The following is a 41,844-nucleotide window of genomic DNA, read 5'->3' on the forward strand; positions in this document are numbered from 1 at the left end:
AGGGTCCGCTCGTGCTGGGCGGTGAGGAAGGACAGCAGCATCGACGGCGGGAACTTGGGTTCGGTGCCGAAGCCGCCGTTGGCGTGGTCGTACTCGCGCACGAGCGCCCGGACCGCCGCGTCGAGCCGCTCCGCGGTGGGCGGCGGCGCGCTCCTGAGCGTGCGCGGCCCACCGAGAGCGTCGACCACCCGCTGCCCCTGGTCGGTGAGTTCGCCGCGCTGGTCGCGCCAGGCGGTGGCCACCCCCTCCAGCAGCCGCCGGAAGTGGTCCCGGGGGAAGTAGGTCCCGCAGTAGAACGGGGCGCCGTCGGGGGTGGCGAACACCGTCATGGGCCACCCGCCCTGGCCGGTCATGGCCTGGGTGGCCTCCATGTAGACGGCGTCGACGTCGGGGCGCTCCTCGCGGTCCACCTTGACGTTGACGAACAGCGCGTTCATCAGCCGCGCGGTCTCGGCGTCCTCGAAGGACTCGTGCGCCATCACGTGGCACCAGTGGCAGGCGGCGTAGCCCACGGAGATGAGCACGGGCACGTCACGGCGGCGCGCCTCCGTGAACGCCTCCTCGCCCCAGGGCCACCACTCCACGGGGTTCTCGGCGTGCTGTAGCAGGTACGGGCTGGTCGCGTCGCTCAGACGGTTGCTCATGCCTCCCACTGTGCCACCCGGGGTCAGGCGGGTGGCGGTCAGGGAAGGCCCACCGTCAGGACCGGCTCTCCTCCTCGGCCGACGCGGCCGCAGGGCCCGTGCCCTCCCGCTCCGCGTCGGCCCCGACGTTCAGAGCGCGCAGCTTGCCGGTCATGCTGCGCATCAGGTAGTACAGCGCGAGGCCGACCGCGAAGATCGCGAGGAAGCCGAGCACACCGGGGGTGACGGTGTCGGTGTCCAGGTCGACGGCGCCGGCCAGCACCACCGCGGACGTGGGAAGCGTGTTCATGTCCCTATGCTCTCACCGTCTCCGCGACACCCGCGAAGAGGTCCTTCTCGGGGACCTCGGTGTCGACCAGGGACCGGACCAAGTGGTACTCCTCCGTCGGCCAGGCCTCGGCCTTGATCTCGTTGGGCACGGCGAACCAGAATCCGTTCGGGTCCACCTGGGTGGCGTGGGCCTTGAGCGCCTCGTCGGCGGTGTCGAAGTAGTCGCTCACGTGCACGCGGGTGGTGATCTCCCACTGCGGGAAGTCCTTGCCGCGCTCCTTGATGCGCTTCATCCACTCCTCGAACGGGTTCTCCATGCCCCGTGCGGCGAGCGCCGCGGCCACGGCCTCGAAGCGCTCCGGTGGGAAGGACACGAAGTAGTAGAGCTTGAGGGGCTGCCACGGGTCACCGGAGCCGGGGTAGGCGTCCGGGTCGCCCGCGGTGTCGAAGGCGTGCATCGACACCTTGTGGGTCATGATGTGGTCCGGGTGCGGGTAGCCGCCGTTCTCGTCGTAGGTGAGGATGACGTGCGGGCGGAAACGGCGCACCGAGGCCACCAGCGGCTCGGCGGCCTCCTCCACGGGCAGGGTGGCGAAGGAGCCCTCCGGCAGGGGCGGCAGGGGGTCGCCCTCGGGCAGGCCGGAGTCGACGAACCCGGCGAACTCCTGTTGCACGCCGAGGATCTCCCTGGCGCGCTCCATCTCCTCCCTGCGGACCCGGGCGATGTTCTCCCGGATCTCGGGGCGCTCCATGGCCGGGTTGAGGATGTCGCCGCGTTCGCCACCGGTCATGGTGACGACCAGCACATCGGCGCCCTCGTTCACGTAGCGCGCCATGGTGGCCGCGCCCTTGCTGGACTCGTCGTCGGGATGGGCGTGCACGGCCATGAGGCGCAGGCGCTCAGACAATGAAGGCTTCTCCTTGGTTTCTGTGAACGGCGTGCCCGGTGCCGCCCGGGCCCCCGCGGCACGAGCGACTCAGGCGCGGGCCGGGTAGGGGGCAGGTGGGGTCGGGGATATCTTAGACAACGCCGAACCCTCGTTCGGAGATTCCCGCAATGTCAGCGACCCGGAAGAAGCAGCCGTGAACAGTGCCGACGCCTCGCCAGCGCTCCGCAAGCGCCACGGTAACGGCCCTCTCTTCTTCGTCTTCGGGACGGTCTTCGCCGTCCTCACCGCGGTCGGCTGGGGCTTCTCCGTGATGAGCTACAGCGGACTCTCCGGGAGCGTGTACCACCAGGTGGTGTCCTATGACACCAGCGCGGAGGACGAGGCGGGCATCACCTTCGAGGTCAACAGCCAGGACGGTGCCGAGTGCCTGGTCACCGCGCTGGACGCCCAGCACGTGGAGGTGGGCCAGACCCGCGCCTCCGTCGAGGCCGGGAACCGGATGGTGACCACGAGCGTTGACACGGTTCGACAGGCTTCCACGGTAGAAGTTGCCTCTTGCAGGGAACAAGACCCGGAAAGCTGATCCGCCTACCCTCCCCTCCGGCCCCGGGCCGGAGCGGACCGACGAGGGACCCGTGCGCCTCAGGCGTGCGGTGCTACTCTCGTGAGTTCAGCTCTGGCCGCCTGGTGGCCATGGCTACGAGTACACAAGGAGTTCCCGTGACCCAGACCCGCGACGACAACGTCACCTGGCTCACCCAGGAGGCGTACGACCGGCTCAAGGAAGAGCTGGGCCGCCTGACGGGACGTGGGCGCATCGAGATCGCGGAGAAGATCGAGGCGGCCCGGGAAGAGGGCGACCTGAGGGAGAACGGCGGCTACCACGCCGCCAAGGAGGAGCAGGGCAAGATGGAGGCCCGCATCCTCCAGCTCACCGAGATCCTGCGCACCGCACGCGTCGGCGAGGCCCCCCGTACCGAGGGTGTGGTCGGCCCCGGCATGACCGTCACCGTCAAGTTCGACGGCGACGACGAGGAGGTCACCTTCCTCCTGGCCTCCCGCGAGGAGAGCGGCTCCCCCATCGACGTGTACTCGCCGAAGTCGCCCCTGGGCTCGTCCATCAACGGCAAGAACGTCGGCGACAGCGTGAGCTACAAGCTGCCCAACGGCAAGAGCCTGGCGGTGGAGATCATCGACGCGGTCCCCTACACCGGCATGTGAGCGGCCCCGGCGGTGGGACGGGACGCACCCGAACCACCGCCGGATCGGTAGCGTCGGAGAACTCGGTGGCTCCCACGGGCGCCGCCGCGCAACCGACGCAAGCGACGTGAGGACACCCCGATGGCCATGCCCTACCCGCGTCCGCCGGGCCCCCGCTACGGAGCCGTCCCCGGCGGCCTGCCGCAGCACCGCCCGCCGTGGCCCGGAGGACCGCGGCGCGCGGGCTTCGGCCGCCGCCTGGGCGCACGGTGCATCGACTACGTCCTGGCGCTGGTGACGGCGGTGGCGCTGTTCATCCTCATGGCGCTGCTCGTGGTCCTGCTCACCGGCAGCGACGAGACCAGCGACGCCCAGGGCGAGGTGTGGGCCTTCCTGTTCTTCTTCGGCTGGGGCGCCCTGCTGTTCTTCTACGACTGGCTGTTCCTCGCCGCCTGGGGCGCGACCGTCGGCAAGATGATCGTGGGGGTCAGGGTGGTGCGCACCGACGGCGGACCGCTCACGCAGGGCCAGTCCGTGGGCCGCTCCGCCTTCTTCGGCCTGCCGCAGACCCTGCCCGTCCTGGGCAACCTCGCCGCACTGGGCGAGTCCATGGCCGCGCTCAGCGAGGACCGTCTGGCCCTGCACGACCGGGTGTGCGGGACCGTCGTCGTGCGCACCCGCCACTGACCGGGCCGGGCTCACGGCTCGGGTGAGCACTCCCGGGCGTCGGCGCCGCCGTCCGCGAACACCGCCGGGACGTAGTCGCCCTCCCCGATCCGGTACCAGACGCCGCCCGTGCCGAACGGGCCTCTGACCTCGTCCCCGTCGATCCTGCACCGCACGTCCACGACGGCGCTGTGCGCGGCCAGCCCAACCGCGCCGTGCTCCCGGCCGGGACCGCCGCGCACGATCACGGGGTCCTTCCGGCTGGCGGTGGTGATCCTGGCGCGGGAGCCGTACTCGGCCGTCCACAGGTAGTCGACGTCCACCCATCCGTTGGTGGGCAGTTCGAGCCCCTCCCGGAACGCGCCGTCGGCCAGGTCGATGCCGGCCGGGTTGCGGACCCTGCGGCCGAACCCGTCGAGACCGCCGTTGTGGCCGTCGTGGTAGGCGGCCTGGGCCTGCGGCCGGCCGTGGGCCAGGTCCGGCCACGCACTCCGGGACGCGTTCCAGTGGTCGTCGGTGGTGTTCCACGGGCCCACGTCCCACACCGGCAGGTAGGCGCAGCGCCGCTCGTGCCCCTCGACCTCCCCGACCGGCGGGTGCGGGCCCAGGGCCCCGGTGGTGCACACCCGGACGGTGTACTCGCCCGTCTCCCGTGAGGCCAGCGCCCGGCGCGAGGGCAGCGCCGCGAAGTGGTCGTCGGCCCGGACGGTGTGCCCGTTGGCGGTGGTCGCCCCCACCAGGCCGATCCGGGTGGCGAAGAGCCGCGCGGAGAACGGTGCGTCCGTCTCCCTCCCGGGCTCCCCCTCCCCCTCGGTCCCGTAGCCGTCGTAGCCGTAGCCGTAGCCGCCGGTCCCCCTCCGCTCCCCGGCGTCCTCCACCGGGCGCACCCGCAGCCCGGCGAGCGCGGCGTCCTCCTTCTCCACCTCCACGCGCAACTGCACCCAGGACACCGGTTCGGGCAGGGCCACCCGGTCGCCGCGGGAGGCCGGGTGCCACTCCGTCCACATCCCGTCCCCGCGCAGGCCCCGCGCCTCGACCAGCAGGTCCCGGAGGTCGCCCTCGGCGCGGACGCTCACCTCCAGGCGGTCGGCGGCAGCGTCCAGGCGCTGCTCCGGGAAGACCGCCAGCCCGCCGACGGCCCCGCCGTCGCCGGAGCGGGCCGCCGTGCCCTCCTCCGCGGTGTCCTGGTCCAGGCGCAGCGCGCCGGAGGACAGGACCAGTCCGACACGGTCCGCGGACGCCAGGTTCTGGGTGATCCACTCGGCCTCCGCGAGCGCCGGGGCCGCCGGGGCGAGCAGTGCGGCGGCGCTCAGCAGCGCCAGGCTCCGCAAGGCCGCAGGGTGACTCCGTGTGTCCGACATCGCCTCTTCTTCCCCCCGAAGTGTTCTATATGAACACTCTCAGTAAGCTTCCTGAGGCGGCCACACTCAAGGAGCCCACACCGGGGTGTCGGCGTCGCCAAGGTAAAAGTCCGGTCTGCGCGGCTCCGTCAGTCGGCGAAGGCCAGCAGGCAGGCCGTGAACCCGTGCAGGTGGTTGACGCCGCCGACCGGACCGATCTCACCGGCGGCGAAGAACCCGGCCACGGAACCCGCGCCCAGGATGCGGCGGACGGCCAGCACGTCGTGGTCCGGGCGCGGGAACAGGGAACCGCCCCGGCCGTTGCAGGAGAACAGCAGCCCCCCGCCCACATCGTTGCGTGTGCCGAAGTCCGTCAGCCTGCGGGTCAGGTCCTCGTCCGCCGACCCGGCGTCCCGCACCTGGAAGCGCACGGTCTGGCCGACCTCGACCATGTCGCCCACGGTCAGCGTCCCTGGTTCGGGGTCGGCCCCGACGATCATCCGGACCAGGAAGTCGCCCTGCTCGTGCTGCTCGGAGTACTCGTCCATGGCGATACCGATGTGCAGCCCCTGGGCGGCGAGCTCCTGTTCCTCCTCCGGCAGCGACTCCAGCAGGGACTCCAGCTTCGCGTAGGCGCTCTCACCCGCCAGTTCCAACAACAGGTTGCCCTCCGCCTTGGTGACGGTCATGGCGGGTCCGATCGGGCGGCACCCCTGGCTGACGACGGTTCCGAGCACACCCTCGCCGCCGATGATCACACCGACCGCGCCGCTGTCGACGACCTCGCCGTCCTGGAAGAGCCGCACGGACCCCTCCCCGTGGGCCCCGTCGGCCAGCCCTCCGACCAGCGGCAGGCCGCCCAGCGCGGGGGTGGACTCCCTGACGAAGGCGGGTGTGGGGAACTCGTAGGGGTTGGAGAGCAGGATCGCCGCCTTGTCGCGCGGGCCGGGCTCGCTCATCCCCACGACCGCGAGGTGGTCCTCGTCCAGGACGGTGTCCAGCCGGAAGGGCGTGAGGTCGACCCCGGGGAGTCGGGCGCACCACACACTGACCGCGCCCCGGTCCTCGACGCCGCGGCCGTCGCCGATCACCCCGGTGCAACTGCACCCCAGGGTGACCGCGCCCGGCGCGAACTCCATGATGTGGCGACCCGCGAGCGCGACCTCGTCCGGATCGGCCCCGCTGATGAAGAAGCAGACCAGATCGGGCACCGCCCCGACCTGGTCCAACGCGCTCAGGACCGCGCGTTCGGCCGCGTTCACGAGGTCGGCCCCCGTCGTCAGTGCATCGCCGAACCGTGCCACCGGCCGCCACCCCTCCTTCACCGGCCCTCCCGGCCGGACGTCGACCCCGCTGTCTGCCGACCATTGTCCCACTCCGTCCCCCGGGCGACACCCGGCTTTCCAAGCCCTAGACTCTCTGCGATGACGTCGGCCACACCCCCCAAACAGCCCGACGGCCTCCCCGCCACCCGGGAGGCCCTGCGCGACTCCGGGCACCTCCACCGGCCCGTGGCCGCGGAGATCCGCGAGAACCTCCTGCACCGCATGGGCGCGGGCCTGCCGCGCTTCCCCGGCCTGCACGGGTTCGACACCACCGTCCTCCCCCGGATGGAGCGGGCACTGATCGCCGGGCACGACATCGTGCTCCTAGGCGAGCGCGGCCAGGGCAAGAGCCGCCTCATCCGCACCCTCGCCGGGCTCCTGGACGAGTGGTCGCCCGCGGTCGCGGGGTGCCCCGTCAACGACCACCCCTTCGCGCCGGCCTGCCCACCGTGCCGGGAACGGGCACAGCGCGAGGGGGACGGCCTCCCCGTGCTCTGGCGGCACCGCTCCGAGCGCTACGGGGAGAAGCTCGCCACCCCCGACACCGGCGTGGGCGAGCTCATCGGCGACGTGGACCCCGCCCGCCTGGCGGAGGGCCGCTCCCTCGGCGACCCCGCGACCATCCACTACGGCCTCGTCCCACGCGCCAACCGGGGGGTGTTCTGCGTCAACGAACTGCCCGACCTGCCAGCCCGCGCCCAGGTCGCGCTCTTCAACGTCCTGGAGGAGCGGGACCTCCAGGTGCGCGGGTACACACTGCGCCTACCGCTGGACCTGCTGCTCGTCGCGAGCGCCAACCCGGAGGACTACACGGCCCGGGGACGCATCGTCACTCCGCTCAAGGACCGTTTCGGCTCCCAGGTGCGCACCCACTACCCGCTGGGCACGGCGGAGGAGATCGCCCTGATCCGACAGGAGGCGGCGCTTCCCGAGAGCACGGCCGTCCCCGCCCACCTGGTGGAGGCCCTGGCCCGCTTCACACGCCTGGTGCGCGACTCCAAGCGAGTCGACGGGCGTTCCGGGGTGTCCGTGCGCTTCTCCGTGGCGGCGGCCGAGACCGTGGCCGCGTCGGCCCTGCGCAGGGCCGCCCTGGCGGGCGGCGAGGTCCCCGTGGCCCGGGTCTGCGACCTGCCCGCCGCCGTCGCCCCGCTGCTGGGCAAGGTGGAGTTCGAACTGGAGGCGGAGGGCCGTGAGGAGGAGGTCCTGCACGCGCTCCTGCGGCGGGCCGTCGCCGAGACCTTCCGTGCCCGCCTGGGCGGGGCCGACCTGGACCCGCTACTGGAGCGCTTCTCCGGCGGCGCCACCGTCGAGACCGGCGACCTGGTCACCGCGGCCGAACTCCTGCGGCGCGTCGGGACGGTGCCCGGCCTGGCCGCGCTGATCGAGTCGGCCGCTCCGGAGGCCGAGGACGGACCGCCGACACCCGGCCTGGCGGCGGCCGTGGTGGAGTTCGCACTGGAGGGGCTCCACCTGGAACGGCGCCTGTCCAAGGACACCGCCCCAGACGGGGAGAGCTACCGCTTCTGACACCGGCGGCCGGAAGGAGGCGCGGATGAGGTACCGGTACCGTTCGTTCACCGGCGGCCCCGACCCGTTGGCGGACCCGCTGGCGGAGCGGCCCGAGAGCGTGCCGCTGCGAGAGGCGCAGACCGCGTCGCCGGGTGGGGCCGACCCGGAGGCCGGATCCGAGGCCCCCGGCGGGCTCCTGGCCCCGCCGGGGGCGGACCGGCACGGCCTGTCCCCGCGTGAGCTGCGCCGTCTGGCCGACACTGCGCTGCGCGACCTCGAACGCTCCTCCCGCGGCCGCGTCGGCGGACACCGCGCGGGGGCAGCCCCCGGAACAGAGCCGACCGGCACCGACCTGCCGTGGGAGGGCGACGACCGGCCCCTGGCACCGGTGGCCACCGTACGGGCCGCCGCCCTGCGCCGCAGCGCCCCGGCCGAACGCGCGGTCCCCCTGCGGGCCGAGGACCTGCGGGCCGCCGAGACCGAACCGGTCGGAGCGGCGGCGGTGTCGCTGCTGGTCGACCTGTCGCACTCGATGGTGGTGCGCGGGCTGCACGACGCGGCCACCCGCACCGCGCTGGCACTGGACGCACTGGTGCGCGCCCACCACCCCGGAGACCGCCTCCGGATCATCGGGTTCGGGGAGAGCGCCCGTGTACTGACCCCGGGGACGCTGGTCGCCCACCGGTGGCGGGACTCCCCCGGCACCAACCTGCACCACGCGCTGCGCCTGGCGCGCGCGCACGCCCGGCGCCACCGCGGGCTGCCCTCGCGGGTGTTCGTCGTCACCGACGGGGAGCCCACCGCCCACGTCGACGGGGGCGGGCTCCCCCGGTTCGCGTGGCCGCCCGATCCGCGCACCGCCGAGGCCACCCTCGCGGAGCTGGACGCCCTGGTGCGCGAGGACGCCGATACGGTGTTCTTCCTGCTCGCCGACGAACCGGGCCTGCGCGACTTCGCCGCCCGGGCCACCCGGCGGCGCGGGGTGCGCCTGGTGCGCGCCGACGCGGCCGCACTGGGCCCTCTCGTGGTCGGCCGCTACCTCAGGGAGCCCTAGGAGCTGTTTCTTGAACGCGGTGCCGCACCGCAGGGGGGGGTGCGAGGGCGCCCACGGGGCTGGCGGAGGTTCAAAAAACACAGCCTAGTCCTTCAGGGCCTCCAGCAGGTCGGCGACCAGGTCGTCGGCGGACTCGATGCCTACGGAGACGCGGACCAGGTCGGCCGGGACCTCCAGGGCGGACCCGGCGGTCGATGCGTGGGTCATCCGCCCGGGGTGCTCGATCAGGGACTCCACCCCGCCCAGGGACTCGCCCAGGACGAAGACCCGGGTGCGCTCGCACACGCGCAGCGCCGCCTTCTCACCGCCCGCGAGCGCGAAGGAGACCATCCCGCCGAAGGAGCGCATCTGCCGCTCGGCGACCTTGTGGCCGGGGTGCCCGTCCAGGCCGGGGTAGTACACCCGGCTGACCGCCGGGTGCCCCTCCAGGGCCGCCACGACCCGTTCGGCGTTGGCGCTGTGCCGGTCCATGCGCACACCCAGGGTCTTGATGCCGCGCAGCGTGAGCCAGGAGTCGAACGGGCCGGGGACCGCGCCCATGGTGTTCTGGTGGAAGGCCAGGCGCTCGCCCAGACCGGCGTCGGCCGCCACCAGCGCCCCGCCCACCACGTCGGAGTGCCCGCCCAGGTACTTGGTGGTGGAGTGCACCACCACGTCGGCGCCCAGGTCCAGCGGCCGCTGGAGGTAGGGCGAGGCGAAGGTGTTGTCGACGACGTGGAGCGCGCCCGCCTCGTGGGCGATCGCCGCGACCGCCTCGATGTCGGTGATGTTGAGCAGCGGGTTGGTCGGCGTCTCGGTCCACACCAGGCGGGTCCGGGGACGCATCGCGGCGCGTACCGCCTCCGTGTCGGTCTGGTCGACGGCGTCCCAGGCCACGCCCCACCGCTGGAGCACCTCGGAGACGAGGCGGAAGGTGCCCCCGTAGGCGTCGCCGGGGATGACGATGTGGTCGCCGGGGGCCAGCACGGTGCGCAGCAGGGTGTCCTCCGCCGCCATCCCGGAGGCGAAGGCCAGGGCGCGCGCACCGGACTCCAGCGCCGCCAGGCACTCCTCCAGCGCGGTTCGGGTCGGGTTGCCCGTGCGGGAGTACTCGTAGCCCTGCCGCAGTCCGCCCACACCGTCCTGGGCGTAGGTGCTGGTCTGGTAGATCGGCACCGCCACGGACCCGGTGCCCGCGTCCGGTTCCTGCCCCGCGTGGATGGCCAGTGTCTCGAAGCCGTCGAAGGTCATGCCCCAACCCTAGCGATCACGGCCCCGTCCACCCGGCCGTTCGGAAGGGCGCGCGGGGCGCGTCCGGTCAGCAGGGCGGGAAGTGGCTGTGCGTTCCGGGTTCGGGCGGCTCTTCGGGGACCCCCGGTGGCAGGCCGGTGGAGGGGGTGGGCACCCGTGTGGGCGTGCCGTTCCCGCGCATGGGGGGATCCCAGCCGAGTTCGGGGTCGTGGGTGCGCACGACCCTGCCGGGGACGCCCGCGATCACGCTGTGGTCGGGGTAGTGGCCGGGACGCACCACGGTTCCGGCGGCGACCACGCAGTTGCGGCCCAGGTGGACGCCGGGCAGGACCACGGCGTTGGCGCCGAGCCAGGTGCCCGGGCCGATGGTCACCGGGTCGTCGACGGGCCACTGGAGGCCGACGGGGGCCTCGGTATCGGTGTAGCTGTGGTTCTGGTCCGTGATGTAGACGTAGGGGCCGGTGTAGACGTGGTCCCCGATGTCCACGGACTTGTGCGCGACGATGTGCGATCCGCGCCCGATCGCGCAGCCCGACCCGATCCGGACCACGGGGTCGGGGCCGAGATCGTAGCCGGGGCCCATCCCCGCGGCGAGGGTCATGTCGGCGCCCAGCACCGTGCACTCACCGATCTCGATCCACGGCTCCCCGTAGACGGTGGCGACGGGGAAGGCGATGGACGAGCCCGCACCGAAGCGGCGGAACCTCCGCCCCGCTCTGGAGTCCGCCCGGATCTCGGCCTTGTTCCTCGCGTACGACCACAAGGAACGGATGGTCCAGGACAACAGCCGCGACACGCGCGCTCCCCTTTATTACCTGCCAGTAATGATGTCGGGAAGGGTAGCAGTGCCCCGGTGCCGGTCGGCCCGCCAGGCCCTCCCCTTCAGCCGGACAGGTGCGCCAGCAGGTCCTGCCGGGTGAGGATGCCCGTCGGACGGCCGTCGCGCAGCACGACCAGGGCACCGGAGTCGCGCAGCAGGCGCACGCAGTCGCTCACCGGCGTCCCCGTGCCCACGCTGGCCAGGGGACGTCCCATGTGACCCTCCACCGGATCGGTCAACTGGGCGCGGCCGTCGAAGAGCGCGTCCAGGACGTCGCGCTCGGCGATGGAGCCGACCACCTCCGCCGCCACCACCGGCGGCTCCTCCTTCATCACCGGCAACTGGGAGACCCCGTACTCGCGCATGATCGCCACGGCGGTGCCCATCGTCTCGTGGGGGTGGGTGTGCACGAAGTCAGGCATCTCCCCGCTTTTGGCGTCCAGGACCTGCCCGGCGGTGGCCTCCCCGGTCTCGGCCGACAGGAACCCGTAGTCGGCCATCCACTCGTCGTTGAAGATCTTGCCGAGGTAGCCGCGGCCGCCGTCGGGCAGCAGGACGACGATCACGTCGTCGGAGCCCGCGCCCCGGGCCACCCGCAGCGCGGCCTCGACCGCCAGGCCGCAGGAGCCGCCGACCAGCAGTGCCTCCTCGCGTGCCAGCCGCCGCGTCATGAGGAAAGAGTCCTTGTCGCTGACCGCCAGCACCTCGTCACACACGCCCGTGTCGTAGGTGCCCGGCCAGATGTCCTCCCCGACCCCCTCGACCAGGTAGGGACGGCCGGTGCCTCCGGAGTAGACCGACCCCTCCGGATCGGCGCCCACGATCCGCACGCGCCCACCGGAGACCTCCTTGAGGTAGCGCCCCGCGCCGGTGATGGTCCCGCCGGTACCGATGCCCGCGACGAAGTGCGTGACGCGCCCCTCCGTCTGCTCCCAGATCTCCGGTCCTGTGGACCGGTAGTGCGACCGGGGGTTCTCCGAGTTCTCGTACTGGTCGGGCTTCCAGGCGCCGGGGATCTCGGCGGCGAGACGGTCGGAGACCGAGTAGTAGGACTCGGGGTGGTCGGGGGCGACGGTGGTGGGGCAGACCACGACCTCGGCCCCGTAGGCGCGCAGCACGGCGAGCTTGTCGGCCCCCACCTTGTCCGGGCAGACGAACAGGCAGCGGTACCCCTTCTCCTGTGCCACCATCACCAGACCGATCCCGGTGTTGCCGGAGGTCGGTTCGACGATGGTGCCGCCCCGGCGGAGGTCGCCGCTCTTCTCAGCGGCCTCGATCATGCTCAGGGCTATACGGTCCTTGACCGAGCCGCCGGGGTTGAAGTACTCGACCTTGGCGAGAACGGTCGGGGCGAGACCCTCGGTGACCTTGCGCAGGCGGACGAGCGGGGTGCCGCCGACCAGATCGATCAGTGAATCGTGTACCCGCACTGTGGGCTCCCTGGGTGTCTGAGGGGGACCGGGTCCGCGGCCCGCCCGAACCTCGCCCCGGCCGGTTCCGCCCGGGACCGCGGGCCGATGTGCGGCCCGCATCACCCTCAGACCCTAGTCCGTGACCCTGGGAAACTCCCGTCCCCAGCGTCGGGGCCGGTCGGCGCCCGGGTCCGGCGGGAGGGGAGGACGGTGTCCCCCCGGGGATACGTGACGCGGCGCGGCCGCCTCGGTAACCTCACATGGGTACCACCCGCCTCGGAGCGGGCGGGGGACGAGCCTCGGAGGTGGTCCGATGCTGCGCGCCGCACGTGCAAGGCGTATCGCCACCGCCACCGCGTTCGGGGGCGGAGGGGTGACACTCGTGGGCGCGGGAACCGTCGCCCTCCTCTACGTGCAGGCCCGGCTCGCCAAACGGGCGGTCGGCACCACGGCGTGGGACCGGCCCCGGGTCGACGGCGTCTACGGCGACGGCGGCGACCCCCCGCTGCGCATGCTCATGGCCGGGGACTCCACCGCGGCCGGTTTCGCGGTCGCCGAGGCCGCGCAGACCCCCGGTGTCCTGCTGGCCGAGGGGCTGGCCGCGGCCGCCGACCGGCCGGTGCGGCTGCGCTGCACCGCCGCGCCCGGCGCGGCGTCCGCGGACCTGGCCGCCCAGATCGAGCGGGCCGGGGCGCTGCGCGGTTCCGAGCGCTACGACGTGGCGGTGGTCTTCATCGGCGCCAACGACATCATCCGCCGCATGCGTTTGGGCGACGCGGTCGCCCGCCTGCGCGAGGCCACCCGCGGACTGGTCGCCGCGGGGACGGCCGTGGTCGTGGCGACCTGCCCGGACCTGTCCACCGTGCAGCCGATCGGCTGGCCGCTGAGGTCGGTGGCCCGGCAGGCCTCGCGGCAGCTCGCCGCGGCACAGACCATCGCCGTCACCGAGGTCGGCGGGCTCACGGTGTCCATGAGCGACCTCCTCGCGGACGACTTCCGGTCCAAGCCCCACCTCATGTTCGGTCCGGACCGCTTCCATCCGTCGGCCCTAGGGTACTCCCAGGCCACCGCGGCCATCCTGCCCTCGGTCTGCGCGGCACTGGGGCTGCTGCCCGAACTGGAGGAGCCCGCACGCACCGAGGACATCCTGCCGGTCGACCGGGCCGCGGTCGTCGCGGCCCGGACCCCGGGCACGGAGGTCTCCCGCGCCAACGGCGCCCCGGCCCCCGCGAGCGTCCGAGGCCGCTGGTCGGCCCTCGTACGCGCCCCCTTCCGTCCGCTCAAAGGGCGTCTGAACGGTGCGGGCCGGGAGCACTTGGAATCCGCCGACGCCGCACATCCCGCGGGACCCGCACCGGAGGACACGCCAGGACCGGCCCCGGGTGGCGGCGGAGGGGACCGGGCAGGTTAACTGGGCAGTAACAAGACGCGCCCCGAGAGTCGAGGCAGGCCCGTGCCGCCCGGCCACCTCCGGACGCGCCACCGCAGTGCCACCACACCGGATGGGACCAGACACATGCCCGAAGCAGTCATCGTCGCCACCGCGCGCTCGCCGATCGGCCGCGCCTTCAAGGGTTCGCTGAAGGACATCCGCCCGGACGACCTGGCCACGCAGATCATCGGTGCGGCCCTGGCCAAGGTCCCCGAACTCTCCCCGGAGAGCATCGACGACCTCATGCTCGGCTGCGGCCTGCCCGGCGGCGAGCAGGGCCACAACCTGGCCCGGGTCATCGCCGTCCAGCTCGGACTCGACACGGTGCCGGGCACCACGGTCACCCGGTACTGCTCCTCCTCCCTCCAGACCACCCGCATGGCCTACCACGCCATCAAGGCCGGCGAGGGGGACGTGTTCGTCTCCGCCGGGGTGGAGACGGTCAGTCGCTTCGCCAACGGCACCAGCGACAACCCGCAGAACCAGAACCCGCTCTTCCAGGAGGCCACCGCCCGGACCGAGAAGCGCGCCGAGGGCGGCGCCCCGGCCTGGACCGACCCGCGCGGGGACGACCGGCTGCCCGACGTCTACATCGCCATGGGCCAGACCGCGGAGAACGTCGCCCAGATCACCGGCGTCTCCCGTCAGCGCCAGGACGAGTTCGCCGTCCGCTCGCAGAACCTCGCCGAGAAGTCCCTGGACAACGGCTTCTGGGAACGTGAGATCACCCCGGTGACCCTCCCCGACGGCACCGTGGTGGGCACCGACGACGGTATCCGCCGCGGCACCACCTACGACAAGGTCTCCCAGCTCCAGCCGGTCTTCCGTCCCGACGGCACCGTCACCGCCGGCAACGCCTGCCCCCTCAACGACGGCGCCTCCGCGGTCGTGGTCATGAGTGACACCAGGGCCAAGCAGCTCGGCATCACGCCGCTGGCCCGGATCGTCTCCACCGGCGTGACCGGCCTGAGCCCGGAGATCATGGGCCTGGGCCCGGTCGAGGCCTCCAAGCAGGCACTGGCCCGTGCCAACATGTCCATCGGCGACATCGACCTCGTGGAGATCAACGAGGCCTTCGCCGCCCAGGTGCTGCCCTCCGCCGACCGACTGGGCATCGACATCGAGGAGCGGCTCAACGTCAACGGCGGCGCCATCGCGCTCGGCCACCCCTTCGGCAGCACGGGCGCCCGGATCACCGGCACCCTGCTCAACGGCCTGCGGACCCACGACAAGACCTTCGGTCTGGAGACCATGTGCGTGGGCGGCGGCCAGGGCATGGCGGCCGTCTTCGAGCGGCTCAGCTAAGGCCGGAGCACACACGCCGACCACCCCGAGGGTGGTCGGCTTTTCCCTTTTTCGGGGGTTTTGGAGCTAACGGCATCGGTCCCCTGGCGTAAAAGCTGGTGTCCAGGGCTTGTCCGAAACGTGATCCTGATGCAGGGTCACAGTAAGTGCCGCAGACCAATGCGCGGAGGTGCCCATGCCGATGACCCACTCGCCGGAGATCCACGCAAAGCTCATCGAACGCATCCCGGACGTGACAGGACGAGGACTCCACGAGTGGTTCGAGGCCCTGGACGAGGGCCCCGGCCTGGTCCGCTGCTCGGACCGCTCGAACTGGCTCGCCGACGAGTACGGCCTGCCCCAGTGGTACGCCCACGCGATCGTCGCCGAGCACGACCGGCGGCGGCGCAACCGCTCCATCCCGGCCCCGCGGCGGAGCTGAGACACGACCGTTCCGGTGCCGCGGCCCGTACACGGCGGAGGGGCCGCTGCCCGGGCCTCGGCCCGGAGAGCGGCCCCTCCGGGGCTCGGGTCCTACTCGGAGAACATCGTCTTGATGATCCAGAGCAGGCGCAGGATCTCGATGTAGAGCCAGACCAGCGACACGGTCAGGCCGAAGGCGAACTGCCAGGAGTACTTGCTGGGGATCCCGGCGGCGATGCCCTCCTCGATCCCGCGGAACTCGATCGCCAGGGTCAGGGCGGCGATGACCGCGAACACCAGGCTGACGATCAGGCCCAGGAAGGTCGGCTCGCGCAGGCCCAGGCCACCGGAGATGAAGAAGCTCAGCGCGAAGTTGACCAGGATCAGCGCGAAGGCACCGAGCGCGGCGAAGGTGACGGCCTTGACGAAGCCGTCGGTCACCTTGATCACGCGGAACTTGTACAGCGCCAGCATCACGCCGAAGACCAGGACGGTGCCGACGACCGCCTGGGTGACCAGGGAGCCGCCCGCACCGGCATCACCGGTCGACAGCTCCAACTGCCAGGCCAGCACCGCGGAGAGCCCGCCGACGAGCAGACCCTCCAGCGCGGCGTAGGGCAGGATCGCCGCGGGGCTGGTGATCTGCTTGAACGCGATCACCAGGCCCAGCACCAGGGCGCCGATCATGCCGACGAACATCAGCCCCATGGCCGTGCCCGGGCTGACGTAGTTGAAGAGGAAGTAGTTGACGACGGCGAACAGCACCACGGTGCCGAGCGTCATGCCGGTGCGCACGACGACGTCGTCGATGGTCATCCGCTGGATGCCCACACCCTGGGCGGGCCCCGCCGGGTAACCCTGCTGCGGGTAGGGCTGCCCGTAGCCCGACTGCCCATACCCCTGCTGGGGGTAGCCCTGCTGGGGGTAGGGCTGTCCGTAGCCCGGCTGCCCGTACCCCTGCTGAGCGTAGCCGCCGGATCCGGACTGCTGAAGCACCCGCTTGAGCGCGGGGTTGGAACTCCGCATCCGCATGTCTCGTCTTGGCCTTTCGCGCGTGGTTAACTGCCCACAAGGTAACGTATCGGCCCCCTCGCGGGTTCCGCACCCGTGTCACCGTTGGGATACCGGCACCCCGGGCAGCGCGGACGGTGGCGGGCGGGAAGGGGATGGGCCGGGACGCCCCGCCCGCCACCGGGCTCAGTTCCGGGTGACCAACGAACGCGCCATGAACAGGACGTTGGCCGGCCGCTCGGCGAGGCGGCGCATGTAGTAGCCGTACCACTCGTCGCCGTAGGGCACATAGACGCGCATGCGTTTGCCCTCCGCGGCCAGGCGCACCTGCTCGACGTCGCGGATCCCGTAGAGCATCTGGTACTCGTAGTCGTCGTCCGAGCGCCCGTTGGCCTCGGCCATCTCCCCGGCGATCGCGATCATCCGCGGGTCGTGCGAGGCCACCATGGGGTAGCCCTCGCCCTTCATGAGCACGCCCAGCGCACGCACGTACGCCTTGTCCACCTCGGCCTTGTCCCGGAAGGCCACCGACGCGGGCTCGTCATAGGCCCCCTTGCACAGGCGCACGCGGGACCCGGCACCGCTGAGATCGCGGCAGTCGGCCTCGGTGCGGTGCAGGTAGGCCTGGAGCACGGCGCCCACGAACGGGAAGTCCGCGCGGAGTTCGCGCAGGATGCCCAGTGTGGAGTCGACGGTGGTGTGGTCCTCCATGTCGAGGGTTACCGTCGTACCGATCGCCTGTGCGGCCTCGGCGATCCTGCGTGCGTTGTCCAGGGCGATCCGTTCACCGTCCCGGTCGAGGAACTGCCCCACGGCCGACAGCTTGACCGACACCTCGACGCGGTCGCCCAGGCCGGCCTCCCCCAGTGCGGCCAGCAGGTCCTGGTAGGCGGTCACCGTGGCGGTGGCCTGCTCCCGGTCGGTGGTGTCCTCCCCCAGGAAGTCGAGTGTGGCGTAGCGGTCCCGGGCCAGGCCGGAGACGACGGGTAGCGCCTCCCCGAGTGTGGATCCGGCGACGAAGCGGTGGACGAGACCGCGGGTGACGGGTGTGCGCTCGACGATCTTCCGGCAACTGGCGGATCTACCGGCGAGCAGCAGGGGTTTGCGGAGCATGGAGACCTCCGGGAAGGCGTGTGTGAGCCGTTCGGCTCGCGCGGACTGCGGGTATCGCCGGAGGAGACCGACGGGAGTGGCGGGTCGCCGCTCCCGCAAGGGGAAACGGTGGAGCGGCGACCCGCCGGTAGGAAGGCCTCTAGCCCATGTGCGGGTAGGAGGAGTCCGTCGGAGCGACGAAGGTCTCCTTGATGGAGCGCGGGCTCGCCCAGCGCGACAGGTTCTGTGCCGAACCGGCCTTGTCGTTGGTACCGGAGGCCCGGGCACCGCCGAAGGGCTGCTGGCCCACGATGGATCCGGTCGGCCGGTCGTTGATGTAGAAGTTGCCCGCGGTGAAGCGCAGGGCCTCGGTCGCCCTGGCGACTGCCGCGCGGTCGTTGGCCAGGATGGCACCGGTCAGGGCGTAGGCGGAGCCCTGGTCGACGGTCTCCAGGATCTCCTCGAACTTCTCGTCCTCGTAGACGTGGACGGCGACGACGGGACCGAAGTACTCGGTGCGGAACACGTCGTGGGTCGGGTCGGAGCCCTCGATGATGGTCGGCCGCACGAAGTAGCCCACGGAGTCGTCGGCGGTGCCGCCCGCGATGACGGACAGGGTCGGGTCGGCCTCGGCGTCCTTCAGGACCTTGGCGAGCTTGTCGAAGGCGCGGCGGTCGATCACCGCCCCGATGAAGTTGGACAGGTCGGTGACGTCGCCCATCTTCACCGCCTCGGTCTCGGCGACGAGGTCGTCGCGGACCCGCTCCCAGACGGAGCGGGCGACGAAGGCACGCGAGACGGCCGAGCACTTCTGACCCTGGTACTCGAAGGCCCCGCGGACGATCGCGGTGCGCAGGACGTCCGGGTCGGCGGACGCGTGGGCGACGATGAAGTCCTTGCCCCCGGTCTCACCGACGATACGCGGGTAGCTGCGGTAGTGGGAGATGTTCTCCCCGACCGTCCGCCACAGGTGCTGGAAGGTGCGGGTCGAACCGGTGAAGTGCACACCGGCCAGCTCCGGGTCGTTGAGCGCGATGTCGGAGACGGCGAGGCCGTCGCCGGTCACCATGTTGATGACGCCCGGGGGCAGCCCGGCCTCCTCCAGCAGGCGCATCGTGAACTCGGCGGCGAACTGCTGGGTCGGGGAGGGTTTCCACACCACCACGTTGCCCATGAGGGCCGGAGCGGTGGGCAGGTTGCCGGCGATGGCGGTGAAGTTGAAGGGCGTGATCGCGTAGACGAACCCCTCCAGCGGGCGCTGCTCCATCCGGTTCCATACACCGGGTACGCTCAGCGGCTGCTGTTCGATGAGGCCGCGGGCATAGGAGACGTTGAAGCGCCAGAAGTCGATGAGCTCGCACGCCGAGTCGATCTCCGCCTGCTGCACGGTCTTGGACTGGCCGAGCATCGTGGCGGCGTTGACCGTGGCGCGCCACGGGCCGGCGAGGAGTTCGGCCGCGCGCAGGATGATGGCGGCACGGTCGTCGAAGGACATCGCCCGCCATGCCGGGGCAGCGGCCTTGGCCGCGGCGATCGCGTCACGGGCGTCGTCGTGGGTGGCGTTGGCCGTGGTTCCCAGGACGGCGGAGTGTCGGTGCGGCTGCACGACGTCGATGCGCTCACCCCCGCCCATGCGGCGCTCCCCGCCGATGTGCATCGGCAGGTCGATGCGCTCCCCGCCGAGCGCGGTGAGCGCGGCGACGAGCTCGTCGCGCTCCGCGCTGCCGGGCGCGTACGACAGAACGGGTTCGTTCTTCGGCAGCGGGACGTTGGTCACGGCGTCCATGGGGCACCTCCCTGGAAGTCTGTCCCTGTTCGAGGCAGGGTTGAGCTAATTCCAAGCTCTCAGAATCAGGGCCGCGCATCCTTGTGGACGAGGCCACTCTTTGCCAGGCTTATTTGTCTAATGGAACAAAATAGGGCATATATATTTTCTGATCCCCCGTCGGCGGACCGTCGCACCGCACACGAACGGCCCACACCCCCCGATCCAGCGAGGAAGCACACCATGCCTGTTCACGAAGGGGAAGAAGGGCATCACGAAACCGGAATCCCCCTGCGCCGCCTCCTGCTCGTCGTGGGCGACCCCGTGATGGACGTGGCGGCGGCCCCGGCCGGCCTGGATGTGCGAGTGGACAACGTCACCATCCTCGACCCGGAGGACCGTACCGAGGCCCACGCGGGCGACCTCGTCCTGCTCATCGGTGCCCGCGGCGGCGCGGCCCGCAGACTCGTACGCGCCCTCGCCGACCAGGGCGCGACGGCGGTGGCCGTCAAGACCGGCGGACACGCCCCCCCAGAGGAGGTGCTGCCCGCGGGCTCCAGCCCCCGAACACACCGGCGCGCGGGCAAGGACGAGATGGCGGGGCTGCGCGCCGAGGCCCAGGACGCGGGGATCGCCCTGCTCGCGGTCCGTCCGGAGGTGCGCTGGGACCAGTTGCAGTCGGTGTGCCAGAACATCGTGCACGACACCCGCCCCTCCGCCCCGGACGAACTGGGGGAGGCCTCCGGGGACCTGTTCTCCATGGCTCAGACCATCGCCCGGCTGACCAACGGGCTCGTGTCCATCGAGGACGCGGCCAGCAGGGTGCTCGCCTACTCCTCGGGGTCGGAGGTGGACGAACTGCGCCGCCTGTCCGTCCTGGGCCGCCGGGGCCCTGAACCCTACCTCGCTGTGCTACGCGAGTGGGGGGTCTTCACCAAACTGCGGTCGGGTGAGGAGGTGGTCCGTATCGAGGAGCACCCCGATCTGGGGATCCGCCGCAGGCTGGCCATCGGCATCCACGCGGGCAGCCAGCCCCTCGGGGCGATCTGGGTGCAGGAGGGATCGGAGCCCCTGTCGGAGCACGCGGAGGAGGCCCTCCTGGGCGCCGCCCGCACGACCGCGCTCCACATGATCCGGCAGCGCACGCAGACCAGCGCGGGGCTGCGGCTGCGCGAGGACCTGCTGTCGAGTCTGCTGGAGGAGCGGATCGACGCCGCGGCTCTGGCCGACACGGTGGAGGTGCACGCCGACCGGGGGGCGCTGGTGGTCGGGTTCTCCGTGGCGAGCCAGGCCGCAGCGGACGGCGAGGGCGACCCCTCCGGTGAGGAGCGGCTCGGGCCGCGCGACCGGCCCGAACGCGAGTTGCGGCTCCGGCAGCTCATCGACCTGGTGTCGGTGCACACGGCCGCCTACCGCCGCAGCTCCCTGGTCACCGAACTGAACGGACGGGTGTACGTACTCCTGCCCGACCTGGTACGCGGCCGGGAGGGGTGGCTGGGGGTGGAGCGGTCCGTGCTGGCCCTGACCCGCAAGACGGTGCTCGCGGCCCGGTCCACACTGGACCTGGAGGTCCAGGCGGCGGTGGGATCGCTGGTGGAGCGGCTGGCCGACGTACCGGCCTCACGCGCGGAGGCGGACCGGGTGCTGGACGCGATGGGCCGGGACCTGGAGCGCGGGATGTCGTGGGAGGTGGCGACCATCTCCGACGTGCGCTCCAAAGTCCTGATCAGCGAGACGCTCGCCTATCTGAGGGATGATCCGTCACTGCGCGATCCGAGGGTGAGCCGACTGGTCGAGCACGACCGCTCGGGAGGCGCGGACCTGGTGCACTCGCTCCTCGTCTATCTGGAGGCCTTCGGAGACGCGCGTGTGGCGGCCGAGCGGTTGCACATCCACCCGAACACCCTGCGCTACCGCGTACGCCGCGCGACATCGATCAGCGGGATCGACCTGGGCGACCCGGGTGAGCGGCTCTTCACCCAGCTCCAACTGCTCCTGGAACTCCACGGCCCCGCCTGAACCGAGCCCGACGCCGTCCGTTGAGGGTGGTGGCGGGCTGGCGGACGGCGAAGAGGCCGGTTCTCCACGCCGCGAGCACCGTCCCGAGCCCCACCCGTCCGGCCGACAGCCGACCAGCGGAAGCAACGCGAGCGGCGTACCGGTCTCTGCGGGAGGAGTCGCTGCCGCAGCGAGGAACGAGCAAGGCAGCAGCGACGACGAAGAGGCCGGTTCTCCACGCCGCGAGCACCGTCCCGAGCCTGCGAGGGACCATAAACACGGTCAGTACCCCCGGTCGGACTCGAACCGACACTTGTGACCCTTTTAGGGGGCCTGCCTCTTCCATTGGGCTACGAGGGCGTGCCCATCATACCGGCCGAGGCGATTGACCACTTTGCCGGAAGTTGGCCGGAATAGGACACGAAACAGCCGACTCCCGGAGGGAGTCGGCTGTTTCGTGCGTATACGCTGTCCCGGATCAACTGACCCTGCGGAGGCGGCCGTCCTCGACCTGCGGCTGGCTGGCCTCCTCGAAGGCCTGGCGCGGCTCCACCAGTTCCGGAAGCGCGGCGAAGTCGCGGCGCAGGAGGAAGGCGAGCGTCCAGTCGGCGAGGACGCGCATCTTCCGGTTGAAGGTCGGAACCGCGTACAGGTGGTAGGCGCGGTGGGCGTACCAGGCCAGGCGGCCGTTGAGCTTGACCACGCCGAAGAGCTGCGCGGCACCCTTGTGCAGGCCGAGCCCGGCGACCGCGCCAAGGTTCTTGTGGCGGTAGGCCTTGGCCTTGCCGCCCCGGAGCGCGGCGATCACGTTGTCGGCGAGGACCGGGGCCTGGCGGACCGCGTTCTGGGCGTTGGGCGGGTAGTAGCCGCCGTTGCCGTCGGGCACCTGGGCGTTGTCGCCGCCGGCGAAGGCGTTCTCCACGCCGTTGACGGTGAGGTACTCGCTGGTGTCGATGTGGCCCTTGGGACCGAGGGGAAGGTCGCTGGCGGCGACGACCGGGCTGGGCTTGACACCGGCGGTCCACACCAGGGTGCCCGCGTCGAACTCGGTACCGTCGCTGAGCTTGATCCGCTGGTTCTCGGCCGACTCCAGGAACGTCTTGAGCCGGACGTCGATGCCGCGGCGACGGAGCTGGTTGAGCGCCTTGGTGCCGACCTCCGGGCCGACCTCGGGCAGGATCTTGTCCGCGGCCTCGATGAGGTAGAAGTGGACGTCATCGAGGTCGATCGAGCTGTAGATGCGGACCGCGTCGCGGACGAGGTCCTCCAGTTCGGCGATGGCCTCGGCCCCGGCGAACCCGCCGCCCACGAAGACGAAGTTCAGCGCCTTGGCGCGGATCTCCTCGTCCTCGGTCGAGTCGGCGATGGCGAGCTGGTCCAGGACGTGGTTGCGGAGGTAGGCGGCCTCCTCCACGGTCTTGATCCCGATCCCGCACTCGGCCAGGCCGGGGATGGGCAGCGTGCGCGAGATCGCGCCGGCCGCCATCACGATGTAGTCGTAGCGGATGGTCTCGGGCTCGCCCACGTTGGGTTCGTAGCGGACCGTGCGCTCGGCGTGGTCGATGCGGACGACTCGGCCGCCCAGGACACGGGTCCGGTCGAACACCTTGCGCAGGGGGACGACCACGTGGCGCGGGGAGATGCTGCCGGCCGCGGTCTCGGGCAGGAAGGGCTGGTAGGTCATGTAGGAGTTCGGGTCGATCACGGTGATACGGGCCTCACCGGCGCCGAGCTTCCTCTCCAGCCGCCTCGCGGTGTACATCCCGAGGTAACCGCCGCCGACGATGAGGACGTGCGGGATCTCCGCTTCGTCCCCGCCGCCGTGTACCAGCCGGTAGTTCCTGCTCTCGGTCATCGCATATCCGCCCTAACGGTGTCTTTCGGCTTCCTTGCCCACGTTCGCGAAGAGCGCCACGGGCCCTTCGCCGGGATCGCACCCGTGTCGAACCCTTGGTGCGTTACATCCGTATTACTTGTGCATTCTTTCACAAGCGACTACCGACGAGAAGGTTCACATCCGATCACCTTCTCACCACCACCCGACCCATACTTGCGAAGTTTTCGCAGGTCAGAGGGTTGTGAATGCTTTCACAAGCAGTTCCCCGAGTGACACGTCTCACCCAGCGTGGTCTTTCCGAACCGGGGAAAAGCCGGTTCACGCCCCCGCCGTCACACCAGGCTCCAGGCCACACCGTCGAGGATGTCCTGCTCACTCGCGGTGAAGTGGTCCGCGCCCGTACGCGCGAGCACCCGGGACAGCACCAGGGCGCCCGCGCCGATCACGTCCACACGGCCCGGATGCATGACCCCGATCTGTGCCCGCTCCCCGTGCGTCGACGCGAGGAGGTCGGCCGTGATGCGCTCCAGGTCGCCGGCCTCGACCCTAGCGTGGTGGATCCGCTCCGCGTCGTACTCGGGCAGCCCGAGCGCCATCCCCGCGACGGTGGTCGCCGTCCCTGCCACGCACACCACCGAACCGGCCTCGCGCAGCGGAACGGTCCGCTCCACCTCGTCCAACACGGCGTCGATGTCAGCGGTGGCCGCCGCGACCTGCTCGGGCGTGGGCGGGTCGGAGCGCAGGTGCCGCTCCGTCATCCGCACGCAGCCGATGTCCACCGACACCGAGGCGCGGACGAGCTCGCCGTCCGCACCGCCCAGGACGAACTCGGTGGAGCCGCCACCGATGTCCACCACCAGGAACGGCGGCGCGAACACACCCGTCTCCAGCTCGTCCCCGCCCCCGAGTTCGGCCGTGGCCCCCACGAAGGACAGCTCTGCCTCGTCCAGGCCGGTGACCACCTCGGGCTCGACCCCGATGATCTCTCGGACACCGTCGACGAACTCCTGGCGGTTGCCCGCGTCGCGCGTGGCGCTCGTCGCCACCATGCGCACGGACTCCGGTCCCAGTTCGATGCCGTGCGCCCGGATCGCCTCGGCGTACCCGCGCAGCGCCTCGAAGGTGCGCTCCAGGGCCTGGGGCGAGAACACCCCGGTCTCGTCGACACCCTCGCCCAAGCGGACGATCTCCATCCGCCGGTCGACGTCGACCACCTCGACCTCGTCCCCGTCGATGTGCACGACCTCGCAGACCAGCAGCCTGATCGAGTTGGTTCCGCAGTCGATGGCCGCGACACCGCTCATGAAACGTCCCCTCCGTCGCCCGTCGGCGCTCCGTCCTCCACGCACACACACGGCCCCCGGTCCCACCAGTCCGGCAGCTCCTCCAGTGCCTCGGCACCGAAGGGGTTGACGCCCGGAACCGCCAGCTCGTGGGCGACCAGCGCATGCAGGCACTTGACCCGCGTCGGCATGCCGCCGGTGCTCTGCATGCCCTCGGGCAGCGGTTCGACGCCGTCGAGGCGCGCCTGCTCGGCGCGCTGGGCCAGGTACGACTCGTGCGCCGCGGTGTAGGCGTCCCGGAGCCCGGGCTCCTCGCTCAGGCGCTCCTGCATCCGGCGCATCCGGCCCTCGTTCTCCAGCCGCCCGATCGCGGAGGCCGCGCGCGGGCAGGTCAGGTAGTAGAGCGTCGGAAACGGCTCACCGCTCTCCAGGCGCGGCGCGGTGCGCACCACGTCGGGGAGGCCGCAGGGGCACCGGTGGGCGACCCCGCGCAGGCCGCGCGGCGAGCGGCCCAACTGGAGTTCGACGGCGGCGGCGTCGCGCGCCGCCACCGGGCCCCGGGAACCGGTGCCGCCCTGGGCGTTCTCGTGCTGCCCGGGAAAGGGCTGGTCTGCGGAAGTCATGGCGGCCCAAGCCTACCGCCGCCGCGCCCCGCGCCGGTCAGGGGCCGAAGTCGGGCGAGGGGTCGTCGGCCTCCTCCACGGAGTCCCACAGGGTCGTGAACCACGGGGTGTCCGGCTCGGCCTCACCCGGGCCCGCCTCCTCGTCGTCGGGCCGGATGACGATGTAGGCGGTCTCCCCGGGGTACTGGTAGTGGAGCCGGGTACGCGCCTCGCGCTCCACGTACTCGTCGCGGACGAGCTCGTCCTCCCTGGCCTGGAGCTCGCCCACGCTCTCCTCCATGCGGGCCTGCTGATCACGGAGTTCGGCGATCTGCGAGCGCTGGAGAATGAACTCGCGCAGCGGGTAGGCGAGGCTGAGGGCGATCACGCACACCACCACCGCCAGGATCGCAGCCCGGCTGGTGAGCATGGGCCGCACCCGCCGGGTGCGGCCCCTCTCGGCCGCGGTGTCGCGCGGACTCCAGGCAGTCCTCCCGCCCGAACCGTCGGCTCGGGCGCCCTCGGGGGCCTTCGGAGGTCTCTGGCTGGGTTCGCGCGGCACTGGGGCAGACTAGCCGCGCGCGGTGAACCGCGGGAAGGCCGACACGCCCGCGTACACGGCGGCGCCGCCGAGGTCCTCCTCGATCCGCAGTAGCTGGTTGTACTTGGCCACACGCTCGCTGCGCGCCGGAGCACCGGTCTTGATCTGCCCGGCGTTGGTGGCCACCGCGATGTCGGCGATCGTGGTGTCCTCGGTCTCGCCGGAGCGGTGGCTGATCATCGCCGTGTAGCCGCTGCGCTGGGCGAGGCCGACCGCGTCCAGGGTCTCGGTGAGGGTACCGATCTGGTTGACCTTCACCAGCAGCGAGTTGGCGGTGTCGGCGTCGATACCGCGCTGGAGCCGCTCGGGGTTGGTGACGAACAGGTCGTCGCCGACCAGTTGGACCTTGTCGCCGAGGGCCTCGGTGAGCCGCTTCCAGCCCTCCCAGTCCTCCTCGTCGAGCGGGTCCTCGATCGACACGAGCGGGTAGGCCTCCACCAGCTCGGCGTAGTAGGCGGCCATGGCCTCGGAGGAGCGCTTCTCACCCTCGAAGGTGTAGACGCCGTCGGAGAACAGCTCGGTGGCCGCCACGTCCAGGGCGAGCGCGATGTCCTGGCCGGGGGTGTAGCCGGCCTTCTGGATCGCCTCGACGATGAGGTCCAGTGCCGCGCGATTGCTCTCCAGGTCGGGGGCGAAGCCGCCCTCGTCGCCCACGCCGGTTCCCAGGCCGTGCGACTTCAGGACCGCCTTGAGGGCCTGGTACACCTCGGCGCCCCAGCGGACGGCCTCGGAGAAGGTCGACGCACCGATCGGCGCGACCATGAACTCCTGGATGTCGACGTTGCTGTCGGCGTGGGCGCCGCCGTTGAGGATGTTCATCATCGGCACGGGCAGCACGTGCGCGTTCGGGCCCCCGATGTAGCGGTACAGGGGCAGGCCGGCCTCGTCGGCGGCAGCCCGCGCCACCGCCAGGGAGACGCCGAGGATGGCGTTGGCGCCGATCCGGGACTTGTCGGGGGTGCCGTCCAGGTCGATGAGCGCCTGGTCGATGAGGCGCTGCTCGTCAGCGTCGTGGTCGCTCAGCACGTCGAGGACCTCGCCGTTGACGGCCTGGACCGCCTTGGCCACACCCTTGCCTCCGTAGCGCTCCCCTCCGTCGCGCAGCTCCACGGCCTCGAACTGGCCGGTGGAGGCACCGCTGGGGACGCCGGCGCGGGCGAGGGTGCCGTCGTCGAGCAGAACCTCGACCTCGACCGTCGGGTTGCCGCGGGAGTCGAGGATCTCCCGTGCCTGTACTGACTCGATGGACGCCAAGGTCTCTCTCCGTCTTCTCGGGGTCGGTCGGACCTGAAGGTTCAGGATCCGCACACGAGCGTAGCGATTCGGCCCCGGGGGCGCGCGCCCACCCGGCCGAAATGGTCTAGACCTACTCGCCCCGCGGCTCCGCAGGCGACCTCAGTCTTCCCAGTAGCCCCGCCACTCGTCCTCGGAGAGCGTGCGGGGGTCGCGCCCCCGCGCCCGGGCCGCCTCCTCGGCCCGGCGCACCCGGGCGTCGAACCTGCGCGAGGCCGCCCGCAGATCGGCCTCGGTGTCGCGGCCCCGGGCCCGTTCGGCGGCCACCGCCGCGAACAGCCCGCCGCCCTCACCGCCGTCGTCGGCGACCAGGTCGGCGGGGACCCCGTTGCGCAGTGCGCGCCGCTGGAGCTCCTCGGCCAGCAGCACCGCTGGCTGGGCGAAGGGAACGCCGTCCAGGACCGAGTTCTCCCCGGTACCGCCGGCCGCCCTGGCCTTGGCGGCGCGCTCGGCGGCCTTGATGTCCTCCCAGTTGCTCTTGACCTCGTCGGCGCCCGACACCTCCACCCCGCCGAACACGTGCGGGTGGCGGCGGACCATCTTGTCGATGATGGCGTCGGCCACGTCGTCGACGGTGAAGCGCTCCGGGTCGCCCTCGGGCCGCTCCGCCGCGATCGCGGCGTGGAAGACCACCTGGAGCAGGACGTCGCCCAACTCCTCGGCCAGCAGGGACACCTCGCCCCGCTCGATCGTCTCCTGGGTCTCATAGGCCTCCTGGATCAGGTACTTGGCCAGCGACTCGTGGGTCTGCTCGCCGTCCCAGGGGCACTCGCGCCGCAGTGTGTCCATCACCTCGACCAGTCGCAGCAGCCGCTGTCCGGGGGCCTGAACGTTCTCGGGCTCTTCCGTGGTGGTCAACCGTTCTCCTCACAGGATCGCCGCGCCACCAAGACGCCGCTGCCCGGCGCCTCCCGGCCCCGGTTCCAAGGGCCAGCGGGCACAGGGGGACCCCGTATAGGGATCGGCCGCAGCCTCTTGGTCGGCACGAAAGGTATCGGGGTCGACGCCCGCAGCGGTCCGTGACATAGCGGCGAACTCCTTGCGGGAGACGAACCCGGACCCGCACTGCGGGGAAGCGGTCCGACCACCTCTGCCCGTGTCCGCCGTCCCCTCGTCCCGGTCCCGCCGCACGGTCTCCGACCCGGTATCCATGGCTCCAGCATAGGATCGCGTGCCACCGGGCGGCACACCCCACTCCCCCACGGCCCTCACTCCCGCTCCGGCAGCCAGCCGCCCCCGCGCAGCGCGGCCAGCACCCGGGCCGCGGACTCGTGCGGGTCCTCGCCGACCGTGTGGAGCACCATGTCGGCGTCGTCCGGCTCCTCGTAGGGGTCGGACACCCCGGTGAACTCCGGGATCTCCCCAGCCCTGGCCTTGGCGTACAGGCCCTTGCGATCGCGGGCCTCGCACACCTCCAGCGGCGTCGCCACGTGCACGAGGAAGAAGTCGCCGAACTCCTCCACCATGGACCGGACCTCGGCCCGGCTCGCGGCGTAGGGGGCGATCGGCGCGCACACGGCCACACCGCCGTGCCGGGTGATCTCCGAGGCCACGTAACCGATGCGGCGGACGTTCATCTCGCGGTCCTCCCGCGAGAAGGTGAGCCCCTTGGAGAGCATGAGCCGCACCACGTCCCCGTCCAGGAGCGTCACGGTGCGCCCGGCCCTGCGGACCCCCTCCCGCACCATCCCGGCGATGGTCGACTTGCCCGACCCCGACAGGCCGGTGAACAGCAGGGTCAGCCCCCGCCGGGTCCGCGCCGGACGCAGCCGGGCCAGCTCGGCACCCACCCTCGCGGGTGTGAACCAGGAGGGCAGCGCCCGCCCGTGCGCCAACTCCTCCTCCACCTCGGCGTCGCCGGGCTCGGACCGGCGGGCCCCCTCCGCCGCCTCCGCCTCGGGCCGCCACGCGGCCGCGTCCGTGTCGTAGCACCAGGGCCGGGGGGACACCACCACCACCGGCGGGTCGAACGCCGCGGCACCGTTGGTGTCGGCACCGGCCGCCCCGGCCTCCACCAGCAGGTGCGTCGCCCCGTAGGCGGAGGCCACGTGCGCGGCAAGGGCCACGTCGCGGGCGTCCCACCGGCCGCCGAGCGCCCCCCGCGACCGCGCCTCGGAGCGCGGCAGCGTGCACACGACGAACCGGGTGTGGGCCGGCAGCAGGGGCTCGGCCGCGAGCACCGCCGGTGCCAGCCCCTCCTCCTCCAGCGGCGCGTCGATGAGCACCAGCAGCTCCGCCTGCCCCAGCGCCTCGGCCTCGGCCCGGATCTGGTGGAGGGCGCGGTGGTGCAGGGGGCGGTCGGTGACCACGGCCAGGACGGGCCGGTCCGCGCAGGCCCCGAGTTCACGCCGACCGCGCACCTCGGCCGGGGTGGCACGCAGTTTCCGCAGCACCCCGCCCATGGGCGGATTGACCAGGCGCACTTCACCGGACACACGGTGCCCGCCCCCGGATTGCCACCTCTCGCCGACCTCCAGCTCCGCCAGCGGGAAGCCCTCCGGGTCGGCCAGGACCAGCCACTCCTGACCGGCGAGTTCGGAGGGGACGCGCAACGTGACCGGAACCGGCCACCGGCGGCCCTCCCCACGCGCCTCCTCCGCCTCCTGCCGGGTCATGAACCCGGGCAGGGGGCAGGCGCCGTTGAGGATCAGTTCCAGGTGCGCGAGCTCGTCCCGGGACGGGGTGACCACCCGTGCTTCCGGCCGACCGACCTGCGTGTTCACGAGCCCGTTGGCACTCACCGCGCGCTTCCTCCCCTGTCATGGTCCACGTCGCACCCAGCGTATGCCCGCACCCGGGGCCTGCCCGCCCCGCGCCCGGCCACACGGAATAGGAGCAGGTCTCCACGGGTTTGCACCCGTAGGCGCCGACCACCTCGGCGCGAAGGGGGCGGTGGCCGCACCCCGAGGTGTCGTCCACAGCCCCCCGCACAGCGACGGCGGAGTCGCTAGGCTGAGGGGGACGGGCGGCCGTACCGATCACCGCCCTCCGCCACGCAGGCCGCGCCCTTACGCCTGCCGCCGGACCACTCTCTTCCGCTTGGTGCCATGAGCCTCACTGGACTTCTCGCCGACGTCTCCCGGGACCCGGCCCTGCACAACGCGATCAAGGCCGCCCGCGGCGGCCGCGATCCCCACACCGACCTCGTCGCCCCGGCCGCGCTGCGCCCCTTCATGGTGGGCGCGCTCGCCGCCGACGCCCCCGTGGGCGCCGAGCGGACGGTCCTGGCGATCACCGCCACCGAACGAGAGGCCGCCGACCTCACCGACGCGCTCGGGTCACTGCTGCCCGCCGACTCGGTCGCGCAGTTCCCCGCCTGGGAGACCCTGCCCCACGAGCGCCTCTCCCCGCGTTCGGACACCGTCGGCCAGCGCCTGGCCGTCCTGCGCCGCTTGGCCCACCCCAACCCCGCCGACCCGCTCGCGTCCCCGCTGCGCGTGGTCGTGGCACCGGTGCGTAGCGTCCTGCAACCGCTGGTCGCCGGGCTCGGCGACCTCGAACCCGTGCGCATCCGCCCGGGCGACGAGGTGCCCCTGGAAGGGGTCGTCGACGCCCTGGCCGGCACCGGCTACGCCCGTGTGGACCTGGTCGAGAAACGCGGCGACATGGCGGTGCGCGGCGGCATCCTCGACGTCTTCCCGCCCACCGAGGAGCACCCGCTCCGGCTGGAGTTCTGGGGCGACAGCGTCGAGGACATCCGGTACTTCCAGGTCGCCGACCAGCGCTCCATCCAGCCCAGGGAGGACAGCCCGGGGACCGACGCGGCCTCCGGCCTGTTCGCGCCGCCCTGCCGGGAACTGCTGCTCACCGACGCCGTGCGCGGACGCGCCCGCGCCCTGGCCGAGGAGCACCCCTCGCTCGCCGAGATCCTCGGCAAGATCGCCGACGGCGTGACGGTGGAGGGCATGGAGGCGTTCGCGCCGGTCCTCTCCGAGCGGATGGAGCCGTTCTTCTCCTACCTGCCCGAGAACGCCCTCATCGTGGGCTGCGACCCCGAGCGCATCCGCACCCGCGCGGTGGAACTGGAGGCGACCAGCGCCGAATTCCTCGACGCCTCCTGGATCAACGCCGCCTCCGGTGGCGAGGCCCCCATCGACCTGGGCGCGTCGGCCTACATGTCCATCGCCGACCTGCGCTCCACCGCCGACGGCCTGGGGCTCCCCTGGTGGGGGCTGACCCCCTTCGACTCCGGTGACCCCGCGCGAGTCGAGGAGGACGACTCCGTGATCGTGGGGGCCTCCCCGGCCGAGTCCTACCGGGGCGACACCGAGCGCGCCCTGGCCGACGTCAAGGGCTGGCTCCACGACAGTTGGAGCGTCGTGATGGTCACCCAGGGGCACGGGCCCGCCGAACGGCTCGTGGCGATGCTGCGGGATACGGGGCTGGGCGCCACGCTCGCCACCGACCTGTCCGAGCCCCCCGCCCCGGCCGTCGCCACGGTCACCACGGGGCTGGTCGAACACGGCTTCCTGCTGAGGTCGGTGCGCACGGTGGTGCTCACCGAGACCGACCTGGCCGGGCAGAAGTCCTCCACCCGCGACATGCGCCGCATGCCCAGCCGACGCCGGGGCACCGTGGACCCGCTCCAGCTCAAGCCCGGCGACTACGTCGTGCACGAGCAGCACGGCGTGGGCCGCTACCTGGAGATGGTCAGCAGGAAGATCCAGGGCGCCACCCGCGACTACCTGCTCATCGAGTACGCCCCCTCCAAGCGCGGCCAGCCCGGCGACCGGCTGTTCGTGCCCACCGAGCAGCTCAGCGAGGTCACCCGCTACGTCGGCGGCGAGGCACCGACCCTGTCCAAGATGGGCGGGGCCGAGTGGAGCAAGACCAAGAGCCGCGCCCGCAAGGTGGTCCGCGAGATCGCCGGGGACCTCATCCGGCTCTACTCGGCCAGGCAGGCCTCCCCGGGCCACCCCTTCGGGCCGGACACCCCCTGGCAGCGGGAACTGGAGGACGCCTTCCCCTACGTCGAGACGCCCGACCAGCTCGCCGCGATCGAAGAGGTCAAGAAGGACATGTCCCGGTCGGTCCCGATGGACCGGCTGATCTGCGGCGACGTCGGCTACGGCAAGACCGAGGTGGCGGTGCGCGCCGCGTTCAAGGCGGTGCAGGACGGCAAACAGGTCGCCGTCCTGGTGCCCACCACCCTCCTGGTGCAGCAGCACATGTCCACGTTCACCGAGCGGTACGCGTCCTTCCCGGTGACCGTGAGACCGATGTCACGGTTCCAGACCGACGGCGAGGTGGAGCTGACCCGGGAGGGGCTGCGCGCGGGCGAGGTCGACATCGTCATCGGCACGCACCGGCTGCTGTCGGACCAGACCCGGTTCAAGGACCTGGGTCTGGTCATCATCGACGAGGAGCAGCGCTTCGGCGTCGAGCACAAGGAGGCGCTCAAGCGGCTGCGCACCCAGGTCGACGTGCTGGCCATGTCGGCCACGCCGATCCCGCGCACCCTGGAGATGGGGATGACCGGCATCCGGGAGATGACCACCATCCTCACCCCGCCGGAGGAGCGCCACCCTGTGCTCACCTTCGTGGGGCCCTACGAGGACAAGCAGATCGCCGCGGCGATCCGCCGCGAGCTGATGCGCGAGGGCCAGGTGTTCTTCGTGCACAACCGGGTGGCCTCGATCGACCGGGTGGCCGCCTCGCTCAAGCGCCTGGTCCCCGAGGCCCGGGTGGCCTTCGCCCACGGGCAGATGAACGAGCAGCAGCTCGAACGGGTGATGGTCGACTTCTGGGAGAAGAACTTCGACGTGCTGGTCTCCACGACCATCGTCGAGTCGGGCCTGGACGTGCCCAACGCCAACACCCTCATCATCGACCGCGCCGACACCTACGGCCTGTCCCAGCTCCACCAGTTGCGCGGCCGGGTGGGCCGGGGCCGGGAGCGGGCCTACGCCTACTTCCTGTACCCGCCGGAGCGGCCGCTCACCGAGACGGCCTACGAACGCCTGGCCACGGTCGCCCAGCACACCGAGACCGGGGCGGGCATGTACGTGGCGATGAAGGACCTGGAGATCCGCGGCGCGGGCAACATCCTGGGTTCGGAGCAGTCCGGAACCATCGCGGGCGTGGGCTTCGACCTGTACGTGCGCATGGTCGGCGAGGCCGTGGCCGAACTCAAGGGCGGACCGGAGACCGCCGAAGAGGTCGAGACGCGCGTGGAACTGCCCATCAACGCGCACATCCCGCACGACTACGTACCGGGCGAGCGGCTGCGACTCCAGTCCTACAAGCACATCGCCAGCGTCACCGACGAACAGGACATCCGCGCCGCCTACGAGGAGCTCACCGACCGGTACGGCACACCGCCCGAACCGGTGGACAACCTCATGGCGGTGGCGCGGTTCCGGGTTCTGGCCAAGTCTGCGGGGCTGACCGATGTGGTGCTCCAGGGCCAGCAGATCCGGTTCTCCCCGGTGGAGCTGCGCGAATCGCAGGAGCTGCGGCTGCGCCGGATGTACCCGAAGTCGGTGCTCAAGGACACCACGAGAACACTGCTCGTCCCGGTGCCCAAGGCGGGCGGGATCGGCGGCAGGCCGCTGCGCGACCTGGAACTGCTGGCGTGGTGCACCGAGCTGGTCAACGCGATCTTCGCCCCGGGCAGCAGGGGCACCGGAGGCTGACCCGCCGGGGGCCCGCCGCGTGCGGCGGGCCCCCGGCCCGGTTCAGGAGGGGCGGAGCGGGGGCTCATCTCTGCGGGCTGTCGATCTCGTCCGGGTCGGCCTCGTAGGTGATGCCGTACATCTCCTCGGACTCCTCCGGGGTCTCACCGCGCCGGGCCGCCCTCGCCTTCCGGGCGGTCTTCGCCGCGCGACGGGCCGCACGCTCCTCCTTGCGGTGGGCGCGCAACTCCTTCCGGGCCTCCCTGCGCGCAACGCGCTCCGCCGCCCGGTCCTCGCGGACCCTCTCCCGGGCCCACAGCCGCTCCGTGAAGCGCTCCGCCTCCGACTTATCCGGCTCACCGAACCCGGGCTCCTCCTCGGGCGGGTGCAGCGGCGTCACCGTCGCCAACCCCTCACCCACCGGCACCTCCTCCAACAGCTTCAACTGCTCGTGTCCCGGAGACCCCTGGTCGGCCTCGGCCGGCGCCTGTCCGCCGCCTGCCCCGGTGGCGGACAGGCGCATCTTGCGCGAGTACCACCAGTTGGCGATCCAGGCGGCGATCGCCGCCGCCACACCCACCTCCAAGGCCGCGACCAACCCCACCTGCCAAGCCGACGGGCCGATGTCGGTGAGCCGCTCCGCCCCCATGGGGCCGCCCGCGAGCCAGCCCAGCACGGCGCATACGAGACCCGTGGCCACACCGCACACGAACCCCCACAGCGGGGCCGCCTCACTGACCACGTCGGGGGCGCTGCGCTGGGTCAGCACCCCTCCGAACGCCCCCGCCGCGAAGGGGAGCGCCAAGGCCGCCAGCGACACCGCGGGAGCGGCCCCGTTCTCCGGCAGGACGACCAGCATGGGCAGCAGCGGCAGCTCCCCCACCGACACGCCCGTCGGCGCCACGACGGTCCCCTCCCCCACCGCGAACCCCGGGCCGAGCGCGTAGCAGACCGAGAACACCGCGGCGTTCGGCAGATAGGCGATCTGGATGAGCAGCAGCAGCGTGCCGCCCACCGCCCCCGGCGCGAGGGTGCGTGTGGCGTCCACCGCGTCCGGCAGGTTCACGGCGAACGCGACGAGGAACAGCAGCAGGCCGCCCAGGAGCAGCGATCCCGTCGCCGCGGCCGTGCCCACCGCGAGGGAGCGCGCCCTGCCGGGTATGAGGTCCATCAGGGCGCGGACGGTGACCCTGCGCTCCAGCATCATCTGCCGCAGTGCCCCCAAACCTCCCGCGAGGAAGGCGATGGCGAAGCCCATGGCCAGGGCGGACACCATGCCGGACTCCAGGGTCTCGGTACGGACCAGGAGGGCCAACGTGCCCGCGATCGCCGCGTAGGGTCCGGCGATCGCCAGAGCGGCCCGGTACACGTGCCGCAGGCGTCCGATCTCGCACGTGCGGGCCAGCCACCGGCCCGACCGGTACAGCAGCAGGCCGGGGATGAGCACCAGGCCGATGGGCAGCAGCCCGTACCGTGCCTCCTCCACCGTGAACCCCACGCGGTGGCCCACCAGCCAGGCGGTCACCGCACCGCGGAGGAGTTCGTCGATCTCCTCCACGAACGTGGCGTGGGGCGCGGCCACCCACCCGGCGATCGTGAGCGTGACGATCACGGCCAGCCCGCTGCCTGCGGCGGTGGCCGCGGCGATACCGCCGGTCGTGTAGATCGGCCGGGGGGCGTGGGCCCGGGCCCGGGGCGTGTCGACCCGTGTACGGCCCGCCCGGGGTCGGCCGCGGTCGGGGGGAGATCCTGGCGTACTCACCCGGCTTATGGTGCCAGGCCCCGGTTTGCTCGGCCGAGTCCCGGCCGGGTGTGTCGCCCGTGGAACCCCGCGGCGGTACACGCCGTCCTAGACACCGAAGCCCGCTCTCTGTACTGATCCCCGAAGGGAAGGCCAATGGCTGGTCCCAGCCCCGACCACGGGTACCGCCTGTCCGACGACGAGCGCGACGAGGCGCTGGAGGGCCTGCGGAAGGCGCTTGAGGAGGGACGGCTGGACCTGGCCGAGCACGAGTCGCGCTCCGACGCCGCGCTGAGGTCGGTCACCTCCGCCGACCTGCTCCCGCTCTTCGCCGACCTGCCCGAACACCTGCGCCCCGCCCCGATCACCGCCGCGCCCAGGGGGACGGTGGCCGAGAAGGGCGCGAAAGCCCCCGCCGAGCGCACCGGCCCGAAGGGGCGCGGTGTGAACATCGGCGGGCTGGCCGGCTGGGGCGGGTTCCTGCTCTTCGTGTGGGGCCTGCCCACGCTGATCAGCGGCAACGTCACGGGCTTCCTGGTCTTCCTCGGCTTCTTCTGCATGCTCGTGGTCGGGCCGGCCGTCGGCCAGTACCTGCGCAACCGCCGGGAGGGCGGCCGGGACTCCATCGAAAGCGGCTGAGGGCAGAGACGGCTCCGCCCCGCCACCGGAGGAGGTGGCGGGGCGGAGCCGCGGAAAGCACGGAGCCCGGACGGGCACTCCGTTCCTAGAACAGCGCGCGCGCCAGCTCGGCGGTCTCGCTGGGGGTCTTACCGACCTTGACGCCGACGGCCTCCAGGGCCTCCTTCTTGGCGGCCGCAGTGCCCGAGGAGCCGGACACGATGGCGCCCGCGTGGCCCATGGTCTTGCCCTCGGGAGCGGTGAAGCCCGCCACGTAGCCGACGACCGGCTTGGTGACGTTCTCCTTGATGAAGTCCGCCGCACGCTCCTCGGCGTCGCCGCCGATCTCACCGATCATCACGATGACGTCGGTGTCGGGGTCGTCCTGGAACGCCTTGAGCGCGTCGATGTGGGTGGTGCCGATGATCGGGTCGCCGCCGATACCCACACAGGTGGAGAAGCCGATGTCACGCAACTCGTACATCATCTGGTAGGTCAGGGTGCCGGACTTGGACACCAGACCGATGCGGCCGGGCTTGGTGATGTCGGCCGGGATGATGCCGGCGTTGGACTGTCCCGGGGTGATGAGGCCGGGGCAGTTCGGACCGATGATGCGGGTCTTGTTGCCCTTGGACCCGGCGTAGGACCAGAAGTAGGCGGTGTCGTGCACCGGGATGCCCTCGGTGATGACGACGGCCAGAGCGATCTCGGCGTCGATCGCCTCGACGACGGCGCTCTTGGTGAACTTCGGCGGAACGAAGATCACGGTGACGTCGGCGCCGGTGGCCGCCATGCCCTCGGCCACGGAGCCGAACACGGGTACCTCGGTACCGTCGAAGTCGACCTTCTGGCCGGCCTTGCGCGGGTTCACACCGCCGACGACGTTGGTTCCCGACGCGAGCATGCGGCGGGTGTGCTTGGTGCCCTCAGAGCCGGTCATGCCCTGGACCAGCACCTTGCTGTCCTTGTTCAGGAAGATAGCCATGGTTTCTTCGTCCCCTACTTCGCCGCGAGCTCGGCGGCCTGTGCGGCGGCGCCGTCCATCGTGTCGACCTGTCGAACGGCCGGGTGGGCACGCTCGGTGAGGATCTGGCGGCCCAGTTCGGCGTTGTTGCCGTCCAGGCGCACGACCAGCGGCTTGCTGACGTCGTCGCCGCGGCCCTCAAGCAGCTCCAGGGCCTGGACGATGCCGTTGGCCACGGCGTCACAGGCGGTGATGCCACCGAAGACGTTGACGAACACGCTCTCGACGGCCGGGTCGCCGAGGATGATCTCCAGGCCGTTGGCCATCACCTCGGCGGAGGCCCCGCCACCGATGTCGAGGAAGTTGGCGGGCTTGACACCGCCGTGCTCCTCACCGGCGTAGGCGACCACGTCCAGGGTGGACATGACCAGGCCCGCGCCGTTGCCGATGATGCCGACCTGGCCGTCGAGCTTGACGTAGTTGAGGCCCTTCTCCTTGGCCTTCACCTCAAGGGGGTCGCCCTCCTCGGCCACGGCGAGGCTGTCGAGGTCCTGGCGGAACTCGGCGTTCGCGTCGAGGGTCACCTTGCCGTCGAGGGCGATCACCCGGCCGTCCGAGGTGAGGATGAGCGGGTTCACCTCCACGAGGGTGGCGTCCTTGCCCACGAAGGCGTCCCACAGCTTGGTGATGACCTCTGCGGCGCCCGCGGCGGCGGCCTCGGGAAGCTTGCCCGCCTTGGCGATCTCCGCGGCGACATCCGCGGGGGCACCGGTCATCGGGTCGATGGCGACCTTGGCGACGGCGTCGGGGTTGGTCTCGGCGACCTCCTCGATCTCCACGCCGCCCTCGGCGGAACAGATCGACAGGAAGGTCCGGTTGGCCCGGTCCAGGAGGAAGGAGAAGTAGTACTCCTCCGCGATGTCGGAGGCCTCCTCCACCAGGACGCGGTGGACCGTGTGGCCCTTGATGTCCATGCCGAGGATCTGTTCGGCCTTGGCCTGGGCGTCCTCGGGACCGTCGGCGACCTTCACTCCGCCGGCCTTGCCGCGGCCTCCGGTCTTGACCTGCGCCTTGACGACGACGCGCTGCTTCCCGGCGGCGGCGAACCCATCAGCGATGGCACGTGCCTCAGCGGCCGTGCTCGCCACCTTTCCCTGGGGTACGGGAACTCCGTACTCTGCGAAGAGTTGCTTCGCCTGGTATTCGAACAGGTCCACGAGGGTCCGTCCTTGTAACTCGCTGGCTCAGTGTCTGCCGGGGTGGCCTGGTCCGGGATCGGCTGTGACCCACTGATCATGTGTCACACGACGGACAGCCTGTGGGCTGAGCCGCTTCAGAAGATCGAGAACGCCGCGGAGTGCCACCCGCGACATGCGCAAAGCTTAGTCGCCCGGCATTCGGCCGCCGGACACCGGGGGCGTGTTGCCCCGGGCCGTATACGGCTCCACTGCGCCTTTTGCGGCCCCGGCGTGGGAATTCGTGTGACCAGCGACACGCCGAATCACAGCCCTGTGTCCGTTTCGCTCTACTTTGGTGCGACGAAGGTCACGCCGCGTGCGCCGGGCGCACGTTCTCCCTCACCCAGTCGGCGATCTCGGCGGTCGGTGTCCCGGGTGTGAAGATCTTCGCCACGCCCAGGCCTTCGAGCTCCTCGACGTCGGCGTCCGGGATGATGCCGCCGCCAAAGACCCGGATGTCGGTGGCGTCGTTGTCCCCCAACAGCTCCATGACCCGCGCGAAGATGGTCATGTGCGCACCGGAGAGGATTGAAAGCCCGATGGCGTCCACGTCCTCCTGGAGGGCCGCGGCCACGATCATCTCCGGCGTCTGGCGCAGACCGAGATAGACGACCTCCACACCGGCGTCCCGCAGCACGCGCGCGACGATCTTGACGCCCCGGTCGTGCCCGTCCAGACCCGGTTTGGCGACAAGGACCCTCGCGGCCATGACACAACCCCTTCGCTGCCGGTTCGGCCCCGCGGGGCCGTACTGCGGTCTCCTCCGAAGAGTAACGCAGCCCGCTGCCGGATGGCCGCTTCCGAAGACGGGTACCTACCCGTCATGGAGGACGACTTCGAGCAGCTCAGCACCGACGAACTCCGCGACCGGGCCGTCGAACACGCGAAGCGGCACTGGGACGTGCGCTTCTTCTGGCGCCTGCTGAAACTCATCCCGGCCGCCGAGGCCGTGTCGGGTAGGACCGAGGTCAGCGAGGCGAGCGTCGCCCAGGCCTCGGGCTTCCTATACGAGGCGCTCGCCGAGGAGAGCGACCCCGGGGTCCAGGAGGCGCTGCGCCCCGTCTACATCGACTACCTCAGAGAGCACGTGAACTAGACGTCCGAAAACCGCCAGCCCCGCCGGGGCGCCTTCGGCCACCATGGATGGCGTGATGGACGACGACCAGCGCTATCGCGCCGTGCGCAGCCGTGACGCCCGCTTCGACGGCGTCTTCTACACGGCGGTGCGCACCACGGGGATCTACTGCCGGCCCAGTTGCCCGGCGGTCACCCCCAAGCGCGTGAACACCCGCTTCTACCCCTCCTCCGCGGCGGCCCAGGAAGCCGGTTTCCGGGCCTGCAAACGCTGCCGTCCCGACCGCGTGCCCGGATCACCGGAGTGGAACCTGCGGGCCGACGCGGTCGGACGGGCCATGCGCCTCATCCGGGATGGAGCCGTGGACCGCGGTGGGGTCAGGGCGCTCGCCGACGCCGTCGGCTACAGCGAGCGCCAACTGCACCGGCTTCTCACCGCCGAGGTCGGCGCGGGTCCCCTCGCCCTCGCACGGGCCGAACGCGCGCAGACGGCCCGGGTCCTGGTTGAGACGACTACTATGCCGATGGCCGATATCGCCTTCGCCTCCGGCTTCAGCAGTGTCCGCCAGTTCAACGAGACCATGCGTGCCGTCTTCGACCGCGCCCCGACACGGATGCGCGGGCGCGGCACGGCCCGGAAGAACCCCGGGGCCCTGCTGCTGCGTCTGCCCTACCGCGAACCCGGCGACGTGCCCGGCACGCTCCGCTTCCTGGGAGAGCGTGCGGTTCCTGGGATCGAGAAGTACGCGGACGGCACCTACCGCCGCACGCTCACCCTGCCCCACGGGGTCGGGATCGTCGAGCTCTCCGCCGGAGACGGTTACGTCCGGTGCCGCCTGCGCCTGACCGAGCCGCGCGACCTCACCACTGCGGTCCGTCGCTGCCGGTCCCTGCTCGACCTGGACGCCGACCCCGTCGCGGTCGCCGAGGCCTTCGCTGGCGACGGCGTCCTGGCCCCGCTGGTCGGCGCACGTCCCGGAGTCCGTTCCCCGGGCCACGTCGACCCGGCCGAACTCGCCGTCCGCGCCGTCCTCGGGCAGCAGGTGTCCGTCGCCGCGGCCCGGACCCTCGCCGGACGGCTCGTCCGTGACCACGGTGCCCCGCTCCCCGAGGGCCTGGCGGCCGTCGGTAGCGGGTTGACACACACGTTCCCGGCTCCGGAGACGCTGGCCGCGGCGGACCCCGCGCGCCTGTCCGTCCCGCTCGCACGGGGCCAGACCCTCACCGCACTCGCGGCGTCGATCGCCAAGGAGGAGATCGACCTCGGCCCGGGGTGCGACCGGGAGGAGACGCAGCGGCGGCTCCTGGGGCTGCGCGGCATCGGACCGTGGACCGCGCACTACATCCGTATGCGGGGGCTGGGCGATCCCGACGTGCTCCTCGCGGGGGACCTGGGCGTCCGGAAGGCTCTAGGCTCCGCTGAGGGAGCGCGTTCCTGGAGCCCGTGGCGCTCGTACGCCACCCATCTCCTGTGGACCTCTCTAGAGAAGGACTAGCCATGGACCAGACAGCACTGCCGATGGACTTCGAGGAGCCGAGGGTACCGCACCGGCTGCCGGGCAAGGGGTTCCGCGAGCCGGCGCCCCCGTTCCGGTTCACCACGATGGACTCGCCGGTGGGCGAGTTGACACTGTTCGGCGACGCGACGGCCCTCAGCGGCGTGTGGACCCGGAGCAAGCGGGATGACGAGCCGCGCCCGATCCCGGAGGGGTGGACTGAGGACCCGTCCCCCTTCGCGGAGGCGGAGCGCCAGTTGACCGCCTATTTCGCGGGGGAGCTGCGCGAGTTCGACCTCGAACTCGCGCCGGTGGGCACCGCGTGGCAGCGCAGGGTGTGGACCGCGCTCACCACGATCCCGTACGGGGAGACCGTGTCCTACGGCCGACTGGCACAGGAATTGGGGCGGCCCACCGCCTCCCGGGCGGTCGGCATGGCCAACGGGCGCAACCCCATCAGCATCATCGTGCCCTGCCACCGGGTGATCGGGGCGGACGGGACCCTGACCGGTTACGCGGGGGGTCTGGACCGCAAGAGGTTCCTGTTGGCCCTGGAGTCGTGATCCTCCCGTTTTTCATTCACAGAGCGTTTGCGACCTGTAGCTTTCTGGCATGCCTGGCTTCGACCACGAACTCAAGGTACGGCTCTTCCAGAAGGAAGTCGTGCCGACCATGCTCCGCGATGCCATCGGTTTTCCCGTTCCGGACTACAGAAGGGCCGAGCTGGGGTGCACCGATCACACCAAACTCAAACCCGTCCCCTTCAAATCCGACAACGTGGTCGTCCTGTACGACGAGTGCGGCGCCAAACAGATGGCGATCATCGCTTCCGATACGACTCATTGGATTTCACAACCGCACAAGCCCCGGCAACAAAAAAGAAAGGACCGGAGCCGCCCCCACAAGGAACGACCCCGACCCCTTCTTCAACAAACAACCGTGGCAGCGACCTACTCTCCCACCCCACCACAGGGCAGTACCATCAGCGCAAAGGAACTTAACGACCGGGTTCGGAATGTAACCGAGTGTAACCCCCCCGCCATAACCACCACGGAAAACCACCCCACAAGGCGACAGCCACAGGAAAACCCATGCGTGAAACAGTGTGCGCGAACACC

37 protein-coding genes, 1 tRNA gene and 1 rRNA gene (1 of these 39 cut by a window edge) are annotated in these 41,844 nt (G+C 71.5%); 14 read left to right on the forward strand and 25 right to left on the reverse strand.

What is annotated here, in order from left to right; genetic code table 11:
- The 3 genes in view from ACFHWE_RS07555 to mca are tightly spaced (at most 55 nt apart) and all read right to left on the reverse strand, a layout consistent with a single transcriptional unit that may run on beyond the window.
- Positions 1-644 carry the beginning of a thioredoxin domain-containing protein gene (locus tag ACFHWE_RS07555; RefSeq protein ID WP_416599888.1) on the reverse strand. The gene continues 1,402 nt to the left of window position 1, outside the view, so only the first 644 of its 2,046 coding nucleotides appear in the window; the start codon lies at positions 642-644; the stop codon falls past the left edge of the window.
- Positions 645-699: 55 nt separating this feature from the next.
- Complete coding sequence (locus ACFHWE_RS07560; RefSeq protein ID WP_416599889.1) at positions 700-933, reverse strand: hypothetical protein; 234 nt, start codon at positions 931-933, stop codon at positions 700-702.
- A 4-nt stretch (positions 934-937) separates the two neighbouring features.
- On the reverse strand, positions 938-1,822 hold the full coding sequence (gene mca, locus ACFHWE_RS07565; RefSeq protein ID WP_416599890.1) for a mycothiol conjugate amidase Mca: 885 nt from the start codon (positions 1,820-1,822) through the stop codon (positions 938-940).
- A gap of 175 nt (positions 1,823-1,997) precedes the next feature.
- Here mca and ACFHWE_RS07570 point away from each other — a divergent pair, with 175 nt between their 5' ends.
- The 3 genes from ACFHWE_RS07570 to ACFHWE_RS07580 all read left to right on the forward strand — a co-directional run bounded on the left by ACFHWE_RS07570 (position 1,998) and on the right by ACFHWE_RS07580 (position 3,691).
- On the forward strand, positions 1,998-2,387 hold the full coding sequence (locus ACFHWE_RS07570) for a DUF4307 domain-containing protein (RefSeq protein ID WP_416599891.1): 390 nt from the start codon (positions 1,998-2,000) through the stop codon (positions 2,385-2,387).
- 137 nt (positions 2,388-2,524) lie between these two features.
- Positions 2,525-3,025, forward strand: coding sequence for a transcription elongation factor GreA (greA, locus tag ACFHWE_RS07575; RefSeq protein WP_416599892.1), 501 nt, complete (start codon positions 2,525-2,527; stop codon positions 3,023-3,025).
- Positions 3,026-3,145: 120 nt separating this feature from the next.
- Positions 3,146-3,691 (forward strand): RDD family protein, encoded by a 546-nt coding sequence (locus ACFHWE_RS07580; RefSeq protein WP_416599893.1) that lies wholly within the window; start codon positions 3,146-3,148, stop codon positions 3,689-3,691.
- Between the two features lie 11 nt (positions 3,692-3,702).
- Here ACFHWE_RS07580 and ACFHWE_RS07585 read toward each other — a convergent pair whose 3' ends face one another.
- Positions 3,703-5,031 carry a hypothetical protein gene (locus ACFHWE_RS07585; RefSeq protein ID WP_416599894.1) on the reverse strand — a complete coding sequence of 443 codons (1,329 nt, stop codon included), beginning with the start codon at positions 5,029-5,031 and terminating at the stop codon, positions 3,703-3,705.
- A 128-nt stretch (positions 5,032-5,159) separates the two neighbouring features.
- The gene (locus ACFHWE_RS07590) at positions 5,160-6,314 is read right to left on the reverse strand and encodes an FIST signal transduction protein (protein WP_416599895.1); all 1,155 of its coding nucleotides are present in this window, start codon (positions 6,312-6,314) and stop codon (positions 5,160-5,162) included.
- Between the two features lie 120 nt (positions 6,315-6,434).
- On the opposite strand from ACFHWE_RS07590, the gene ACFHWE_RS07595 reads away from it, so the two are divergent.
- Both ACFHWE_RS07595 and ACFHWE_RS07600 read left to right on the forward strand, forming a co-directional pair.
- The gene (locus ACFHWE_RS07595) at positions 6,435-7,862 is read left to right on the forward strand and encodes a sigma 54-interacting transcriptional regulator (RefSeq protein WP_416599896.1); all 1,428 of its coding nucleotides are present in this window, start codon (positions 6,435-6,437) and stop codon (positions 7,860-7,862) included.
- 25 nt (positions 7,863-7,887) lie between these two features.
- A complete protein-coding gene (locus ACFHWE_RS07600; RefSeq protein ID WP_416599897.1) occupies positions 7,888-8,898 on the forward strand; it encodes a VWA domain-containing protein in 1,011 nt (336 codons plus the stop codon).
- Positions 8,899-8,982: 84 nt separating this feature from the next.
- Here ACFHWE_RS07600 and ACFHWE_RS07605 read toward each other — a convergent pair whose 3' ends face one another.
- From ACFHWE_RS07605 to ACFHWE_RS07615, 3 genes are all read right to left on the reverse strand, one after another.
- On the reverse strand, positions 8,983-10,128 hold the full coding sequence (locus tag ACFHWE_RS07605; RefSeq protein ID WP_416599898.1) for a cystathionine gamma-synthase: 1,146 nt from the start codon (positions 10,126-10,128) through the stop codon (positions 8,983-8,985).
- Between the two features lie 67 nt (positions 10,129-10,195).
- Complete coding sequence (locus ACFHWE_RS07610) at positions 10,196-10,924, reverse strand: acyltransferase (RefSeq protein ID WP_416599899.1); 729 nt, start codon at positions 10,922-10,924, stop codon at positions 10,196-10,198.
- Between the two features lie 86 nt (positions 10,925-11,010).
- On the reverse strand, positions 11,011-12,378 hold the full coding sequence (locus ACFHWE_RS07615; protein ID WP_416599900.1) for a cystathionine beta-synthase: 1,368 nt from the start codon (positions 12,376-12,378) through the stop codon (positions 11,011-11,013).
- Between the two features lie 295 nt (positions 12,379-12,673).
- Between ACFHWE_RS07615 and ACFHWE_RS07620 the strand changes: the two genes are divergently transcribed.
- The 3 genes from ACFHWE_RS07620 (at position 12,674) to ACFHWE_RS07630 (ending at position 15,518) form a co-directional block, all read left to right on the forward strand.
- On the forward strand, positions 12,674-13,771 hold the full coding sequence (locus tag ACFHWE_RS07620; protein ID WP_416599901.1) for a GDSL-type esterase/lipase family protein: 1,098 nt from the start codon (positions 12,674-12,676) through the stop codon (positions 13,769-13,771).
- A 105-nt stretch (positions 13,772-13,876) separates the two neighbouring features.
- A complete protein-coding gene (locus ACFHWE_RS07625) occupies positions 13,877-15,097 on the forward strand; it encodes an acetyl-CoA C-acetyltransferase (protein WP_416599902.1) in 1,221 nt (406 codons plus the stop codon).
- Between the two features lie 175 nt (positions 15,098-15,272).
- The gene (locus tag ACFHWE_RS07630) at positions 15,273-15,518 is read left to right on the forward strand and encodes a DUF4287 domain-containing protein (RefSeq protein ID WP_416599903.1); all 246 of its coding nucleotides are present in this window, start codon (positions 15,273-15,275) and stop codon (positions 15,516-15,518) included.
- A gap of 92 nt (positions 15,519-15,610) precedes the next feature.
- On the opposite strand, the gene ACFHWE_RS07635 is transcribed toward ACFHWE_RS07630, so the two are convergent.
- The 3 genes from ACFHWE_RS07635 to pruA form a co-directional block, all read right to left on the reverse strand.
- The gene (locus ACFHWE_RS07635; protein WP_416599904.1) at positions 15,611-16,531 is read right to left on the reverse strand and encodes a Bax inhibitor-1/YccA family membrane protein; all 921 of its coding nucleotides are present in this window, start codon (positions 16,529-16,531) and stop codon (positions 15,611-15,613) included.
- A gap of 165 nt (positions 16,532-16,696) precedes the next feature.
- The gene (locus tag ACFHWE_RS07640; RefSeq protein ID WP_416599905.1) at positions 16,697-17,623 is read right to left on the reverse strand and encodes a proline dehydrogenase family protein; all 927 of its coding nucleotides are present in this window, start codon (positions 17,621-17,623) and stop codon (positions 16,697-16,699) included.
- Between the two features lie 139 nt (positions 17,624-17,762).
- Positions 17,763-19,388 (reverse strand): L-glutamate gamma-semialdehyde dehydrogenase, encoded by a 1,626-nt coding sequence (gene pruA / locus ACFHWE_RS07645; protein ID WP_416599906.1) that lies wholly within the window; start codon positions 19,386-19,388, stop codon positions 17,763-17,765.
- Positions 19,389-19,610: 222 nt separating this feature from the next.
- On the opposite strand from pruA, the gene ACFHWE_RS07650 reads away from it, so the two are divergent.
- A complete protein-coding gene (locus ACFHWE_RS07650) occupies positions 19,611-21,386 on the forward strand; it encodes a helix-turn-helix domain-containing protein (RefSeq protein WP_416599907.1) in 1,776 nt (591 codons plus the stop codon).
- A gap of 265 nt (positions 21,387-21,651) precedes the next feature.
- Here the strand turns inward: ACFHWE_RS07650 and ACFHWE_RS07655 are convergent.
- The 8 genes from ACFHWE_RS07655 to cysC all read right to left on the reverse strand — a co-directional run bounded on the left by ACFHWE_RS07655 (position 21,652) and on the right by cysC (position 29,722).
- Positions 21,652-21,725: transfer RNA gene (locus ACFHWE_RS07655), tRNA-Leu, on the reverse strand.
- Between the two features lie 118 nt (positions 21,726-21,843).
- A complete protein-coding gene (locus ACFHWE_RS07660; protein WP_416599908.1) occupies positions 21,844-23,220 on the reverse strand; it encodes an NAD(P)/FAD-dependent oxidoreductase in 1,377 nt (458 codons plus the stop codon).
- A 314-nt stretch (positions 23,221-23,534) separates the two neighbouring features.
- A complete protein-coding gene (locus ACFHWE_RS07665; RefSeq protein WP_416599909.1) occupies positions 23,535-24,506 on the reverse strand; it encodes an exopolyphosphatase in 972 nt (323 codons plus the stop codon).
- Positions 24,503-25,108: a DUF501 domain-containing protein gene (locus ACFHWE_RS07670; protein ID WP_416599910.1), complete on the reverse strand. Its 606-nt coding sequence runs from the start codon at positions 25,106-25,108 to the stop codon at positions 24,503-24,505. Before ACFHWE_RS07670 ends, ACFHWE_RS07665 begins: the two co-directional genes overlap by 4 nt.
- A 37-nt stretch (positions 25,109-25,145) precedes the next feature.
- Complete coding sequence (locus tag ACFHWE_RS07675) at positions 25,146-25,517, reverse strand: FtsB family cell division protein (protein ID WP_416599930.1); 372 nt, start codon at positions 25,515-25,517, stop codon at positions 25,146-25,148.
- A gap of 141 nt (positions 25,518-25,658) precedes the next feature.
- A complete protein-coding gene (gene eno / locus ACFHWE_RS07680; RefSeq protein ID WP_416599911.1) occupies positions 25,659-26,942 on the reverse strand; it encodes a phosphopyruvate hydratase in 1,284 nt (427 codons plus the stop codon).
- 141 nt (positions 26,943-27,083) lie between these two features.
- Positions 27,084-27,770 (reverse strand): MazG family protein, encoded by a 687-nt coding sequence (locus tag ACFHWE_RS07685; RefSeq protein WP_416599931.1) that lies wholly within the window; start codon positions 27,768-27,770, stop codon positions 27,084-27,086.
- 419 nt (positions 27,771-28,189) lie between these two features.
- Complete coding sequence (gene cysC, locus ACFHWE_RS07690) at positions 28,190-29,722, reverse strand: adenylyl-sulfate kinase (protein WP_416599912.1); 1,533 nt, start codon at positions 29,720-29,722, stop codon at positions 28,190-28,192.
- A gap of 306 nt (positions 29,723-30,028) precedes the next feature.
- Between cysC and mfd the strand changes: the two genes are divergently transcribed.
- Entirely contained in the window at positions 30,029-33,616 is a 3,588-nt protein-coding gene (gene mfd / locus ACFHWE_RS07695; protein WP_416599913.1) for a transcription-repair coupling factor, read from the forward strand.
- Between the two features lie 64 nt (positions 33,617-33,680).
- Here the strand turns inward: mfd and ACFHWE_RS07700 are convergent, their stop codons facing one another.
- Positions 33,681-35,243: a DUF6350 family protein gene (locus ACFHWE_RS07700; RefSeq protein WP_416599932.1), complete on the reverse strand. Its 1,563-nt coding sequence runs from the start codon at positions 35,241-35,243 to the stop codon at positions 33,681-33,683.
- A gap of 249 nt (positions 35,244-35,492) precedes the next feature.
- Here ACFHWE_RS07700 and ACFHWE_RS07705 point away from each other — a divergent pair, with 249 nt between their 5' ends.
- Entirely contained in the window at positions 35,493-35,975 is a 483-nt protein-coding gene (locus ACFHWE_RS07705) for a DUF1707 SHOCT-like domain-containing protein (RefSeq protein WP_416599914.1), read from the forward strand.
- An 85-nt stretch (positions 35,976-36,060) separates the two neighbouring features.
- Here the strand turns inward: ACFHWE_RS07705 and sucD are convergent, their stop codons facing one another.
- The 3 genes from sucD to ACFHWE_RS07720 form a co-directional block, all read right to left on the reverse strand.
- Entirely contained in the window at positions 36,061-36,939 is an 879-nt protein-coding gene (gene sucD / locus ACFHWE_RS07710; protein WP_416599915.1) for a succinate--CoA ligase subunit alpha, read from the reverse strand.
- Between the two features lie 14 nt (positions 36,940-36,953).
- Positions 36,954-38,135 (reverse strand): ADP-forming succinate--CoA ligase subunit beta, encoded by a 1,182-nt coding sequence (gene sucC / locus ACFHWE_RS07715; RefSeq protein WP_416599916.1) that lies wholly within the window; start codon positions 38,133-38,135, stop codon positions 36,954-36,956.
- A 328-nt stretch (positions 38,136-38,463) separates the two neighbouring features.
- The gene (locus ACFHWE_RS07720) at positions 38,464-38,865 is read right to left on the reverse strand and encodes a cobalamin B12-binding domain-containing protein (RefSeq protein WP_416599917.1); all 402 of its coding nucleotides are present in this window, start codon (positions 38,863-38,865) and stop codon (positions 38,464-38,466) included.
- Between the two features lie 81 nt (positions 38,866-38,946).
- Between ACFHWE_RS07720 and ACFHWE_RS07725 the strand changes: the two genes are divergently transcribed.
- Genes ACFHWE_RS07725 through ACFHWE_RS07735 form a run of 3 tightly spaced genes read left to right on the forward strand, consistent with a single transcriptional unit; the run spans position 38,947 to position 41,289 of the window.
- The gene (locus ACFHWE_RS07725) at positions 38,947-39,252 is read left to right on the forward strand and encodes a hypothetical protein (RefSeq protein ID WP_416599918.1); all 306 of its coding nucleotides are present in this window, start codon (positions 38,947-38,949) and stop codon (positions 39,250-39,252) included.
- Positions 39,253-39,307: 55 nt separating this feature from the next.
- Positions 39,308-40,726, forward strand: a complete 1,419-nt coding sequence (locus ACFHWE_RS07730) for an AlkA N-terminal domain-containing protein (RefSeq protein ID WP_416599919.1) — start codon at positions 39,308-39,310, stop codon at positions 40,724-40,726.
- A gap of 2 nt (positions 40,727-40,728) precedes the next feature.
- Positions 40,729-41,289: a methylated-DNA--[protein]-cysteine S-methyltransferase gene (locus ACFHWE_RS07735; protein WP_416599920.1), complete on the forward strand. Its 561-nt coding sequence runs from the start codon at positions 40,729-40,731 to the stop codon at positions 41,287-41,289.
- Positions 41,290-41,305: 16 nt separating this feature from the next.
- On the opposite strand, the gene ACFHWE_RS07740 is transcribed toward ACFHWE_RS07735, so the two are convergent.
- Together ACFHWE_RS07740 and rrf are read right to left on the reverse strand one after the other, a co-directional pair.
- Positions 41,306-41,569, reverse strand: coding sequence for a hypothetical protein (locus ACFHWE_RS07740; protein ID WP_416599921.1), 264 nt, complete (start codon positions 41,567-41,569; stop codon positions 41,306-41,308).
- A gap of 94 nt (positions 41,570-41,663) precedes the next feature.
- Positions 41,664-41,779 (reverse strand): 5S ribosomal RNA (rrf, locus tag ACFHWE_RS07745).
- Between the last annotated feature and the right edge of the window lie 65 nt (positions 41,780-41,844).

The organism is Nocardiopsis sp. LOL_012, assembly GCF_048060475.1.
GTDB lineage: Bacteria > Actinomycetota > Actinomycetes > Streptosporangiales > Streptosporangiaceae > Nocardiopsis.

Excerpts from the sequence above, each read along its gene's own strand:
- ACFHWE_RS07720 (WP_416599917.1), bottom strand. The coding sequence starts at position 38,865 with ATGGCCGCGAGGGTCCTTGTCGCCAAACCGGGTCTGGACGGGCACGAC.
- ACFHWE_RS07705 (WP_416599914.1), top strand. The coding sequence starts at position 35,493 with ATGGCTGGTCCCAGCCCCGACCACGGGTACCGCCTGTCCGACGACGAG.
- ACFHWE_RS07660 (WP_416599908.1), bottom strand. The coding sequence starts at position 23,220 with ATGACCGAGAGCAGGAACTACCGGCTGGTACACGGCGGCGGGGACGAA.
- ACFHWE_RS07585 (WP_416599894.1), bottom strand. The coding sequence starts at position 5,031 with ATGTCGGACACACGGAGTCACCCTGCGGCCTTGCGGAGCCTGGCGCTG.
- ACFHWE_RS07735 (WP_416599920.1), top strand. The coding sequence starts at position 40,729 with ATGGACCAGACAGCACTGCCGATGGACTTCGAGGAGCCGAGGGTACCG.
- ACFHWE_RS07600 (WP_416599897.1), top strand. The coding sequence starts at position 7,888 with ATGAGGTACCGGTACCGTTCGTTCACCGGCGGCCCCGACCCGTTGGCG.
- ACFHWE_RS07640 (WP_416599905.1), bottom strand. The coding sequence starts at position 17,623 with ATGCTCCGCAAACCCCTGCTGCTCGCCGGTAGATCCGCCAGTTGCCGG.
- ACFHWE_RS07685 (WP_416599931.1), bottom strand. The coding sequence starts at position 27,770 with ATGGACACACTGCGGCGCGAGTGCCCCTGGGACGGCGAGCAGACCCAC.
- ACFHWE_RS07630 (WP_416599903.1), top strand. The coding sequence starts at position 15,273 with ATGCCGATGACCCACTCGCCGGAGATCCACGCAAAGCTCATCGAACGC.
- ACFHWE_RS07650 (WP_416599907.1), top strand. The coding sequence starts at position 19,611 with ATGCCTGTTCACGAAGGGGAAGAAGGGCATCACGAAACCGGAATCCCC.
- pruA (WP_416599906.1), bottom strand. The coding sequence starts at position 19,388 with ATGGACGCCGTGACCAACGTCCCGCTGCCGAAGAACGAACCCGTTCTG.
- ACFHWE_RS07625 (WP_416599902.1), top strand. The coding sequence starts at position 13,877 with ATGCCCGAAGCAGTCATCGTCGCCACCGCGCGCTCGCCGATCGGCCGC.
- ACFHWE_RS07595 (WP_416599896.1), top strand. The coding sequence starts at position 6,435 with ATGACGTCGGCCACACCCCCCAAACAGCCCGACGGCCTCCCCGCCACC.
- ACFHWE_RS07725 (WP_416599918.1), top strand. The coding sequence starts at position 38,947 with ATGGCCGCTTCCGAAGACGGGTACCTACCCGTCATGGAGGACGACTTC.
- ACFHWE_RS07675 (WP_416599930.1), bottom strand. The coding sequence starts at position 25,517 with ATGCTCACCAGCCGGGCTGCGATCCTGGCGGTGGTGGTGTGCGTGATC.
- ACFHWE_RS07730 (WP_416599919.1), top strand. The coding sequence starts at position 39,308 with ATGGACGACGACCAGCGCTATCGCGCCGTGCGCAGCCGTGACGCCCGC.
- ACFHWE_RS07665 (WP_416599909.1), bottom strand. The coding sequence starts at position 24,506 with ATGAGCGGTGTCGCGGCCATCGACTGCGGAACCAACTCGATCAGGCTG.
- ACFHWE_RS07620 (WP_416599901.1), top strand. The coding sequence starts at position 12,674 with ATGCTGCGCGCCGCACGTGCAAGGCGTATCGCCACCGCCACCGCGTTC.
- sucD (WP_416599915.1), bottom strand. The coding sequence starts at position 36,939 with ATGGCTATCTTCCTGAACAAGGACAGCAAGGTGCTGGTCCAGGGCATG.
- ACFHWE_RS07560 (WP_416599889.1), bottom strand. The coding sequence starts at position 933 with ATGAACACGCTTCCCACGTCCGCGGTGGTGCTGGCCGGCGCCGTCGAC.
- ACFHWE_RS07580 (WP_416599893.1), top strand. The coding sequence starts at position 3,146 with ATGGCCATGCCCTACCCGCGTCCGCCGGGCCCCCGCTACGGAGCCGTC.
- ACFHWE_RS07635 (WP_416599904.1), bottom strand. The coding sequence starts at position 16,531 with ATGCGGATGCGGAGTTCCAACCCCGCGCTCAAGCGGGTGCTTCAGCAG.
- ACFHWE_RS07740 (WP_416599921.1), bottom strand. The coding sequence starts at position 41,569 with ATGAGTCGTATCGGAAGCGATGATCGCCATCTGTTTGGCGCCGCACTC.
- ACFHWE_RS07670 (WP_416599910.1), bottom strand. The coding sequence starts at position 25,108 with ATGACTTCCGCAGACCAGCCCTTTCCCGGGCAGCACGAGAACGCCCAG.
- ACFHWE_RS07605 (WP_416599898.1), bottom strand. The coding sequence starts at position 10,128 with ATGACCTTCGACGGCTTCGAGACACTGGCCATCCACGCGGGGCAGGAA.
- mfd (WP_416599913.1), top strand. The coding sequence starts at position 30,029 with ATGAGCCTCACTGGACTTCTCGCCGACGTCTCCCGGGACCCGGCCCTG.